We start from the raw sequence: 57,671 nt of genomic DNA, 5'->3' as shown, positions 1-57,671 counted from the left end.
TTTTAACATATCAATAGCTACCTTATGTGCTTCTTCCTTTGTAACATCACTTTTATGTCCACGAAGGCCCTCTAATATTTGTTTTCCAATTGTCATGGTAGGATTAAGAGAAGTCATTGGATCCTGAAAAATCATTCCAATTTTTTTACCGCGAACCTCTCTCATTTCCTTTTCAGACTTTGTAATTATATCTTCACCATCAAAAATAATTTTACCGCCTTTGAAACGTGCAGGAGGTTCAGGGTTAAGTCTCATTATAGATTTTGCAGTTACAGATTTTCCACATCCTGATTCCCCAACAATAGCTAAAGTCTCTCCTTCGAATACCTGGAATGAAATGCCACGTACCGCTTGAATCTCACCTGCATACGTATCGAAAGAAACTTGTAAATTTTCCACTTCTAATATCTTTTTTTTCAAGTAATCCACCTCCTATTTCCTAAGTTTAGGGTCAAGAGAATCTCTTAGGCCATCACCAAGTATATTGAATGCAAGCATAATTAAACATAATACGGCTGATGGTATTATAAGTAAATGAGGGTATAGATAAAAAATCTTTGCTCCATCATTTACGAGAACCCCGAGAGATGCATATGGTGCCGGTACGCCAAGTCCTATGAAGCTTAAAAATGCTTCAGCAAAAATCATTTTGGGAATCATCATAGTCATATTAACTATTATAGGACCCATACAATTTGGAATCAAATGCTTAAATATAACTCTTTTTGCATCTGCGCCTAGTGTTTGTGAGGCAAGCACATATTCACTGTGTTTTAATCTTAAAACCTCTCCACGAACTAGGATTGCAGTTCCCATCCACCCTGTAAATGCCAGGACAAGGGTAATGGTAACAATCCCTCTTGGCATTACTATAGTTAATAACATAATATATAGCATATCTGGAATAACCATAAGAATTTCAATAATTCTCATCATTATATTATCTGAATTTCCACCAATGTAACCAGATATTCCTCCATAAACAACACCAAATAATCCTGTAAAGAGAACTGATACTATTGCAATAATGAATGAAACTCTTGAGCCCTCCCATAATCTAGTCCATAAATCACGACCAAGGTCATCAGTTCCAAGCCAATATCTATTGTTGAATTTTTTTTCGCCTTTTGTTTCTATAACTAAACTGCTTCCACTTTTTTTGAAAGTGACCCCTCTAAAAGCAGTGTCTTCTTTTAAAAGCGCTTCGGCTTCAACATTTAATTTGCTTATAATTGAATCCCAAGTATCAGAGGAAGTTGTTTTTATCTGTAATTTATATTCCTTTTGGTCTCCTTGGTAGGATTCCTCAGATTTATCACCAATTATAAAACCTAACTTTCCAGATTGACCTTTTAGCTCAACTTTTTTAAATTGTAATTCTGTTTTTCTAAGATTAGGCTTGTATTTTTCATAAGAAAACACAGAATTAGATGATAATTTTAAACTTCTTTGATTTGAAAGAATAAAAGTTTGATCTTGTAGCTTTAAATTTTGGGTTCTGTAAGTATGACCATAAAGTCCTTTCGAAATCATTGGGCCAACGATTGCCATAACAATTAATAGAACTAATATCCAAAAAGAAATTATGGATGGTTTATTCTTTTTTAATCTTCTAAATGCATCTTCTAAATATGACATACTTGGACGTTTTATATTTTGTGCAGCTTCGAGATTTTTACCAACAAGTTCGAATTGCTCTTTTTCTATTTTATCCATTTAGCTATTCGCCCCCTTTATTTGATACTTTAAGTCGTGGATCAATTAAGCCATATGCTATATCAACCAAAAGAAGGGATAATATTATTAGTATTGCATAAAACAGTGTTATTCCCATAGTCATAGAATAATCCTGGTCACTAATTGTGTTTACAAAATATCCTCCAAGCCCAGCAACAGCAAAAACATTTTCTATTACAATAGATCCTGTTATAATAGCCGCAAAGGATGGCCCCAGTATAGAAATAACTGGCATTATAGCATTACGAATTACGTGACTCCGTATAATTTTAGAAGTAGAAAGTCCTTTAGATTTTGCAGTTTGTATATAATCTTGTCCTAGTACTTCAAGTGTAGTTGAACGCATTAATCTAGCAACAAAAGCTAAAGTACCTAGTCCTAAAGTAAAGGAAGGTAAAATCATAGAAAGTTGACTATCAGTTACAGTTACAGGAAACCATCCTAAATTAACGCCAAAGTAGTAGGCAAGTAGTGGGCCCATAACAATACTGGGAACGGATACCCCTACAATAGAAATAAAAATTATAATATAATCTGGAGCTTTCTGATGTTTTAAGGCAGCTATAACTCCGAAAAGTATTCCGAAAATAGAGGAGTATGCCATAGCTCTCCAACCCAAAGCAAATGATTTAGGAAAACTATCTTTTATTACCTGTGAAACAGGACGATTAACATATTTATATGAAAGCCCAAGATCTCCATGAGCTAAATTGCTCATATATTTAAAATATTGCTGTGGAACAGGTAGATCTAATCCATATTTTTGTAATAAGGCTTGTCTTAGTTCTGGCTTCATCTTTGGATTATGAAATGGGTCTCCAGGTAGTGCTTTCATCAATGCAAAAGTTATAGTTGCTATGCATATCATTGTAATTATCGCAAAGAATATTCTCTTTAAAATATATTTAACCATTTTTAACCTCCTATGTATAAAAATTCACTACTTATCCCATTAATAGAAGAAAAGGCATACGTTAAAACAACATATACCCTATCCTCTCATTAATAACTTAATAACTTAAATTAATTTATTTAGCTTTATCAGCATTTTTTGCCTTCATATCTATACTAGCCCAATAGAAATCTGTAACAGGGCCTGCGCCTCTATTAACAACTCCTGTTAAGTAATTTTTAAATGTCCAATGAGAAATTCTAAAGTATTTAGGTGCAACAACAGAATCAGCCATTAATAATTTTTCAGCATCGTATAAATAAGCCATTCTCTTTGTAGCATCTTTTTCATTTTTAGCATCACCAATTAATTTATCATAAACAGGATTATTGTATCTACCATAATTGTTTCCATTTTTTGATTGGAATAAATCAAGGAAGGTCATAGGATCCATATAATCAGGTCCCCAACCACTAGCACAAATACCAAAATTCCCGTTTTTAAGTCTAGTTAATTTATCTCCCCATGCAACTGGTACAAGGTTAATATCAATCCCAACAAGTTTCAAATCAGCTTGCATTTTTTCACCTTGTTTTTGACTAATATCTTTTTGGTCAATTAAAACATCTTGTTTTGGTAATTTAGTAAGACCTAATTCTTTAAGACCAGCAGCTAAAGCTTCTTTAGCTTTTGCCTGTTGATTATCTTCTATTAAAGCAGCACCATTTTCCTCACGGAAAGATTTGCTAAGCCCAGGAAATTCATCTGGAATTAGTGAAAGTGCAGCCATATCACCTTGTGTAACATTTTCAACTAAACCCTTACGGTCCATAGCTAAAGATATAGCTTTTCTAATGTTTTTATTAGAAGTTATTTTATTACTAAATTGGTTGAATTCAAGATAGAATACAGTGTAATCTGGCATATCAATTAAATCCTGAAGTTTGTATTGATCAAGTACTGCTTTATCTTGGAATGTTTTCAAATCATTAGCTTGAATTGCGGAACCATCTAAAGCGCCAGTCTTTAAAAGATTTGTTCTTGTAGCAACATCAAGTACAACTTTTAAATTTAATGTATCTATTTTTATATTATCTTTATTCCAATAGTTAGGATTCTTTTCTAAAGTAAATGTATCGTTATGTTTCCATGTTTTAACTACCCACGGACCATTACTATTTAATCCTGCGGCTTCTAGAGTATAATCTTTTGGATGAGCTTTATAAAAAGTTTCATTTACTGGATGATATACAGAGTTTGCAGTTAATCCAATAAAATAAGGTACTGATTTTGAAAGCTTAATTTCAATGTTTCCGTTAACTTCTTTAATTCCTACCTTAGACCATAAATCTGTTTTCTTAGCATCAAATGCTGTTTTATCAGCTGCTGGCATTGCACTTAATGCAGCAGAAATCTTAGAAGCTATTGTTTTTAGTTTAGCTTCATCTGTTTCAGCATCACGGCTATCTAGTAATGCTTTAAAAGTAGCATTCTTTGCTGCATAAAAAGATTCGCTAGTGTAATCAGCATAATCTTGCGCTCCAACGATGTAATCAGTAAGCATAAATCCATATGCACTTTGTCCATCAAGTGCAAGTTTCCATCCAAAGAAGAAATCTTTAGCAGTAACTGCTGTTCCATCAGCCCATTTAGCATTTTTATTTAATTCAAAAGTATAAGTATTTGTTGGTTCATCTAAACTCCATTTTGTTGCAACTCCTGGATCGTATTTACCTTCGTCTTTACTATAACGAACTAAACCTTCCATAAACATGTTTTCAATTTGAAAATCAGGTGCACCGGTCATCTGTTGTGCATCCAATGTTTCTGGTTCAGTAGAAGTATAATAATTTACAACTTGTGGTACTTTTTCCTCTACGACCGCAGCTTTTTTTGCGCATCCAGCAAGTACACTTGTGGATACAAACATAGCTACTATTAATGAAGCAACTAACTTTTTCCTTTTCATTACAAAATCCCCCTTATTAACTAAATTGGAAACTTTCGTCTCCTTAAAATATATAAATTCCAGTGAAGAATTGTTGACTTATCATCTGAAAATTTAAACAATGCTGCATAGTACCTAAAATATATTCTTCTTATTCCTATAGAACTAATTTTCTAAATAGTAATTGTTAACTCTTATTTACAATTACTATTCGATAATCAAATCAATTTGAATTTTGTATAACTTTATCACTAAAATGAATGACTGTCAATCATTGAAGCAACATTTTTTTAATAAAAAAATATATCAGAATATACTGTTATTTGACTGTTTGAATGAAGAAGTTAATATTTTATTCATATAAGTTTACCGCCATTAGTAAAGAAGTGTTAAAAGATTAGCTAATAGATATGAACAATATAGATGTTTCGCAATACTTACTTATTACATCTATTTATGCAACAAAGGATTCATAAATATTAACTGTTGTATAATTATTCATCATTTTTTTATATTAAAGTAACTTTTTACTATAAATACGATAAAAATTTTTATTTTTTTAAATTAATATATTTAGTTTATATTAATATTTATGCCACTAATACAAATAATAATACTTTAAATAGTTCATTTTTTAGATTAGTTGTTTTAATGTAATATTCACCATATATAGAAAGGTGTATTTTTATTTTTATTATTTTGAATAAAGATCATATTAGTACATTAAAAATTCAAAATGGGAAAGTCTAATAATATAATGATTATTATTCTATAGTATTACTAGTTACTTAGTGTCTAATAGATATATAAGGAGGAATATTCATGGATTACTCGAAAATAAAAGAGGTTAATGGAATAAATAATGTCGGTGATGTACCAAGTGCTAAAAAGGGTATTGTAGATTTCCTTTCTGGCGAAGACACATATAAAGATTCAGTGCCACAGGATAGGCTTAATTCCTATAAAAAAGGTCGCGAAATAGGGGTTGAAATTGAAAATATTTTAAATGGAGATCAAAGAGCTTATTAGAATTAGATAAAATAAATTTACTGAAAGTTGGGCACGGAAGTTTAATTCTGTGCTTTTACTATTTTATTATAAACCGATAGGGAACAAAGCTAAACATTATATTTAATAAATCTTATATTTAAATGTATGTATTATATAATTCTATTCGACAATGCTTGCGGTTATCCTTCAAATTTGCTAAAATATTAATTGTTAAATTAATTAGATTGATATCGATTTTATTAATATATTTCAATAGGAGAACAAAGGAGGGATAACAATGGAAGAACAAAGAGAAAATTGGGGGTCCAAAATTGGATTTATTCTAGCTATGGCAGGCAATTCAGTTGGACTTGGAAATTTCTGGAGGTTTCCATATCAAGCTGCAAAATACGGTGGCGGAGCGTTTATGATTCCTTATGTAATGGCACTTATTTTAATAGGCATTCCATTAATGCTAGTAGAATGGATGATGGGAAGAGTTGGTGGGAGATATGGACACGGTACAGTAGGTTTCATGATATATATTCAATCAAGGGACAAACTTAAACCACGAAAAGCGATTATCCTAGGATCCATATGTGGAATGATAGTTATTGGGGTCACATTACTAGTAAATTCGTATTATAATCATTTAATAGGATGGACTTTGGGGTATGCATTCTTATCTGCTACTGGTGGATATTCGGATATGACTGTAACCACAGCACAGTTTTTTGCAAATTATGTACAAAATCCAGTGTATGTATTCACTTTCTGGATAATTACCGTAACAATTTTAGGTTTAGCAGTTACTAGAGGTATTGAAAAGGGTATAGAGTCTTGGGCGAAAATAATGATGCCTGTTCTATATATATTTGGATTTGTATTAATCTATAAAACTTTAACTATAGGAGCACCAATTAAACCAGATTGGTCTGCTATAAAAGGGTTAGATTATCTTTGGACACCAAGGTGGGGTGACTTAAGTTTTAAAGGAACTCTTGCAGCAGCAGGTCAGATTTTCTTTACACTATCATTAGGGATGGGAATAATTCAAAATTATGCTTCTTATTTAAAGCAAGATGATGATATTGTAACATCTGCAATGACTACAATAGGTTTAAATGAATTTGCAGAGGTAATCCTTGGAGGAAGTATCGCAATTCCAATTACATATGCATTTATGGGTGTAAAAGGTCTAAGTTCTGGAGTTGGGTTATCTTTTATATCATTACCTAATATTTTTAGAATTATGGATGGTGGAAGGGCACTTGGTACTTTATGGTTTATGATATTATTCTTTGCTGGATTCACCTCAGCTATTGCAATGTATAATTATTTAGTAACAATTTTAGAAGAAGGTATGGGTATGGCAAAGAAGAAAGCATCTTTTTTCGTTTTCATAGGATATATAGTAGTTGGTTTACCAGTTGCACTAGAGCCAATTATTACGAAAACTGCAGAACTTGCCTATTTTACAGAACTTGACAATTGGGTTGGCACATATTTACTAGTTGTAATGGGTCTTATTGAAATAATTGTAGCTGGTTGGTTCATGATTGATAATCCACTAATAGATATAAATCATGGTTCATTCTGGAAAGCACCAAAATGGATGTATACTGTAATGATTAAATTTGTAACTCCTGCAGTAATAATAGTTATTTTAACTGGATCAACAATCTCATATATTAATGAGGGATATTTTAAAGCTATACCAGATTTTATAGCAAAAACACCTGTATTAATTCCATGGGTAAATGCTGCAAGAGTAGTTATATTGGCAGTATTTATTATTGGATTTATTGGAACATATAGGAGTTTGAAGGCTGTTTATGGTGAAGAGATTGTAAAAAATAAGGTTATTATAAGAAAATAAAATTTAAATGGGTATACATAACAATTAATAGTTGTTGTGTATACCACTAAATATTGATAGGAGGTTGTAATATGAGTGGTCAAGCGTTGTTTTTTATGCTTACAATGTGGGGTTCAATTTTAGCTTTATCAATTACTAGTTTATCAACTGTATTAAAGAATAGTAAATAATTAAGAAAAGAGTGAAGATGTATGGATAATTACAAATCTTTAGCGATAAGAAAAATTACATTTTACTTTACAATTTTGTGTGCATTATTTTTAATGTTATCTTCACAATTTACTGGAGCTATTTTGCCTTTATTGTTTATTCTACCAATAATTATGGGATCCATTGGAATCAAGAGAAGTAGGAAGAGTGGATATTTAATAGCAACGGCAATAGTCCCACTATCATTTGCTATATCAGTGTTATGGATAAGATATTCTATAAGTGTTTTTAGTGATTTTTCTAATCAAATCTCTATGATAGGGATAGATTATAATATATCAGTCAAAGTAGCTGGAATAATGACTATTTGCTTTTTCGTATTAAGTATTATAATGATAATTATATCAATAATATTATTTGTACAATTACGTAAAAATAAAAAACTATTTACTTAATATAAAAAATGCTGAGATATTGTTTCAGCGTTTTTTTATATTATGTACAATTTGTATGATGCATATAATAGGACAGGATTTACAAGAATTATATATGGTATAATGGATTTAATAAGAAATTAAAGGTGGTGAGGTACCATAAAAAGATTATATAAAAAATGGTATATACTCGCAATATTGTCCGTTTCAATATTTTTAGTATCTTGCAAAGATAATACTAAACCTGTTGAAAAAGATACATATTTGATGGGTACAATTATTCAGTTAAAAGTCTATGGTAAAAATGCGGAAAAAGCAGCAAATGAGTCCATAAAAAGGATAAACAATATAGAAAGTAAAATGTCTGTTAATATAGGAACTTCTGAAATTAGTAAATTGAATGCGAAGGCTGGAGTTTCAGGAGAAAAACTTAGCTCGGATACATATGGGGTAATAGAAGAATCTGTTAAATACAGTAAATTGACTGGAGGTGCCCTTGACGCATCAATAGAGCCTATTGTGAAATTATGGGGTATTGGTACAGAAAAGGAAAGATTACCATCTAAAACGGAAATTAATGAAAAATTAAAACTAGTAGATTATAGAGATATTATTTTTGATAAAAAGAATTCTAATGTAAAGATTAGACGAGCTAATCAAGCTATTGATTTAGGCGCAATTGCAAAAGGTTATACAGCTGATGAGATAAAAAAAGTGTTGATAGATAATAAAATAAGTAGTGCACTTATAAATTTGGGCGGAAATGTTTTTGCGCTTGGAAATAAACCGGATGGAACTAGCTGGAATATAGGCATACAGAACCCGTTAAGCTCGCGAGGAGAGTACTTAGGGACAATTAAAGTTACTAATAAATCAGTTGTAACATCAGGTAACTATGAAAGGTTTTTTATAAAGGATGGTGTACGTTACCATCACATATTCAATCCCAAAACTGGATATCCTGCTGAGCAAGGACTTATAAGTACAACCATAATATCAGATAAATCAATTGATGGAGATGCACTATCTACAAGTACTTATATCTTGGGGCTTGATAAAGGGCTTAAATTGGTAGAGTCTATTAAGGGTGTAGAAGCTATATTTATAACAAAAGATAAAAAAATATATACTACACCAGGACTAAATGATACTTTTGATTTAACAAACAAGGAGTTCACTTATGAAAAAGGGAGATAAAATAGTTGGAATAGTTCTTTTAATTCTTGTCTTATTAACCTTAAGTGCAACTTTAGTGTACAAAAAAATAAATAAAGGGACCGAGCATATTGCGGTTATAAAGAGCGATGGAAAGGTCATTAAGACTATTGACTTAAATAAAGTAGTAGGGCAACAGAAATTTACTGTGAAGACTGCGAGTGGCCATTTTAATACTATTATAGCTACTAAGGATAGTATTAAAGTGAAAGATGCAGATTGCTTACATAAAGAGTGTGTTAAAAGTGGAAGTATAGAAGAACCTGGTGGAATAATAGTTTGTTTACCTAATAAACTTATGATTAGTATAGATGGAGAGAAAATTAGCACTAAGGAAGAAGAAAATAAGGTTATAGATGGTGGAACATTCTAAAAGATATGATATGTAATAGAGTTTAAAATTAAAAGTGTAGGTGGAAATATGAAAAGGACTAAAAAAATGGTTTTGCTTAGTATGTTGGTAGCAATGGCTTTAGTTATTTATCTAATAGAGGCTCAAATTCCGGTGTTATTCCCAGGAATAAAGTTAGGTCTTGCTAATTCTATATCCCTAGTTGCATTAATATTACTTGGGTGGAAAGAAGCGTTTTTAATAATGATTTTAAGAACCATTTTAGGTTCTATTTTTGGAGGAAGTATGTCAGCTTTTATGTATAGTATTGCTGGTGGGTTATTAAGTAATGTTGTAATGATATTGCTATACAAGTATTTTAAAAAATCATTAAGTATACCAACCATTAGTGTGTGTGGGTCAGTTTTTCATAATATAGGTCAGTTACTAGTGGCTGCCTTCATAATTAATGATTTAAGAATATATGTTTACTTACCACTATTATTAATATCAGCAATTGTTACTGGATATTTTATTGGTATTTTAGCTAGTATGTTAAAAAGTAGATTACAAAAAATATTGTAAAAGAGGATAGAAAAATTCTCCTGGTGCCTGCAAATGAACTCGAAACAAGAAATTGGATTAAGAAATTCTAATCTTTTGCTCATATAAAATTATCTGGCGCTCACATTCGGCGTCCTGCCTCAGGTTCGCTGGCTTGCACTTCCTGTGCAAGCCTACGAGAATTTTACATTCGCAAAACAAGAATTTTAAATACAATTTATATGGTTTCTTCGCTTCATATTGCATTCACTTCAGAGAAATTTCCTATCCTACTAGTTATTCTTTATGGAGGTGAATTTGATGATGGATGATAAATCTGCTAAATATGTTAAGACTAATAAGATTAATTTTGTTACATGTATTATTCTTACTGTTTTTATGATGATACTTTTAATTGTTTCAATATTTAAAGGGGAAATGGCTGAAGCGGTAGGTTGTTTGGGAGGTCTGGCTGTTAGTGTTTTCGGAATACGTCAATCATATAATATAGTTAAAATCAAAAGGTAACATATAGTTCGATTACTTTAAGTAGGTTTATAATTTTTGTTTTATTGTTAGGTATCTTTAAAAATGTTGTTGAAATTTTAGAATATATCACGTATACCATCCATATATATTTAATATTGCTTTAGGATGGAGATGTTATTTATGAAATTCAAATCAATAACGATGACACTAGAAATACTTTTATTTGTTCTTGGTGTGGCTGGATGTATAATGATGGTTATGCAAATGAAATTACCAATAGCCATGTTAACAATAATTACAATGCTTTTAATTATTTGTAGCACCTTCGATTTTATAAAAACTCAAAAACTGCGAAAATTAGTATACCCTATAATTACAACTTATTTTTTATTAATAATGCCTATTATAGAAAAGTGTACAAATAATGAAGTTTTCTTTGTGGGCTTTGCTGTATTAGGGTGTGTTATTACTGTTATATTTGTTTATAAGGACTTAACAATAAGTAACAAAGAAATAGAATTACCACATTAAAAAAAGTGGCTTGTCTTAAAAATAGACAAGTCACTTTTTTATGTTTTAATGAAAACTAATTTTGTTGATTATTTAGCTTCAACAGTTTTAGCAGCTTCAACAGTCTCACTCATGTTTACACGATCTTTCAAAGGTTTTGAAATAACCTTTGTAGGACATTTAGCGGCACATTTACCACAGTGTATACATTTTTCAAAGTCTATTGTAGCTAAGTTATTAACCATAGTAATTGCCTCAGTTGGGCAAGCTTTCACGCACATTTGGCATGCTATACATCCAACAGAACAATTATCTTTTACTGATTTACCTTTTGATTTTGAGTTACATTCTATAAGCACTTCTTGACTCGCTGGGACAAACTCTATTAAGTCCTTAGGACATACTTTAATACAGGCGCCACAAGCTACGCAATTATCATTATATACTACAGCTACACCATCTATTATATGAAGGGCGTTGAACTCACAGGCTCTTACACAACTTGCAAAACCTAGACAACCGTCTACGCAAGCCTTAGGACCACCACCAGGAGCAATAACTGCTTGACGACAATCTTGAATGCCATCATACACATATTTTTCTTTAGAAACACTGCAGGTTCCTTTGCATTTAACAAAAGCAACTTGTGGATTTTCAGTCTCAACTGAAACTCCCATTATGTCTCCAATTTTTTCAGCAACAGAAGCTCCACCAACGCTACATAGATTTAGTGTAGCACCGCCTTCAACTACAGCTGCTGCGTAAGCATCACAACCGGCAAAGCCGCATGCACCGCAATTGGCGCTAGGTAATGCTTCTCTAACTAATGGTATTTTAGGATCAACTGCTACATGAAATTTTTTGTTAGCATATCCCAGTACTACTCCAAACACAAGTCCCAAACCACCTATGCTTAGTACAGGGTAAACTAAATTATTTATATCCATTTAAATACCTCCCAATTTTAAACCGCTAAAGCCTAAAAATGCGATAGACATGAGTCCAGCTGTAATTAGTGAAATAGGTAGTCCTTTAAAAGCTAAAGGCATGTTATCATTGGCTTCCATTCTTTCTCTTAAGCCTGAAAGGAGTACAATTGCAAGCATATAACCAAAAGACGCTCCAAGTGAATTAACAAGAGATTCTATTAATGTATATTTTTCTTGTTGGTTTATAAGTGCCATACCAAGAACAGCACAATTAGTTGATATTAATGGAAGAAATATTCCAAGTGCTTTGTAGAGACTTGGTTGTGTCTTCTTAATAACCATTTCAACAAATTGAACTAACGCAGCAATTACTAGTACAAAAGCAAGTGTTGATAAAAAGGTTACATGTAATGGAACTAAAATTAAGTTATAAACCACAAAAGTCATGAATGATGCTAGGAACATAACAAACACTACTGCTAGTCCCATACCTTTTGCAGTTTCAGTTTTTTTAGAAACACCTAGGAAAGAACATATCCCTAGGAATCTGGATAATACGAAATTATTTACTAGAAATGCACTTATGAAAATTGAAAAAAGTCTCATTTAAATCCACCTTTCTTAATAAAGTTAAATAAAATTATCGCTTGCAACTATGAGCACAAGATCCACAACCAGTACATTCACCAGTAACGGGGTCAATTTCATGAAAATGCGCAATTTTATAATTAACTTTATTTGTTTTATTGATTGATCTCTGATTTAGTAAAGCCATTAAAATTCCAAGAGTAATAAAAGCTCCAGGAGCTAAAACCATCATTATAGCAGGTTCAAAAGAGTTTCCAAATACTTTAAAACCAAGAATTGAACCAGCTCCTAGCAATTCTCTTATTGAACCTAGAATTACTAATGCTATGGTAAATCCAAGTCCCATTCCAATAGCATCAAAAAGTGAAGGGAATACTTTGTTTTTACCTGCAAAGGATTCAGCTCTTCCTAGAATTACACAGTTAACAACTATAAGGGGTATAAAAATTCCTAAGGATTTATATAAAGATGGAACAAAACCTGCTAACAAAAATTGTATCAATGTAACAAATGTAGCGATTACAGTAATATAAGCTGGTATACGAATCTTATCTGGAACCAATTTTCTTATCAATGATATGATAACATTCGAACCTATTAATACTACAGTAGATGCCATGCCCATACCGGCAGCATCAACAACACTACTGGTAACAGCTAAAGTTGGACACATAGCCAGAACTTGTACAAATATTGGATTTTCGGTTATTACACCGTTTCTTATTCTTTCAGAAAATGTGCTCATTATTTTTTATCTCCTTTCAATGAAGAGTTATAAAAATCAATAGCATCGTTAACTCCAAGTGTAACAGCCTTCGATGTAATAGTTGCACCCGTAATAGCTTCTATTTGAGTGTCCTTTGTAGGAGCTATTTTTACAACTTCTAATTTCTCTTTTATTGGTTTGTTTTTAAATTGACCTGAAAATTCTGGTTTTGGAGCATTGGCACCAAGACCTGGTGTTTCAGCAAGTGATAAAATTTTCATACCAGTGACTTTTCCATCAGATGATATTCCAACCATTAGTTCTATTGGGCCAGCATACCCTTTTGGGGCAACATTTATAGTGTATCCGATTATATCAGTACCCGCTAGGGCAGAATTAACTTCTGATATTTTTCCTTTATCTTTTGCATTAACATCTACTGTGTTAAACTTATCAGCTTTTGGTAGTAATTCTTTCATAGCCGTTTGCTTATCGGCTGCAACTTTTTCAGCTATAGGTGCTTTTGTTATTTCATAGGCACCTCCGAGTAAAAATCCTGCAATTCCTGTAATTAAAAGCAATATTAATCCTAATTTTATATTCTCTTTCAATTATTTCACCTCCCCAAAAATTCGTGGAGCTGTAAACTTATCTATAAATGGTACAAATAAGCTCATTATCAATATAGCGTAGGACACTCCTTCAGGATATCCACCATATAAACGTATTACTGTGGTTAATACTCCACATCCGATTCCAAATATAACTTGTCCTTTTTTTGTCATTGGAGAAGTTGAATAATCCGTAGCCATAAAGAAAGCACCCAGAACTAATCCTCCAGTACAAATTTCATATAATGCATTGCCAGTCATAAGACCGTCTCTACCTAATATTAAAGTTAAAATAAATACACTGCCGATAAATGCTACTGGAGTATGGAGGCTTATTATTTTTCTATATAATAGATAAGCTCCTCCAATAAGTAATGCAAGTACGGATGTATCACCAATACAACCACCAATATTACCAACAAAAACGTTCATTAGACTAGGCAATGCATCACTTCCACTTTTAAGTAGAGCAAGTGGAGTAGCGGATGCAACACCATCAACAGTCCAATTAGTCATATGAACTGGCCAAGAAGCAAGTAAAAATGCTCTAGCAGCTAATGCTGGATTCATTATGTTTTGGCCTATTCCACCAAAAAATTGTTTTACAATTATTATAGCGAAAAATCCTCCAATTGCAGGAAGCCAAAGTGGAACAGCAGCTGGCAAATTAAAAGCAAGTAATAAACCAGTTACAACAGCGCTTAGATCTCCTATTGTAATTTTTCTATGTGTAAAATTTTGCCATAAAGCCTCTGCTACAATACATGATAGTACGGATACCAATGTAACTAAAAATGCTTGCATTCCGAAAAAATATATTCCAGCGAAGGTAGCAGGTATTAATGCTATTATTACGTCTCTCATTATACCCTGCACAGAATCATTTGATTTTATGTGTGGGGATGAAGATACTGTATACATATAATTCACCTCTATCTATTTTTTTCTTCTATTAATATTTATTGTTCGTTTACCTTCACGGCAAGTTTGAGTTAAATGACGTTTAGCAGGGCATACAAAAGAACAACATGCACATTCGATACAATCCATACCATGAAGCTCTTCAAACTCTTCATAATTACCTCTTAAAACTAAAGAGTTAAGTTTTGTTGGGTTTAAAAACATTGGACAGACACTCATACATTTTCCACATCGTATGCAACTAGATTCTTCTTCTAATTTAGCTTGATCTTTTGTTAAACAAAGTACACCTGAGGTTCCTTTAATTACAGGGGTATCTAGTGAACTTAATGTTGTTCCCATCATAGGTCCGCCTGAAATCACTTTAACAGGAGTCTCTTTAAATCCACCAGCTGCTTCAATAACTTCTTCAATAGAAGTTCCAAATTTAACTCTTAAATTAAGAGGTTCTTTAATAGCTTCTCCAGTTACGGTTAAGACTCTCTCTGTAAGTGGTCTGCCGTTTACTACAGCATTATAAATTTCATATGCAGAACCAACATTTTGAACAATACATCCAACATCTGCAGGAAGTTTACCAGAAGGTAATTCTCTGCCGGTAATTGAATAAATTAATTGTTTTTCAGCACCTTGAGGATATTTTGTAACAAGTGGAGTAACTTCTACATTAGTAATGTTTTCACAAGCTTTTTTCATAACTTCAATTGCCTCAGGTTTATTATCTTCTATTCCAATATAACCGCGAACACCAGGAAACATTTGAAGAATGATTTTTAAACCGATAGCTATTTCAGTAGACTTTTCCATCATCATTCTGTAATCACAGGTTAGATACGGTTCACATTCAGCAGCATTTATTATAATACTGTCTATGATTTTGTCTGCTGGTGGGTTAAGTTTAATATGAGTTGGAAAACCTGCTCCACCCATACCTACAATACCAGCTTCTTTAATGATAGTTACTAGTTCACTTTTAGATAGCTTTTCATAGTCGGCATGAGGAGTCATAGTAAGTACCTCTTCATACAAATTATCGTTTTCAACAATAATCGACAATACCATAGTTCCATTGCTATGAAGTCTTGGAGCCACATCTTTTACAGTACCAGACACACTTGAATATATTGGTGCGGACACAAAGGCTTTGGATTCACCTATTTTTTGTGCCACAAGTACTCTATCACCTTTTTTAACTAAAGGTTCGCATGGCGCTCCTATATGTTGTTGCATAGGAAATACTAAGTTGCCTTTTGGAAGCAAATCTTGAATTGCTTTTTGCATACTTAAGTCTTTTCTACCACTCGGGTGAATTCCTTTTTTAAAAGTCAAAAATCCCATAATAAACCTCCTTGTAGTTCTTTAAGGGATATAACAAGTGTTATATCCTTAATCGCGTTTGTAAGGTAGATAACAATAAATATTGATAGCTACCTTATGATGATTTTTAGCTGAATTAATGATTATAATATAGCTTTATACATAATAATGTAAAGATTGTTAAATGTATATAAAATTTTTGCGTAATTGTATATAAAGTAAACTATACTATTTATATTACACCATTTTTGTGTATAAATGAACACTTTTTATTAAATAAAATCATTTTTAAATAATAAGATTATTTTAACAATAAATTTCTATAAAAAATGTTTATTTTTCAATATATTGCAATGAAAAGTATAGGATTATTATGTTATACTTATTATGGATAAATAAACTATATTTACGATAAAATACAATTGAAAAGGTTAGGTGAATATGGAGAAGGATAGCTTAAATAATTTAGAAATTAATAGCGTGAATTTAGACATTGATGAAGACATCATAAGTAGTTTGAAAACAGAAATTTGTAAGAGAAGTAAATTTCAATATAACTCTAATATTATAACTATACCAAAATATTTTTATAGATTCATAGGGATAAAAAATAATGAGAAAGATTATTATGAAAACCTATATAGTATGGACAAAGAATTAAAGAAGATGGGGCCATGTTACATTAGAGTTAGTGAAGGATTAGATAAAGACATTAGCATAAGACTTCAAAATATTTTGAATGGCATTTGGGAAAAGGTATTAAAAACGCAACCTTTAGATGTCACCTTAATTATAAATTTAATAAATGACAATGGTCTTTTCCCGAATTTATCAAACAAAGTTTTATCGCAGCAAATTAAAAATAACCTTAAAGGATTAATAGAATATTATTTGAAAAGCAATGAAAACTTGGATAATAATAATATTAAAGTGATTATAAATTATATAATTCATTGGATAAACATATATTCTGATAAATTATTTGATAAATTTGATTATATGAATGTTAATCCTAAAGTTCTGTTTTATGGAGAAATAACAAGAGCAGAAGTTTTTTATTTGATATTATTATCAACACTGGGTTGTGACATATTATATTTTAATCCAAAGGATTCAGGGAGTTTTCTTGAAATTGATAAATATAATGTTTTTTCTAAGGAGATTGTTTATAATTACAATATTGAAATAAAACCTTTTCCAATTAACGCTGAGGATAGAATTAGGACTACTGCATATAATGCGAGACAAGAACTTAATAATACTTTGTATACAGATGATTCAGGCTTCTATAGACCTTGGCAGTTTGCAGATTATAACCTAGATGCAATCACTCTTAATACCACATATGAGGAAATATATGTATGGATTAAGGAAAAAGCGTCTGTAAGAGAAGGATTTAATGTTAAAGGGTCAACGGTAGTCGTTCCTAATATGTTCTCTAAAATATGTGGTACTCATGAGAAAATCGATAATTATTTTAAGGAAATTAACAATGTTATAACCCAAAAATTCACTAAATTTTACAACGAATTACCTATAATGAAGGTTGCTCATCTAGAATATGGAAAGTTTAATCAAATATATCCTAGCGATGTTTTTTCAGAATTTGATGTAGATGAAATGATTAATTCATCTTGGTGGAAATACAAAGAGCTTAGAACTGGCCTTCAAAAAAATATGGCAAATAAAATTAAAGACTTATGCCTCAATCCTATAATTATAAATGTTGAAAAAGAAGATTTAAGAGATTTGCAAGTGGATATTTTCTCAGTGCTAATAAATTTAGATAGGGCGATGCTTGAATTACTTCAAGTATATGATTATCCGGAAGAAGTTCCTAAAATTGTAATATATAATAATGAAGAAAATGGAAACTTATCTTTTGAAGATTGCATAATGTTAACATTTATGAATAATATGGGTATAGATATAGTTATATATAACCCTTCAGGATATAATGACATAGAGAATTATATATATCCAGAGCAATACGACATTCATAGACTCGAAAATATCAGCTTTAAACTCCATTTTAAAAAATATGTGGAGAGAAAAAAAGGTTTCTTCGAAAATCTATTTAAGAGTTAAATTATAAAAATTAATAAACATATAAGAGGAGTGGAAAACATGGAAAATAACAATCAAATACTTAAAATTGAAGATCAGAACATTGAAGAAAAAAATATTGAGCAAAAGGCGATAAGCATAAGTAATCAGCTTAAAGTTTCACCTCAAGTAATTCAAATTGCCTCTAATATAAATATTAAGGATGCAAATGCAATATTGGAATTTGGAAATGAACCAGCTCAGCAAATATCAAAATTTGCAGATCAGATATTAAATTCTATTAAAACTAGTAGTGTTGAAAATTCAGGTGTTATGATAAAGGAACTTACTAGTATAATGAAAAAATTCGATAAACAAGATTTTGAGGAAGAAAAAAAGGGATTCCTTGCAAAGATGTTTAGTAAACCAGCTAAGGCAATTGATAAAATGCTAGGAAAGTATAAAACAATTGGAGGAGAGATAGATAAGGTCTATACAAGTCTGAGTGGATATAAGGCAGAGATAAATAGTACTAACTTATTACTTGAGAATTTATATAACCAAAATTTTGAGTATTACGCTGAATTAGAAAAATACATTACTGCAGGTAATATGGTTGCAGAAAAATATGAGAAGGATGAAATGCCTAAACTTGAGGTTTTAGCGTCGAATGGTGAACAAATAAATGCAATAAATTTAGAGAATGCTAAAGCAGCTGTTGAAATGTTAAAACAAAGGATTTATGATTTGGAAATGGCTAAGATGGTGTCATTACAAACAGCTCCTCAAATTAAAATGATTCAAAGAGGAAATTATAAATTGATATCTAAAGTTCATTCTGCTTTTATAATAACTATACCAGTATTTAAAAATGGAATAATTCAAGCTATTGCTTTAAAAAAGCAAAAGTTAGTATCTGATTCTTTAGCAGAACTTGACAGGACCACTAATGAATTGTTAATGAAAAATGCTGAAAATATAAGAAGTCAAAGTGTAGATATTGCAAAACTCGCCGGAGGAACAAGTGTGAAAATTGAAACTCTTGAAAAAACCTGGAATACAATTATGCAGGGAATTGAAGAAACTAAGTCTATTGAAGATGAGAATAAGAGATTAAGAGCAGAAGGAATAGTTAAATTACATGATATGACAGAAAAATTAAAGAAGAAATCTTTGAGTTAATAATTTTATTAAATTAGAATTCAAATTCAAATAAAATAAGGGAGTGCAGTTAATTTGTTTATACAAGTTAACTACATTCCCTTATTCAAATTTTATCATATTTTATTATGATATTTAAGATTCTTCAGTTATGGTAGCATCTTTTATGTAAAAAGTTTCTTTACTGTAGAATATATCAGTGTTTATCTCGTTTTCACCTTTTGCCACAATCATTGTTACTACTGCATCACCAGCTGTATTAACAACGGTACGACACATATCAAGTATTCTATCTACTCCAATAATAAGAGCTATACCTTCAATTGGAAGACCTACTGATTCAAGTACCATGGCAAGGGTAATCATACCAACTCCTGGAACTCCAGCAGTACCAACTGAGGCTAAGGTAGCTGTGAATATTACAGTTAAAATTTGAGTAAATGTTAAATTAGTATTAAATAGTTGAGCAATAAAAATTGTTGCAACTCCTTGCATGATTGCTGTTCCATCCATATTTATTGTTGCACCCAGTGGTAAGGTAAAACCTAAAATGCTTTTTTTAACACCAAAGTTTTTTTCTACTACTTCCATGGTAACTGGTAGAGTGGCATTAGAGCTTGAAGTACTAAAAGCTATAGACATTACTGGCCAAAACTTCTTGAAAAATGTGATTGGATTTAACTTTGTAAAACCATATAAGAATAGTGTATAAACAAATATCAAATGAACACCTAAGGCTAATAATATGGTCATCATGTAAAGACCTAAATTAACAAGTGAACTTAGGCCGAGAGTCGCAAGTACCTTAGTTATTAAGCAAAATACTCCGATAGGCGCACACATCATAATGTAATCAATTATTTTTATTATAGCATCATTGAGTGCATCAAATAGATTTAGTATTGTCTTCGATTTTTCTTTATCAATACTAATTATTGCAACGCCAAGAAGCAAGCTAAATACGATAACTTGAAGCATATTTCCATCTACCATTGCTTTAATTGGGTTAGTAGGAATCATATCTATAATCATGTCCATTACTGGAACAGATTTCGCTGCCTCAAATGAAAGATTACCTGTAACTAATTTACTATTAGCACCTGGGTTTATTAGGAGAGCTAGAGAAATACCAATGGTAATAGCAAGAGCTGTTGTTAGAAGATATAAAGCAATAGTCTTTCCGCCTACACGTCCTAATTTTTTTATATCACCCATTTGAGCAACACCATTTACTAAGGAAACAAAAACCATTGGAACTACAAGCATTTTTATTGCATTTATAAACATAGTTCCGAGCGGAGCTAATGCATAAGTTTCAATGGGCTTGTACAAACTTTGAGGTAAAATACTAATTTCGTTATTAAAAAGTAATCCAATAATCATTCCTATAAACATTGCGAGCAGAATTTTAGTTGATAAGTTAAATTTTTTCATAGTTGACTCCCTTTTTTCTTGATTTAAACATATTAATCACATAACTTTAAAATTATGTTACGAGCATTTTAAAAAGATTCAATAATATTAGAAAAAATACAGAAATATTTACTGTTGTTATTTTATCAGAAATATAATTAGAATGCAATGAAAAATGAATGAACTAGTTAATTATAATTCATTTTGAGAATCATAGCATTGAAGAAAAGTAATAATTAATATATAATAGTATAAAGAAAATAAAAGATTTAAGGGTGATTATATGGATATATTTGAATTACAAGCGCAAAAGAACTTATTAAAAGATGCACCACTTGCTGAAAGACTAAAGCCTGGGAAATTAGAAGATTATATAGGACAAGAGCATATTTTAGGTAAGGGAAAGCTCCTAGAGCGAGCAATTAGGGCAGATAAGATAACTTCATTATTACTTTATGGCCCACCAGGAACAGGTAAAACTAGTTTGGCTAAAGTAATTGCAAATTCGACGAAATCTAATTTTGTTAGACTTAATGCTGTAACAGATGGTCTTAAGGAATTACGTGAAGTTGTGGCATCTGCTAAAAATAATTTAGGTATGTATAATACTAAAACAATATTATTTATAGATGAAATTCACAGATTTAACAAAGCTCAACAGGATGCACTATTACCTTTTGTTGAAAAGGGAACAATAACTTTAATTGGGGCAACCACAGAAAATCCATATTTTGAAGTTAATAATGCATTAATATCTAGATCTATGCTCTTTAAATTGGAACCATTAAAGGAAGCACATATTGCACGCATTATTAAGAGGGCGCTTACAGACAAAGAAGTGGGTTTTGGAAATACCGATATTTGTATGAATGATGAAGCCATTAATTATGTTGCCAATATGGCAAATGGAGATGCAAGGCGTGCACTTAATGCAGTGGAGTTATCGGTATTAACTACAGATAGAGATGCACACGGTATTATAAATATAACGCTAGCAGTAGCAGAAGAATGTCTGCAAAAAAAACATATAAAATATGATAAAAATAGAGATGAACATTATGATGTTATTTCTGCCTTTATTAAAAGTATGAGGGGTTCTGACCCTGACGCTACAGTACATTACCTTGCTAGAATGATATATGCTGGGGAAGATCCTAATTTTATTGCTAGGAGAATTGTTATAGCAGCATCTGAAGATGTAGGTAATGCAGACCCTATTGCTATGGTAGTAGCAAATAATGCTGCGCAGTCAGTACGTTTTGTAGGAATGCCAGAAGCAAGAATTATTCTAGCTCAAGCTGCAATTTATGTAGCAACAGCTCCTAAAAGCAATGCTTCATATTTGGCTATAAACAAGGCACTTAGTGATATTGAGAAGAAAGATATAGGTAGCGTGCCCCCGCATTTACGAGACCAACACTATAGCGGTGCTAAGAAACTAGGGGCTGGAGAAGGTTATTTGTACCCTCACGACTATGAAGGAAATTACGTGAAGCAGCAATATTTGCCTGATGAATTAATACAAACATCATATTATAAAGCATGTGATAATGGATATGAGAAAAAAATTAAGGAGAGACTTAAGAAGATTTCAAACAAATAAAGGTAATATTGAACGAAAAAAAGGCAGGAATTAATATCCTACCTTTTTTTTGAAAATATGTTTTTTATAATAGTTAAAATATCTACTATATATACTAAATATCTTTGAAAAGATTCCGTGGATCCAAGTGCAGTAGCGGTTGTCTTAACTATTACTTCAGTAACATCTTTTACATTATCAGTTATTTCAAACCAATTCTTAAATGTTTTCGGTAATATAGACAATATCTCATCAATGTTTTCTTCGTTTTTTCTAATAATTAAATTGACACTTGATATGGTTTTAATTAGTTTAATTAACCCAATTATCAGTACAATTAAAAGTGTTATCCCAAGAATAATTAGTATACCTTGTCCTAATTTTAATATGTCCACATACATTAACAGCACCACTATTCTTTATTAGATTTTAGTTATTTTTTACTCTTTTTCTCAACTGATTCCTCATCAGTTGAAATATCTTTTGTTTCAATAATTACATCTGTTTCAGAATTTTCTAATGACTTAAAAACTTTTAAAGGCTTTTTTTCATTTAAATATTCAGAAATTTTTACTTTAGCATCTGTTAGATTATCTTTAGCATTATTAACTGTATTATTAATGTTTTCTTTAAGTTCTACTGTTTTTTCTTTAATATTGTTTGTTATATCTTTTGAAGAGTCAACAATATCTTTTCTGTTTTCTTTACCAGATTTAGGTGAAAAAAGCAAACCACCTACTAAACCACCAAGACTTCCAACCGCTGTACTAAAAATTACTTTTTTCGCAGTTTTAATTTTTGATTGCCTTTGTAACTCTTTTTTTCGTTTCTCGAACCAACTTGAAAATATCATAATTTTTCCTCCTTAAAAGTTAAAAACCTTATGTGTATTATAAGCAATGTGTTGGATATTGTCAATAGATAAAGAATAATGTATAAACGACTATACTAGGATTAATTGGAATTAACAACCATTTGTGCTACATTATTAGAGTGATCTCCAACTCTTTCCAGATTAGTTAATAGTTCAAGATATACAGAGCTACCCATTGGATTGCATTCAAGTCCACTTAATCTAGTAATATGTTCCTTTTTAAGGTTTTTCTCCATATCATCTATTTTGTTTTCAACATCCATAGCTTTGTGAGCTGATTCTATGTCTGAATTTTCTAAAGCAGAAATAGCATTATTCATACAGAATATTACAGTTTCAAACATATATTTAACGTCTGATATTGCTTTTTCTGAAAAAACTATTTTATTATCCATTTTAGTTTTCGCAAGCTCGCCTAAGTTGTCAGCGTGATCGCCAATTCTTTCTATATCATTTACTACATTAAATAATGAAGTAATAATCTCTGATTGATATTCTGATAAAGGTGTATTTGAAAGTGATACCATATAACTTGTTATTTCTCTATCTAGATAATTTATAGTTACCTCATTATCAATAACCGATTTCATCATTTTTTCATCACAGTTCAGGAAAGCTTCCATCGAATTAGAAAGATTTAACGATGATAATCTTCCCATTCGAGTAACTTCTTTGATAAGTTGTCCAACAGCAATAGATGGAGTCTCTAGGAGCCTTTTATCTAAATACTGTAATGCAAGGATAGATGATTTTTCATCTTCTCCAGGTACTAATTTATTAACAACTTTAACTAAAAGACCTATAAACCAAATTTGAATGAACACATTAGATATGTTAAAAAGTGTGTGTGCATTAGCAATTTGTCTTTGGGTATTTCCACCAAACAATGGAACTATTCTTATAACAACTCCGAAAGCAAGCATAAACAGTATTGTTCCAGTTAAGTTAAATATTAAATGTAGTAGTGCTGCTCTCTTAGCATTTCTTGTAGTACCTATACTCGCAAGAAGTGCTGTAACGCAAGTACCTATATTATCACCATAGAGTATTGGTAGAGCAACAGCTAAGGAGATGCCATTATTTGAAGCAAGTGCCATTAAAATTCCAATGGTTGCGCTACTGCTTTGAAGAGTAGCTGTCATTCCAAGACCAACGAAAACTCCCATTAATGGGTGAGCTCCTAAAGCTAAAATTAGATTTTTAAATGCTTCTAGCTCTCTAAGAGGTTTCATAGAATTCTCCATCATTGACATACCAACAAATAATATTCCAAACCCTAAAACAATCTCACCAATGTCTTTAGTTTTCTTTTTTTTACTGAACATAACAAGTCCAGCACCTAAGGCAAGAATGAGAGGGGCAATATCTGATAGTTTAAAAGCTATAAGTTGAGCTGTCATTGTGGTACCAATATTTGCTCCCATAATAACACCTGCGGCCTGAAATAGATTCATAAGCCCAGCATTAACAAATCCTATTGTCATTACAGTGGTTGCACTACTACTTTGTATAATAGCGGTAACTCCTGCGCCTACAATCACGGCTAAAAATCTATTACTAGTTAAAACCTCTAACAATCTTTTTAGCTTTTCACCTGCAGCCTTTTGGAGACCATCTCCCATAAGCTTCATTCCGTAGACAAATAGGCCTAAACCACCTAAAAGTCCAAAAATCATTTTATAATCCATATTAAAAATACTCCTCTTATAGTAAAATTTGATTGTATATTTATTTAAATTATGTAAGATTTACATCTAATGACCCATAGTATTTGTTAATATACTACAAATACTATGGGTCATTAGATTATTATTAGTTTTCTTTAGAATTAACGACCATTTGTGCAATATTATTTGAATGGTCGCCAACTCTTTCAAGATTTGTTAGTAACTCTAAATAAACAGAACTTCCAGCTGGGGTACATTCAAGCTGGCTTAATCGAAGTATATGTTCTTTTTTTAGTTGTTTTTCCATATCATCAATTTTATTTTCTACTTCCATAGCTTTGCGTGCAGCTTCTATGTCGGAGTTATCTAAAGCCGTTATTGCATTATCTACACAGTATTTTACAGTCTCAAACATATATGTAACATCAGTCATAGCTTTTTCTGAAAAAACGATTTTGTTATCTATCCTGGATTTTGCAAGTTCACCTAAGTTGTCAGCATGATCTCCAATTCTCTCGATATCATTTACTACATTATATAATGAGGTAATAATCTCAGATTGATGTTCTGATAGGGGAGTGTTTGAAAGTGAAACCATATAGCTAGTTATTTCTCTTTCAAGATAATTTATTGTAACTTCATGTTCAACCACAGAACTAATCATTTTTTCATCGCAATTAAGGAAAGCATTCATTGCGTTAGAAAGATTATCAGATGATAATTTACCCATTCTAGTAACTTCCTTAATAACTTGTCCAACTGCGATAGATGGGGTTTCGAGGAGTCTTCTATCTAAATACTCAAGTACTAGAGCAGATGATTTTTCATCCTCACCAGGTACTAATTTGTTAACAATTTTAACTAAAGCACCTATAAACCAAACTTGAATGAATACATTGGTTACATTAAATAAGGTGTGAGCATTTGCGATTTGTCTTTGAACATCTCCACCGAACATTGGAACAATTTTTAAAACTAATTTGAATGCTAGCATAAATATTACTGTGCCTGTAAAGTTAAAGATCAAATGTAATAGTGCTGCTCTCTTAGCATTCCTAGTAGTACCGATACTTGCGAGCAGTGCAGTAGCACAAGTTCCAATGTTATCTCCGAAAAGTATAGGGAGTGCAATGGCAAGTGATATACTGCTATTTGATGCAAGTGCCATTAATATTCCAATAGTCGCACTACTACTTTGAACTGTTGCAGTCATGCAAAGACCAACAATAACTCCCATGAATGGATGTTTTCCTAAAACTAAAATTAGATTTTTGAAGGCATCTAATTCACTTAAAGGTCTCATAGACACTTCCATCATTGACATACCAACAAATAGTATACCAAAACCTAAAATAATTTCACCGATATCTTTAGTTTTCTTTTTTTTGCTAAACAGTACTAGAGCAGCACCTATTGCAAGAATAAAGGGTGCAATATCCGTGAGTTTAAAGGCTATAAGCTGAGCTGTCATTGTAGTACCAATATTAGCTCCCATAATAACCCCTGCAGCTTGGAATAAATTCATAAGTCCTGCATTTACAAAACCTATAGTCATTACTGTTGTTGCACTACTACTTTGAATAATTGCAGTTACTCCTGCACCAACAAGTACAGCGAAAAACCTGTTGCTAGTTAGAATCTCTAGCATTCTTTTTAACTTTTCTCCTGCAGCCTTCTGGAGACCATCCCCCATGAGCTTCATTCCGTATACAAATAGACCTAAACCACCTAAAAGTTGAAAAATCATTTTATAATCCATATTAATAACACTCCTCTAAAAAGAATATTCAAATGAAATTTTATCACAATAATGTTAAGTTGGTGTTAAGTTTTTATAGTTTATGTTAATTAATTTATAATATTTTAATAAATATCATTAAATGTTAAGATAATGTTAAGTTTTGTCGAAATTAAAAACCATTTTTACCATTAATAGAAAGTGATTACAAAAATAAACTTGATTAGAATAAATCATTAGTATTTTTATGTTCATGATATCTACCCATAAAAAAATATACATATTTATTATACCATAATATTGAAATAAATATAATATTATCAAAGTATATCTAAGTTACTATTAATTGAGAATAAAATCTATATGTAATATATAAATGAAATAATTATTAAGGTAACAATTGTTACCGACAACTAATAAATACAAAAGTATAATAAAGATAGTTCAGCAACACATATTAAATTATTTATTGTTACTTTAGTTCGTTTAAAACTTTATTTATAATATATGGAAGACAATTATATGAATGAGCGTCTATCCGAAAATAATAGGAGGAATTTAAAATGGGAATGTTTTGTTATCAATGTCAAGAAGCTTCAAAGGGTACAGGCTGTACTATAAGAGGTGTTTGTGGTAAAACAGATGATGTAGCTAATATGCAGGATTTATTAATATACATTTTAAAAGGAATATCAATTTATAGCACAAGAGCAAGAGAACTTGGAGTAGAAAATAAAGAGGTAAATAAGTTTGTAGTAACTGGTTTGTTTATGACTATAACAAATGCAAATTTTAATAAAGTTAGATTTGTAGAAGCTGTAACAAAGGCATTAGAACTTCGCGCGGTAATTAAAACTGAGTTAATAAATGCTGGTGGATTAATAGAGTCTAATTTACCAGAATGTGCAACATGGATAGGAACTCCTGAGGAATTTGAAAGTAAAGCTATAAGTGTAGGTGTTCTTCAAACAGAAAATGAAGATGTAAGGTCATTAAGAGAACTAGTAGTTTACGGAATTAAAGGAATGGCAGCTTATGCTGACCACGCATTAAACTTAGGATATGAAAACAATGAATTATATTCATATATGCAAAAGGGTCTTGCACAAATTACTGATGATACTTTAACAGTTGATCAATTAGTTGCATTAGTACTTGAGTGTGGAAAATATGGAGTAGATGCTATGGCATTACTTGATGGAGCGAATACTTCTACTTACGGAAATCCTGAAATTACAAAGGTGAATATAGGTGTTAGAAATAATCCAGGAATATTAATTAGTGGACATGATTTAAAGGATATGGAAGAATTACTAAAACAAACAGAAGGCACTGGAGTAGATGTATATACTCATAGTGAAATGTTGCCTGCCAACTACTATCCTGCATTCAAAAAATATGATCACCTTGTAGGTAATTATGGAAATGCGTGGTGGAAACAAAATTCAGAGTTTGAAAGTTTTAATGGACCAATACTTATGACAACAAATTGTATTACTCCTCCAAAAGATTCTTATAAAGAGAGAGTTTATACTACTGGGGCATCTGGGTTTGTAGGAATGAACCATATAGCTGATAGAGAAGACGGTGGAGTAAAAGATTTCTCAGCAATAATTGAACATGCTAAGAAATGTAGTTCACCAACAGAAATTGAAAGAGGAGAAATAGTTGGAGGATTTGCTCATAATCAAGTAATAGCACTTGCTGATAAAGTTGTAGATGCTGTTAAAACAGGAGCAATTAAAAGATTCTTTGTAATGGCAGGTTGTGATGGAAGAATGAAAGGCCGCGAATACTATACTGATTTTGCAAAAGAGTTACCAACAGATACAGTAATTTTAACTGCAGGTTGTGCAAAATATAGATATAATAAATTAGAACTTGGAGATATTGGTGGAATCCCTAGAGTTTTAGATGCTGGGCAATGTAATGATTCATATTCATTAGTTGTTATAGCAATGAAACTACAAGAAGTGTTTGGCCTTGCTGATATTAATGAATTACCAATAACATACAATATTGCTTGGTATGAACAAAAGGCTGTTATAGTATTATTAGCATTACTTCACCTAGGAGTTAAAAATATTCACTTAGGACCTACATTACCAGCATTCTTATCTCCAAATGTTGTTAATGTATTAGTAGAAAACTTTGGAATAGCTGGAATTGGAACCGTAGAAGACGATATAAAAATGTTTATGGCTTAATATTTTAGACAAGCTCCCAGCAGATGTTTAGGGGGCTTGTCTTTTTTTTAATCTATAATATAGTAATGCTGAATGGAGAAGAAGTTTAAGGTTAAAATAAATTTATTATATATTACACTAATTGAATTAGAAATGTTATAATCTATATAAGGTAATAAAAAGTTTTTTTTAGTGATAAAATGCTATAAAATATAAAGTATTATTAAATTTTTAAGAATTATTAAAAAAAACCTTGAATAATCACAAAATTTATTTTAGAATATAGAAGAGGTAATTTTAACATGGATAATGATTATAAAGTATTAAAATCTCTTAGTAGTAATGTTGTTGTTTCTGAAAAAGACAATGATGTATATGTTCTTTTTGGTAAAGGCATAGGGTTTGGTAAAAAACCTGGTCAGTTTATAACTAAAGACAGTAATATTGAGCAAAAGTTTATTAAAATTGACGATAGTGAAAAAGCTAACTATGTGCAGATTGTTAAAAATATAGAAGGTGAAATATTAGCAGTAGCAGAAGAAATTATTTCTCTAGCTGAAGACATTTTAGGTGAAAAGTTAAATTCTCATATACATGTTGGGCTTGGGGATCATATTAGTTTTGCAATGAAAAGGATTGAAGTTGGGATTGATATAGTTAATCCATTTCTAAATGAAATACAAACTTTATACCCTGATGAATATAGTATAGCTCAAAAAGGAACAAGGCTTATTAAAGAAAAATTAAAAATAGAATTGCCAGAAAGTGAAATCGGTTTTATTACTCTTCATATACGGTCTGCAAGGGTGAATGAGGAAGTCTCTCAAAGCCTTAAATATACTAAGATTGTTAAGGAAGTAATGGAGTATGTTCAAGAGATACTTGGAATAAAAGCTAATGAAAAATCCATGGAATATGCTAGGTTAGTATCTCACTTAAGATATGCTCTAGATAGAATTGAAAATGATAAGGTTCTAAAAAATGTGATGTTAGAATCTGTTAAGATTGAAATGAGTGAAGAATTTAGAATTTCTAAAAAGGTATGTGAATTTATATCTGAAAAACTTTCAAAAGAAGTTTGTGATGATGAAGCTTCATATATATCTATGCATATACATAGATTAAAACAAGCAAATTAAAAAATATAATATAATATTAGGTGTGTTACTGATTCGATCAGGCATGAACCATATAATATGCTAATACGGCATCTTATTAGTTTGTGTCTTTTATTTTAATTGTATTTTAAAATGAATGTAATAATTAATGGATTTAAAATACATAATAATGCACAAACTAATTTTTATATAATTAATTAAATATTACATTAAGAAATTTAAATAGATATATTACAATTTTATCTATTTTAGAGAAAGAGAGGTTGATATAAATGTTTGGTTTTTTTAAAAAAAACAAAGAAGATAAAAATATGATTTTAAAATCTCCAGTTATAGGAAGATGTTTTGACATATCAGAAATACCAGATGAAGTTTTTTCATCTAAGATGTTAGGAGATGGAATAGGCTTTGAATCTACAGAAGGAATATTGTATTCACCAGTTGATGGTGAAATTCTTCAAGTATTCCCTACAAAACATGCCTTGATTTTAAAGAGCAAAGAGGGAATAGAAATATTGCTTCATATAGGTATCGATACAGTAGATATGAAGGGTGAGGGTTTTGAAGCCCTTGTAGAAAAAGGTCAACAAGTTAAGACTGGAGATAAATTACTAACTTTTGACAACGATTTAATAAAAGCTAGAGCTAAAACTAATTTAAGCGTTTTAGTTCTTACAGAAAACGAAATAACGGAATCTGTAGATTTTAAATTAGGAACAGTTGATAAAAGTAGCGAAGTAATAACAATAAAATTAAAATAATAATAAAAGGAGCATTTATATTATGATGGAAAAGAAAGCAATAGTAAAAAGTGAAACTGGAATACATGCAAGACCAGCATTAACGGTAGTTAAGGAGGCTTCTAAATTTAAATCAGAAGTTCTTATAGTAAAAGATGGTAATGAGTATAATGCGAAAAGTATAGTAGCTATAATGTGTATGGCGGCAATTAAAAATGATGAATTAATAATAAAAACTACTGGAGTAGATGAAGAAGCAGCTGCAGTAGCTATGGTAAAGGTTATAGAAGAAGGACTTGTTAAATAGGAGGAGTAAAAATGTTAAAAGCAATAGGTGTATCACATGGAATAGCAATAGGTAAAGCGTTAGTTATTAGGGAAGAAGTTGCACAAGTAAAAGAAAGCAAGGTATTGGATGTTGAGAAAGAATTAATTAGGTTTAATAATGCGTTAGAGCAGTCGATTACTGATCTTAAAAAAGTAATCGAAGGTGTAATAGAAAAGCTAGGAAGTGAAAAGGCTGAAATATTTGAAGCACATTTATGTATGCTTGAAGATCCAGAATTTATAGGATCTATTCAAAAGAAAATTAGTGATGATAAATTTAATGCTGAATTCTCACTACAAACTGTTGCCACAGAAACAGCAGCTATATTTGAAAATATGGATAATGAATATATGACTGAGAGAGCTGCAGATATTAGAGATGTAAGCAAAAGAGTATTAAACATATTAATGGGAATAAAAGTTGCTTCAATAGCAGAAATTGAAGATGAATGTATATTAGTAGCAAAAGACCTTACACCATCAGATACAGCGCAGATAGATAAAGCTAAAATATTAGCATTTGTGACTGAAATAGGAGGTAGAACTGCTCATACTTCTATTATTGCAAGGTCTTTAGAATTACCTGCTGTTGTAGGTGCAGGTACTGGTATTCGAATAATTAAAGATGGAGATTTACTTATCGTTGATGGAGAAGAAGGTATAATTATTGTTAATCCTGATGAGAAAACTCTAACTGATTATAAGAAACTTCAAATAGAATTCATTGAATTAAAAAATCAGTTAGGTAAATATGCTCAAATGGCTTCCACAACAACTGATGGAAAAACAGTAGAGCTTGCGGCAAATATAGGATCTACAGCAGATGTAGAAGCTGTGCTTAAAAATGGAGCAGAAGGTATAGGGTTATTTAGAACAGAGTTTTTATATATGTCAAAAGATGCTCTTCCAACAGAAGAAGAACAGTTTGAAGAATATAAATCCGTTCTTGAAAAGATGAATGGAAAACCTGTTATTATAAGAACTTTAGATATTGGTGGAGACAAGAAATTGAATTACTTACCAATGGACGAGGAAATGAATCCATTTTTGGGCTATAGAGCAATTAGACTTTGCCTTGATAGAACAGATATATTTATAACTCAATTAAGAGCATTAGTAAGGGCATCTGCGTACGGCAAGCTTAAAGTCATGTTCCCTATGATATGTAATATCCAGGAACTTAGAATGGCTAAAAAACTACTTGAGCAGTGTAAAAGTGAACTTAAATCAGAGGGCGTAGTATTTGATGAAAATCTTGAAGTAGGTATTATGATTGAAATACCATCTGCTGCAGTAATGTCAGATGTACTAGCTAAAGAGGTAGACTTCTTCAGCATTGGTACTAACGATTTAATTCAATATACATTAGCAGTTGACAGAATGAATGAGAAGATATCATATTTATATGATTTTTATCATCCAGCAGTTTTAAGACTTATAAAAACTGTAATAGACAATGGTCATAAAGCCGGAATAAAAGTAAATATGTGTGGTGAAATGGCTGGAGACACAAATCTTATCCCTGTACTACTTGGATTTGGATTAGATGAATTTAGTATGAGTGCTTCCTCAATATTAAGAGCACGTAAGACTATTACAAATTCTAGTTTTGAGGAGTGTCAAAAGTTATCTGGACCTATATTATCATTTGGAGAAGCAGATGAAATAAAGGGGTATATAAAAGCTAATCTTAAGTAATAAATAAATTTAAAAAATATTTTATTAAAGCATTTTAATCAAAGCAATTTATCCTTAATTAAGGATAAATTGCTTTTTTACTTTAGAATTGTTATATAATATTTATATGGGTAAAATATTTATAATAAATAGTATCTTAGATATAAATTATATAAAGGATGAGATTAGATGATTAAAATTAATGAAAAGCTTATATTTCACATAGATGTAAATTCGGCATTTCTTTCTTGGAGTGCTGCAGATAAACTAAGGAAAGGTGAAGATATTGATCTAAGGAATGTAGCATCAGTAATAGGTGGGGATGAGGAATCCCGAAGAGGCGTTGTGTTAGCAAAATCTATGACAGCTAAAAAAAGTGGAATAATAACAGGGGAAAGCTTATTTACTGCAAGAAAAAAATGTCCTAACCTTGTAGTAGTTCCTCCAGATTTTAGGCTATATGAGATGTGTAGCATAAGTATGAGAAATGTTTTCGAAGACTATACCCCTTTTGTTGAAAAGTTTTCTATAGATGAGTGTTATTTAGATGTAACAAGTTATAATACTTCAAGTGAAGACGCACTTAAGTTAGCATATGACATTAAGGAGAGAATAAAGTTAGAACTTGGATTTACAGTTAATATAGGTATGTCGGATGTTAAACTTTTATCGAAGATGGCATCTGATTTTGAAAAACCTGATAGAGTACATACTCTTTATAAAAATGAAATACAAAAAAAATTGTGGCACCTTCCAGTTGGGGAACTTTTCATGGTTGGTAAGAGGTCTGTTCCGAGGCTGAATAATTTGAATATATTTACTATAGGAGATTTAGCAAGATATGATGCTCAATTTTTAGAATACCACTTTAAAAGTAGTGGGAGTTTGATGTGGAAGTATGCAAATGGTATAGATGATAGAGAGGTGAAATCAGATAAACGTGAAGTAAAAGGAATAAGCAATTCAACTACACTAGCTGATGATATTAGAAATAAAAGTGATGCTTACACAGTGTTACTAGGACTAGTGGAAAATACATCAACTAGACTAAGATATTTAAAAAAAAGCTGTTACTGTATTAGTATAACTATAAGGAACCATGAATTTATTGATTACTCTCGTAGCACGACTTTAAAGAATTCCACAGACTTAACGGATGAGATACTAAAAACCGTAAAAATTCTTTTTGATGAGTTATGGAGAGGAGAGCCAATAAGGCTACTAGGGGTTTCTCTTAATAATTTAGCCCAGGATAATTTTAAACAAACATCAATTTTCGATATTGATAATGATGGTGATAAAAAGAAAAGGGCAATAGACAAAACTATAGATAGTTTAAGAAAGCGTTATGGTGAAACAATAGTTACTAAATCGGTGTTTTTGAAAAAATAACCTTTAAATATAATCATATTGTTCTAAATTATAGAAATTAATATAAACTAGTTAGGAAGTATAATTATTGGAGGTATATAAATATGGATAATAGAGCACTTATCCCCTTATACTTTAATGAAGGTATGATAAATAATTTATATACAATAGTCATAGAAGAGTTTGCCGAAATTAAAAGTGAATCGACTAGAAAGCTACTAACTATTAGTACAAATACACCATTATATGAACTTACTTGTGGTAAAATAAGGCAAGGGGACTTAAACGTTCAACTTCTTAATGAATTCACGTCACAAAAGATCGAAGAAAAGGTTTCAATTGCGATAACGATACTGTCCAGATTAAAAGGCATATTAAATGAACAAAGTATGTTAAAGATTATAAATAATGAGACGGATGTAAAGAATATAAATGAATTTGATTTTGTTCAGTTTACAGGAGAATTGTACAAAAATCCGGTTTTAGAATATATAGAAGATATAATCAGGGTTATGGAAATGCAACTTGCTTTTTCACCAGAACCTTCAGATGCTGGTGTTGAAAGTCAAGAAAATAAAGTTAAGAGACAAGTTTTAAAAATCCTAAAAGATGATATGGTATGTTGCAAAGCTGAGAAATGTATAAAATTTATTAGTGGTACTATAGGAAATAGTAATACAAAAGTTATAGTTCCGTTAGAGATAAAACATATGGCCGATAATTTAGATTATATTGAGGGTGCAAGAATCACTGTTCTTGGAAAAGTAGTGAAAATTCCTAAGGAAAATGAAGTTAATACAAATAGTTTACTTAGTGGCACATATTTTGATTATTTAGATGAGGAGTATTTTCAAGAATTCAAAAATAGATTTTTAAAGGATACAAATTTAATTCAGGATTATGATTCAAAACAATTAGAGGTAAATGAACCTGTAATTGAAATTATACCTATAGCCATGTATATTTAGAAATACAAATGAAAGGTGATATAAATGACTAAAGATAATATAATAGATAAATATTTTATAGTTTTGCCAAGTGAGGTAAAAATAATTTTAAATACTTTGAAAAATAGTGGATTTGAAGCCTATGTAGTAGGTGGAAGTGTACGTGATTATAAAATTGGTACAGCTGTGCCTAAAGACTACGATATAACAACTAATGCATTACCTGAGGAAGTTATTAAACTCTTTAATAAAACGGTGCCAACAGGTTTAAAACATGGAACTGTTACTGTTATGATAAGTGGAGAAAGTTATGAAGTCACAACATATAGAATAGATGGTGAATACCTAGATAGTAGAAGGCCTAGTGGTGTAACTTTCGTTTTAAATTTAAAAGAAGACTTAGCCAGACGTGATTTCACAATAAATGCATTAGCTTTTAACGAGCAAGATGGTCTTATAGATTATTTTAGTGGGGTAAAAGATTTAGAAAACAAGATAATTAGAGCCGTCGGTGAGCCTAATAAAAGGTTCCAAGAGGATGCTCTAAGAATGCTTAGGGCTATTCGTTTTTCTGCGAACCTTAATTTTGATATAGAAGAAAAAACAATGATGGCTATAAAATTAAATTATAAACTTATAGTAAATATAAGTTATGAAAGAATTAGAGATGAATTATGTAAAATGCTAATATCCAATAATACAACAAAAGCGCTAAAGTTACTTGAAGAAACGAGACTATTAGAAATTATATTACCAGAACTTCAATTAGAAGTAGGATTCAATCAGAGAAACCCTCACCATGATAAAGATATATTTAATCATACTCTAGCAGTTGTGGAAAAATGTCCACCAAGACTTAATTTAAGAGTAGCAGCGTTATTACATGACATTGCTAAACCATCTTGCTTTACGCTAGGAGAGGATGGGATAGGTCATTTTTATGGTCATAATAAAAGAGGTGTTATAATAACGCATCAAATACTTACACGTCTTAGATTTGACAATCAAAGTATAAATGAAATCAGTATATTAGTAAGGGAACATATGAATGTACTTACAAAACCAACCGATTCATCTGTAAAACGCCTTATTAATAGAGTTGGAGAGGATTTAATTGGTGACCTGTTTGCATTACAAAGAGCAGATGCTATAGGTTCACTTTTGGCTAAAATAGGAGCAGTAAAAAGTGATAGAGTAAAAGAAATTGATAAGGTAGAAGATAAAGTAAAAGCAATTTTAGAATCTAAAGTTCCTTTATCTATAAAGGACTTGGTGATAAACGGTACAGATTTGATAAAAGAATTTTCACTTAAGCCAAGTGGAGAAATAGGTGATATGCTTAAATTTCTTTTAGAAAAAGTATTAGAAAATCCAGATATTAACACTAAAGAGGAACTTTTATCTATACTTGTTGATGAATATTTGAAAAATTGAAGTATATTTTTACTCCCTCATACTTAAAGTTTGAGGGAGTTTTTTTGATGGAGCGTTGCATTTATATAATGAGAATATATACAAATGGAATTTCACGTTTTAAGCTCTTATTTCGAGTCACGCAGGAGAAACTTCATAGGATATTTTGTTTTGGGTTATTATAAAAACTTGGTATAAAACAGTTACTTAGGCACAAAATAATAAAGCATGTAAAAATAAATTGACTTTCTCTCTATTTATTTGAAAATGTCTATTATTCGAAAGAAGGTGTGACTATGAAAACTAATGAAATAATTACTGTATTAAATGAAAATGGTGAAAAAGTGGACTTAGAAATGATTGATGCAATTAGAGTGGACGGGACTGATTACGTTATAGTTGGTCCTAAGGATTCAGATGAGGCATATGCTTATAAGTCAGTTCTAGTTAATGGGCAAATGGAATACACATCCGTAGGACAGGGAGCAGAGTTTAAGAAAGTATTACAAAAGTATAGTGAACAACAATAAGGAGGTTTTTTACATGATGGATGAAAAGCAAGCTAAGAAAGAAAATTCACGTAATTATATCAATAAGGCTACAAAACAAGATAAAACTTCGAAAAATCAAATTGTTCAAACTATTGAAGAAAGTGCATATAATGACAGTGTTTTTCATACTAATAAAAGCGAGTATAATGGAGATAAGTCAGAGTAATTAGTAAAATAAAATTAACATAAAGGGCAAGTAGTTGTTATCTAAACGATGATGATATATAGTTTAGATAAGTGTTGCTTGCTCTTTTTGTTATAATAAAAAAGTAAGGACAAAATAATAAACTAGAGGGGATAAATAAATGGTGGAAATATTTGAAGAGTTTCAAAGTCATTTAATGGAAGATGAGAAGCCATCTACATATTTTAATAAAATAATAACGAGTAAGGGCATTTACGACGATTATCAACATACTTTATTGAGGAACTTAGTGGATACTCCTCAATCACCACTACATCATCCGGAAGGCAATGTATGGAAACATACAATGTTAGTTGTAGATAATGCAGCAAAAGTAAAGAATCTTAGTGAAAATCCTAGAGCGTTTATGTGGGGAGCATTACTACATGATTTAGGGAAGGCACCGACTACAAAAGTTAAAAAAGGTAAAATAACATCTTATGATCATGATAAAGTAGGGGCTGAACTTGTAAGAACATTTTTAGGCTCGATAACTGAGGATTCGGAGTTAATTAAGCGAGTTACAGCTTTAGTTAGGTGGCATATGCAAACTCTCTTTGTAACAAAGGGTTTACCATTTGCAGATGTAAATAAAATGTCGCAAGATATATCTATTAAAGAAATTGCATTGTTATCAGAGTGTGATAGGCTTGGTAGAGGTGAGATGACTGAGGAAAAAATAAAAGGAGAAAAGGAAAGTATTGAATCTTTCATTCAGATATGTGAAGAGGAGTTGTCGTCAAAGTAAGCTTTATAAATAAAAGTATATATTGTTACAACAACGTTTCACTTCGCCAAGTAATTCTAGAATTTATTTTATTTAGAGCTACTAAAAAATGCGAACTCGCTTCGCTCAAACACGCATTTTTCTAAACGTAGCTCTAAATAAAATAAATTAAGAATTACTAAGGCTTGTTCAAATGTTGTTTACACAATATATACTTTTAATGATAAAGGTTATATTTCGAGAACGGCGCAAGAACGTATATTCAAAAAACACCTATTAAAAAATATAGGTAGATGTTTTATTTTTCTAGAAAGTCATATGATATACTTAGAGGAGTATTTACGATAGATATCTATGTAATGTTAAAGACCCCCACGGCTTTTCAGCGTGGGGGGGCAGGTCAAGGGGCAGTTAGGAGATGAAGATTATAGATGATGTATGAAGGAGTAGTTTATAGGCCACCTAGTGAGGCGAATAGTCTTATAGTACAAGTTACAATTGGTTGCTCACATAATGGATGTAGCTTCTGTGGTATGTATAAGGAAAAGAAGTTTAGAATACGTGATTTAGAAGATATTATTGCAGATCTTGAGCAGGCTAAATTAGACTATGGAGTTGTAAAAAGAATATTTCTAGCTGATGGGGATGCTTTGGTGCTTGAAACTAGTAAATTAGAATTAATTTTATTAAAGATAAAAGAGTTATTTCCACTATGCCAGCGGGTGGGTATTTATGCTACTACTAATGATATTTTAACAAAATCATTAGAGGAACTTCGTCAGCTTAAAGATCTTGGTGTTGGAATTTTGTATCTTGGAGTTGAATCTGGAAGTAATGAGATATTAAAAAGTATAAATAAAGGTGTAACTGCCAAGATGATGATTATGGCAGGGTGCAAGGTTAAAGAAAGTGGAATAAAGTTATCAACCACCTTGATATCGGGAATAGGAGGCAGAGGAAAAATTAGTGAGAACGCTATAGAATCTGCAAAACTTATAAGTGCTATAAATCCAGATTATGTAGGTTTTTTAACCTTAATGTTGGAGCCTGGAACTCCAATATATGATGATATACAAAAGGGCGTCTTTCATGTGTTAACACCAGAACAAATAATGCTTGAGCTAAGAGAGTTTTTGCAAAATGTAAAAGTCACTAACTGTATATTTAGAAGCAACCATGCTTCAAATTATATGGCACTATCAGGAACATTACCAGGAGATAAAAACAAGTTATTAGAGGATATTAATTTTGCACTAAGCGGCAAACATAAATATAGGCAAGAGGAATACAGGAGATTATAATAATTAGAGAATGGTATGTTCTTGTTTATTAAATAAAAAAGGTGTGGATATTATGAATTATAAAATTCTTAAGTTACTTAAGGATAGTGGTGAAGATTTTGTGTCTGGTCAAAAAATCAGTGAAGAGTTTGGGGTTAGCCGCGCTGCTATTTGGAAGCATATAAATATAATTAAAGAAGCTGGATATGAAATTGAGGCTATTTCAAGAAAGGGCTATAGAATAATATCATCACCAGATATACTTACATTTGGGGAAATTAAAAACTTTCTAACTACGAAGTACATAGGTAAAAACATCATTCACTATGAGTCAATAAGCTCAACTAATTCTAAAGCTAAAGAACTAGCAGAGATGAACGAGGAGCATGGAACAGTTATAGTAAGTGAAGAACAAACATTAGGACGTGGACGACTCGGACGAAATTGGGTTTCGCCTAAATATAAAGGAATATGGATGTCAATAATACTTAGGCCAAATATAATCACGCAAAATGCATCTCTAATAACTTTAGTTGGCGCTGCTGCCGTCCAAAGAGCTATCAAGAAAATGGGAATTGAAACTAGTATTAAGTGGCCCAACGATATAGTGATTGACAGTAAAAAGGTGTGCGGTATATTAACAGAAATGAGTGGAGAGATAGATCATATAAACTATTTAATTATGGGAATTGGAATCAATGTAAATCTTGAAGAAGAAGATATACCAATTGAATTAAAAGAGAGTGCAACGTCACTTAAGCTAGAAACTGGCAAATATATTGATAGGAAGTTACTTCTTGCTAATATATTAAATGAATTTGAAGATTTGTACAATGATTTTGTGTTAAACGGGAATATAAAAGAAACTATAGATATTTGTAGGGAAAAATCTATACTCATAGGACGTGAAATTCAGTTAGTTAACAGAGGGAAAGTAAAGATAGCTAAAGCCGTAGATATAAGTGATAAGGGAGAATTAATTATTGAAAATGATCAAGGAATCATAGAACACATTGTTTCTGGTGAGGTATCTATTAGAGGTATTTATGGCTATGGTAAATAAAATAGTATTTAAGATGATATAGGTATAATGTAGTATACAATAAGTAAATAATATGGTTGAAATCTATATTTTATATAGACATTGAAGCTACATTAACGTTATAATATGGTTACTGAGTTTGAAAGGGGAATGATTATGGAAGAAAATAAAATAATAACAATGCTTGATGAAGATGGAGAAAAAATTGATTTTGAATTAATTGAAATCATTGAATTAGATGAAAAAAAATATGCTTTATTAGCTCCTATTGGAGAAGATGATGATGCTTTTGTTTATAAAATAGAAGTTATCGACGGTAAAGAGCAATATATTGCAGTTGAAGATGAAGAAGAATTCGAAAGAGTATTAGAAGAATACGATTCAACTTTTGAAGAATAATCAATAAACCAATAAACCTCTGAGGTTTATTGGTTTTTCGTTATGAATAAAAAAACTAGTTATTTAATATTGAGTTAATTAAGGAGGGTAAATTTTGAATCTAGTACAAATTGATATGGAAGCACTTATAGAAACAATTTCTCATGTTGATGATAATTTAGGTAAAAGTTTTCTAGATGCTGTCACTGGTGAGGTTATATATATTCCAACAGAGGTAAGTTTAGCATTAGATAATGGAACATTAAAAGACGATGCTTTTGATGGTTGGTTAAAAGAATTTGTTAGCATAGCTATACTTATTAGTGAAGATAAGGTTAATAGATATTTGAGTACTCCCCTTATTGAAGAGGGTTTTTATATAAAAGCAATGAATGAATATATAGGTAAAATAAGCAGCGATTCTGAATTGAAATTAGAATTAAAAAAGGCATTAGAAAGTGAAGAACCAGTAAAGAAGTTTAAACATATTCTAATGGATAAAGAAAATGAAATAAATTCAAACGAAACAGATGAATGGTATAAATATGAAGATAGTTGTTTAGATGAATTTGTTAGAGAGTGGCTAAAATCAAATAACATCGAATTAAAATATTTAAATTAAAATATAAAGCTTAACCAATTTATGGAGGTATGTAAATGCTAGTATATGAAGTAGTAATAAGACTTGCGCTTGCGGTTGTAGTTGGTGGCTTAATTGGATATGAGAGAGAATTCAAAAATAGACCAGCAGGTTTCAGAACACATATATTAGTATGTTTAGGGGCAGCAATAACCTCAATGATACAATTATATTCAATTCAAGAAACCACTAATATGATAATTGCGCATCCAGAACTCCAAACGGCTATGAAGGTAGACATCGGTCGGCTTGGAGCTCAAGTTATAACAGGAGTTGGATTCTTAGGAGCAGGAACTATTATACATGATAAGGGATCGATAAAAGGGCTTACTACTGCAGCAAGCATATGGACAGTGGCGTGCATTGGACTTGCAGTTGGATTAGGTTATTATACCCTATCTATATTAGCAACTATATGTATTTTTATAGTATTAGTGTTCCTTAAGACTTTTGAAGAAAAGTTTTTTAAAAATACAAATGTTCTTAAATTAGAAATTCAATATGTTAACAAGAAAGAGATGGTAGAAAAATTAGAGCAGTATTTTCAAGGAATGAACATAAAAGTTAAGAATATAGAATTTTTAATTGATGACGATGAAGATGACGATGAAAATTCCATCTATAGTACTACGATGTATACAATTTTGGCACCTAGACATATTAAGAGTAGTCATATTGTGCAAAAATTATGTGCTTTTGAAGAAATATACAAAGCTACGATTTTGTAATAAAAAAATTAATTATTTAAATGACATATATATTAAACATACCTCAATTATCAAGATAAAAGTTAAGGTATATAGTAGTTTATTAAATTTATTCATAATTATCACCCCGTTTATATTGTATGTTAAAGGGAATGATAAAATAATAGAAATTAAACATAATAAAAATCAAAATAATATAAAAAAATTCGCCAAAAAAAGAGCACTTATTAAGTGCTCTTTTCTGATTTATTAAATCTATCTTCTAGATTTAGCAACTTCAATATTTACTTTTCTACTGTTTAACTTCTTACCTGAACTATTGTTTAAAATAGAATCAACTAAGTTTGCAGGTACATCTAAGAATGAGAATTTATCTAAAATATCAATACGGCCAAGCTCATTTTTATTAAGGTTAGCAGTTTCGCATAAGAAAGATATAATATCCTTAGTCATAACTTCATCCATTCGTCCTATAGATAAGAATAATCTAACAGTGTCTGTTATTGGTGTTGTTGTAGAATCATCTGCATAGTTGTAGTTTACTTCTTTATCAAAAATAATCTTTATTAGAGAAGCAGCTACATCTTCAGCACCAAACTCTTTTATAAGATTGTGTCCAAGTGGAAGGAAGTTCTCGTATAAGTTTTCTTCTAAAACTAATTTTATAGAATCTAAAATAGTTTCAGATTTTGCTGCGAAAATATCTGTTATAGTAGGTACAGTTTTTTTAGCTATTACACTTTTAGTATCACGCTCAATTTGTCTTATAGCGGATGCTTCACGTCTTGTAATAAGACTATATGCTGTACCTTCTTTACCAGCTCTACCAGTTCTACCAATTCTATGTATATAAGATTCACTATCTTGTGGTAAATCATAGTTTATTACATGAGTAACATTTTCAACGTCAATTCCTCTTGCAGCTACATCAGTTGCAATCAAAAAGTTCAAATTACCATCTTTAAATTTCTTTAAAGTGTTCATTCTTTGACTTTGTTTCATATCTCCGTGCATACCTTCTACAGTATAACCTCTAGGTTGTAATGCATCAACTAACTCATCAACACCCTTTTTAGTTTTACAAAATAGTATACAAGTTTTAGGAGCATCAACATCAAGAATTCTACATAATGATTCAAATTTATTTTTTGAATTAACTTCGTAGTAATATTGCTCAATTTTAGAAACAGTTAAAGATTTCTTTTCTATTGCAATAATTTTTGTTTCAGGATGCATGTATTTTTTAGACAATATTTTAATAGCTCTTGGCATAGTAGCTGAGAAAAGTAGTGTCTGTCTGTCTTCACTTAAATTACTTATAATAGATTCAATATCTTCTATAAAGCCCATGTTAAGCATTTCGTCAGCTTCATCTAATACAAGAAACTTAGCGTTTGCAAGTTTTAAAGTACCTTTTCTAATATGATCTAGTAATCGTCCAGGAGTTCCAACAACGATATCTACGCCTCTTTTTAAAGCAGATATTTGTCTATCAATAGATTGACCACCGTATATTGGTAATATCTTAATTCTTTCATGTTTAGCAATACGTGAAAGTTCTTCTGAAACCTGAACAGCAAGTTCTCTTGTTGGAGACATTATTATTGCTTGAACTTTACCGTTTGATTTTTCCATTAAGCTTAAAATAGGTGCTCCAAAGGCTAATGTTTTACCAGTTCCTGTTTGAGCCTGACCTATAATATCAAAACCATCAAGTACTACTGGAATAGCTTTTGCTTGAATATCAGATGGATATTCAAATTTTAAATCTTGTATAGCGTGCAGTACAGATTCATTTAGTCCTAGTTCATCAAATTTAAGCTTTTCAATTGTTTTGTTCATTAAAATTCCTCTTTCTTCTCATAAAGTATCAAATACATCTATTATTACAAAATATATACAAAATATAAAATATTAAACTTAAAAAGCAAATTTAAATTGCTTTTAAAAATTATTTAAAAAAATTCCTCAAAATTGAGTTCTTCTCAATAATATAAATAAGAGGTAATCCAATTCCATAACAGCAGACTAATTCTCCCCATGCAACTTGCAGCATGCAAACTAAAAGGGGCATGTCCTTAACATATAAAAGCTTTAACAGTATGCCAATAACAAGGGCATTAACTACTACAGCCGGTAACGGAGCAATTATTCTTTTAAATCTTAGTTTGCTTTTACCAATATAGTAAGTTGAAATCGCGGCTATAAGTGTTGCAAGGGAACCGAAAACCATATCCATAATACCTAGTGGACTTATGATATTAGAAGCTATACAGCCAATAAGCAGTCCAGGTATAGAAAAGGATGCAAAGAAAGGTAAAATAGTAAGAGCTTCAGCAATGCGATATTGAACAACTCCAAAGCTGAAAAACGATAAGCTTAGAGTTAAAGCTACATAAATAGCAGCTACCATTGCTGCAAAAACGATCTTTCTTATTTTTACAGACATAGTTCCTTCATTTAATTTAATATTCAATTTTGCGCCTCCATAGTTTTATTTTAAGACAGGATGGTTGCGAACTGTCTATGAGTATTTGACTCGAATCTTTATTTTACTCTATATTTGTATAATAGTCAATAGTTTTTTCTTATTACCTAGGAAATTAACTCTGGGTTCAAATCCATTAATAATATAGTCTAAAATAGCTAAAAGTGTGATATAGTTAAAATGATAAACTATATAATGTAGATAAACTATTTTAAAGCTATAAATCTTAATAAAACAGTTTTAGGTTAAAGGAGAATATTATGATGGGTAAAGAAATTTTTGATACAAAACAAACAAAGCTAAGTAATGGAATTAAACTTATTACAATTAAAAAGGATAGTCAAATTGCAGCGGTTCATGCTGGAGTCAATATAGGTTCACTTTTTGAAGAGAAGAATGAAAAGGGTATAGCTCATTTTATAGAGCATATGCTTTTTAAAGGTACAAATGATAGAACAAATGAAAAGTTAAACAGTGACCTTGAAAATTTAGGTGGAGAATATAATGCATATACTGATTTTAATTGTACGGTATATAGCGCCACAATTTTAAATGAAGAATTAGAGAATGCGTTAAAACTACTCGGGGACATGCTTTTAAACTCAACATTTCCGAAGGACGAAATAGAAAAAGAAAGAGGCGTAATACTTGCTGAAATTAGAACGATTAACGATGACATTGAAGATCTAAGCTTTAAGAGAGTTAATGAAATTGCATTTAAATATAGTCCACTTAGGGAAGATACTATTGGAAGTGAAGGCATAATTAAAAAGGTTACAAGAAAACAACTTGTTGATTTTTATAATAAATATTATGTTCCTAACAATACTTTTATTTCTATTGTTTCTCCGTTTGAACACGAGGAGATAATAAATATAATTAATAATTATTTTGGTAATTGGACAATGAAAAAATTTGAAAAAAAAGAAATAGTAACTGAACATCACCAATTTATAAAAAAAATATCATATAAAAAGGAAATTGAACAAAGTACCATACTATATTTATATACATTTAATGGCCTATCTAAAGATGAAGAGTTAGCACTTAGAGTCCTAAATTATAAATTTGGAGAAAGTGCTAATTCTATATTGTTTAGGGAACTTCGAGAAGAAAGGGGTTTATCATATGACGTATACACTCATTTAGATACTTCAAATAATGTTAAAACACTATATATTTATACATCGGTTTCAGACAAGGATGTAAATGAGGCAATTGATGTTATTGATACTGCTATTAATTATATTGCAAGTGAGAAAATAGTTTTTGATGATAATACAATAGGTTTAATGAAAAAGATAATGAAAACGGCAATAGCATCAACCTTGGAGGACTCTACGGATCTAGCAAGTTATGTAATTCATCAAGCTATGGACGATGAAGATATTTATCAATTTACAGATGATATGAAGAATATGGATAATATTAAGTCTCAAGATTTATATAATGTGGCAAGAAAAGTATTACAAAAACCAACAATTCATATATTTTTACCAGAAAAGAGCGTGTAATATTGAACAATTTAATATTAAATAATGAAATATTAAATAATGTAATAACAAAAATTGAATTTCAAAAAAAGAATAAACGTAGAGTTAACATCTTTATGGATGATGAATATGCTTTTGCTTGTGATGCGGAGCTTGTGTATATCCATAATATAACCAAAGGTAGAGTTATGGACAAAGAAAGTTTAGAGAATATAGTTAATGAAGATAATTATATAAAAGGAAAAACTTGTGCACTTCATTTCTTAGAGAGAAGCCATAAATCGACCAAACAAGTAGTTGATAAATTAGCAATGAAGGAATACGACGAAAAAACTATAGATAGGGTAATAAGGTTTTTAAATGACTATGATTTCATTGATGATAAGAAGTTTGTTGATATGTTTATAAATGAAAAAATTAATAGTGCTGGAAAAAATAAAATAAAGTTTGATTTATTAAAAAAATTAATTCCAAAAGAGTTAGTTCAAGAAGGGCTAAGTACAATAACTAATGAGCAGCAACTTGAGGTAGCTTTAAAACTCGGACAAAAAAAGAATGATACCTTATCTAAGAGTGAAAGAGATGTAAATAAAATTCATAAAAAGTTATCAGATTATTTATTACGTAGCGGATATGATTACGATATAATTAAACAGGTTCTAAATGAAATAAATAAAAACAATATAGATGAGGAATCCTTTGAGGATGTTCCAACTGTGGATACATCTGAGCAGGATTTCCAAAACATGTACGAGTTAGCTAGTAAAAGATATAACATTTTAATTAAGTCAGAAACTAATAGAGCGAAGTTATATAAAAAGCTAGGAGATTATCTATTAAGAAGAGGATTTAAGTGGGAGAATATTAAGAAAGCATTAAAAGAGTTGATTAATAGCGTAGAAAATGGATATGATGAAGATATTAATTATGAAAGCAGGTGGTAGGATTGTTAAGGGAACCCGTAAGTTTAATCTTACTAGTATTGTTTTTATATCCAATAATAGTAGGGTTTATATACAAATTTTCGTCCGAACATTTAAAAGGTTCTATTCAGGGAGTTTTTCAAAGTATTAGTTTTTTAATTTCCTTGTGTTTAGGTATTTATTACACAAAAAAAGTGTTTATTACACATGATGAAGGTATTTATCAAAAGATATATAGTAATGTACCTTTAAACATTATAGAATTTATTAAGAGCAAACCATTAGTGATTTATATATTAATAATGCCACTTGTGATACTAATAATTTATAGTTTAATAAATTTTGTAGTGAATTTTATCAGTCGTATTACGGTTTACCCTTTGCTAGATAGAATAGAGTCTAATTTAAGGGATAAAAGTGTTTTTTTCAAAAGGTTAATGGGTGCAATATTTCAAGTACCTAGATCAATATGTTATGTAATAGTTATTACCTTTGTAATGAATTTTCTGTCATTGATTAATGTAACAGATATGTACAATAAGTATTTAGAAGAATCACAAATATATAGCTATATCTCCAAAGAAGTGGTTATTCCACTTACAAACTCAAGTATTGCAAAACAACTTCCGAATGTTGTTAATAACTCTTTTAAAATTGTAGTAAAAGATGCGGCTACTGCGAAACCTAGTTCACAGACTAGTTCGCAAAATACTCCAAAGGGTATAATTTATTACAATGGTGTTACGCTTGATCAAGGAATTAAATCAAATCAAGAAATTGATAAGTTTGCAGTTAATCTTGTACAAGGTAAAAGCACAACAAAAGATAAGGCGCGAACTATTTATAAATGGGTAGGTAGCAAGGTAACTTATAGTGATGAAAAAGCAAATAGAGTATTAAATAATGATTTAGAAGTGAAATCTGGGGCTATCCCTACTTTTAATTCGAGAAGTGGAATATGTTTTGATTACGCATGTCTTTATGTAGCAATGTGTAGGGCTAATAATATCAAGGTAAGGATTATTACTGGGCAAGGATTTAACGGGAGTAGTTGGGTTAGTCATGCTTGGAATCAAGTGTATTTAGAAAATGAAAATACGTGGATAAACGTGGATCCTACATTCTTAATTGGTGGAGATTATTTCAATAGTGTAAGATTTAATATTGACCACAAGCAAGAGAGTGTAGCTGGAGAATGGTAATAGAATAGCTCCCTAAATTTTAGGAAGCTCTCCCTGAGATCAGGGAGCTCTCCCTGAAGTCAGGGAGCTATTCTATAACTTTTTAGTAATAAATTAATGGCCTTTTCACAATCTTCATCCTCATTATTAAGTGTCCAAGCGGTATTGAAATAATATAATGCTTTTTGCTTGTTAACACACATAGCATAGCAGTAGGCTAAGTTGAAGAAGTATTTGCTTTCAGGACGTAGGGCTATAGCAGAATGAAATATGGGTATTGCCTTAGCGTATTCTTTTAAGTGAATAAAACATACAGCAGTATTATAAAGTGCACTTGCTTCATTGTCTTTCATTTCTGCAGCTTTTCTATATAAAGCGATTGCTCTACTGTAATCTTTAGTATTGTATATAGCGTTAGCCTTTTGAAAGTATTCCATCATTATCCTCCTTATAATTTTGCGAAAAATTATAAATCTGTTATTTAAATACTTTCCAAGGAGGTTGAATTATATTCATTATTTAAAATTTAACCATCTTTATTTACTACTTTTCGTTCTATTAGTGCAACCATTTCATACATAAGATAAGCTAAGATAGAAAGTATAACTATACTCATCATTACCATATCTAGTTGAGAAACTTGGCCGCCATAAATTATTAAAAACCCTAACCCCTCTTTAGCAACTAAAAACTCACCCATTATTACACCAACCCATGAGAGCCCAACGTTTATTTTTAATGCAGAGATAAGTGTAGGGATAGATGCTGGAATAATTAAATTAGTTAATATTTGAAATTTAGAAGCTCCAAAGGTTTTTAAAAGTTTGATTTTATCTTCATCAACTTCTCTAAAGCCACTTAATATGCTTATTATAGTAACAACTATTGATATTAACAGAGCAATTACTATTATTGCTTTTATTCCGTTGCCTACCCAAAATATTATAATAGGAGCAAGTGCTACTTTAGGTAAAGCATTTAATACTATTAAGTATGGGTCTAAAACTTTTGATATAAAATCGGACCACCACAATAAAATAGCAATGAGGGCACCTAAAACTGTTCCAAGCAAGAACCCTGTTATTGTCTCAAAACAAGTTATGGATATATGAGTGATCAATGTACCTTCAGCATATATCTGCATAAATGACTTAAACATTTTGGTAGGCGTGCTTGTAAGGAAAGTGTCAATCAATTTAAGTCTGCCAGCTATTTCCCAAAAACTAAAGAATGCAATTAATATTATTATACGTGTAAAAATAATAATATATTTATTCCTTTTTACATTTTTAATATAATTTTTCTGTTCATCACTTTGATTAAGCATTGCCATTCAACTCCTTCCAAATTTCGTTAAAGTAAATTCTGAAATTAGGAGCTTCTCTACGTTTTAAAGGGCAAGAGAAATTTTCCCCAAATTCAAGGGACATGTGTTTAGTTATTACAGCTGGGCGGTTAGATAAGATAATAATTTCATCAGACATTGCGATAGCTTCGGATATATCGTGGGTCACCATTATAGTAGTCTTTTTTTCCTTCTTTATGATCTCATAAACCTCATCACTAATATTTAATCTGGTTTGATAATCTAAAGCAGAGAAAGGTTCATCTAAAAGAAGTACTTCAGGGCTTAAAGCTAAGGTTCTAATCAGAGCAACTCTTTGGCGCATGCCACCGGATAATTCTCTAGGATGATGATTTCTAAATTCCCAAAGGTTGTAGCTAATTAAGAGGTTTTTTACAGTTTCCCTATTAACATCTGTAATACAATGGTTAATTTTAAGGCCTAGAAGTACATTGTCCCATATAGTTAACCAATCAAACAACTGATCCTTTTGAAACATGTATCCTATCTTTAAAAGACCAGCACTTTTATCTCCACTATTAATCACTATTTTTCCATACGATGGAGTAATTAAACCTGCTATTATGTTGAGTAGAGTAGACTTACCACAGCCGGAAGGGCCTACAATACTTAAAAACTTGCCTTCTTTTACACCAAATGAAATATCAGCTAGAGCAGGAGTTTCTGCAGTTAGAGAGTGATAATTCATACTTATATTATTGATTTCTACCTTAATCACTTTATCATCCCCTTGAAAGTTATACTTTAGTATATGAGGGTAGATAATGTATTGTTAACGACATTTGTAATACTTGTCATTATTTTAAAGGAAATATTAATCAAAAATAGGTTGGAAATATTATATCCATTGAGTTATAATGTTATATGATTATTTGTTGAATCATAATAAACAATATCAATATATGCGATGAAACACTATAGATAGAAATTAATAGAAACGATATAATATAGGTTAACATTACAGAGAATAAATTTAGTTATTGCAGAATAAAGTTATATATATGTACGAATAAATCGATCTTTGTGAGGAAACAGGGGGTAATTATGAAAAATTTATTACATGTTGGATTAGATGTAGGGTCTACTACTGTTAAGATAGTAGTATTAAATGAGTTAGAAAAAACAATTTATAGTAAATATCAGAGGCATTTTTCTGATATAAAAAGTACAATAGCTACATTACTATATGAGGCTTATGAAAAGTTTCCAGAATCAAATATTACTATAGTTGTAACAGGATCTGGTGGACTAGCCCTATCTAAATGGATGAATATTCCGTTTATCCAAGAAGTAATAGCCAGTACTTATGCGATAGAAAACATTATTCCAAGGACTAATGTAGCTATAGAACTTGGTGGGGAAGATGCTAAAATTATCTATTTCGATGGAGGAATAGATCAAAGAATGAATGGTACTTGCGCTGGTGGAACTGGTGCTTTTATTGATCAGATGGCATCACTTCTTCAAACTGACGCAACTGGACTCAATGAACTTGCAAAAAACTATAAGACTATATATCCAATTGCTGCTAGGTGTGGTGTTTTTGCTAAAACTGATATTCAACCATTATTAAATGAAGGCGCTGCAAAAGAAGATATCGCTGTGTCGGTTTTCCAGTCAGTGGTTAATCAAACTATTAGTGGACTTGCATGTGGTAGACCAATTAGAGGCAACGTTGCATTCTTAGGCGGACCATTATTTTTCTTGTCCGAGCTAAGAAAGAGGTTTATTGAAACACTAAAACTAACTGATGATCAAGTTATTTTCCCAGATGATTCACAGTTATTTGTAGCAGTAGGGGCTGCTATGTCATCAAAGGTGGAGGACGTTATTTCCTTTGAACAATTAAAGAATCAGCTTCCAAAATTAAAACAAGTGACGAGTAATGATGTTCGTAGATTTAGGCCATTGTTTGTAAATGACAAAGAACTAGAGGATTTTAATGAAAGGCAAAGTAAATATAAGGCTAAAACAAGAGAACTTGCTAGCTATGTTGGAAATTGCTATTTGGGAATAGATGCTGGTTCTACAACTACTAAAGTTACACTTATAGACGAGGAAGGTGCAATTTTATTTTCTCATTATGGAAGTAATGAAGGTAATCCATTAACTTTAGTTAGAAAGATACTAAAACATATATATTCGATTTTACCTATTGGCGTAACTATACTAAATTCAGCAGTAACAGGTTACGGCGAAAAATTAATAATGGCAGCACTAAAAGTGGATATTGGTGAAATTGAGACTATTGCTCATTACAAGGCAGCGGAATCTTTTATGCCTGGAGTGGATTTTATATTAGATATCGGTGGACAGGATATGAAATGTCTAAAAATTAAAGATGGTGTAATAGATAGTATAATGTTAAATGAGGCTTGTTCATCTGGTTGTGGGTCTTTTATAGAGACATTTGCTCATTCGTTAAACATGGGGGTATCTGAGTTTGCAGAAGTAGCATTAAAGGCAAAAAGCCCAGTTGACCTAGGCTCAAGGTGTACTGTATTTATGAACTCAAGGGTTAAGCAAGCTCAAAAGGAAGGCGCCTCTGTAGGAGATATATCAGCGGGACTATCTTATTCAGTAATAAAAAATGCACTTTTAAAGGTTATTAAGATAAGAGATCCAAAAGACATGGGCAAAAAAATAATAGTTCAAGGTGGAACTTTCTACAATGGCGCAGTGCTTCGTGCTTTTGAAATTGTATCGGGAAGAGAGGCAGTAAGGCCAGACATAGCTGGTCTAATGGGTGCATTTGGTGTTTCACTTATTGCAAAAGAGAGATATGAAAGTGGTATAAAATCTACATTGATATCATCAGAAGAATTGGATAACTTAATTGTAGAAACTTCAATGGGTAGGTGCAAACAATGTGCTAATCAGTGCGTTCTTACAATTAATAAATTTGATAATGATCGTGAATTTATATCTGGTAATAGATGCGAAAAGGCACTAGGACTCAGTGGTAAAAAAGAAGAAATTCCTAATGTCTATGATTATAAATATAAAAGGATATTTGGTTATATTCCTCTAAAAAAAGATGAGGCGCCTAGAGGTGTAATAGGTATTCCAAGAGTGCTTAATATATATGAAAATTATCCGTTCTGGTTTACTTTCTTTACAAGTTTGGGCTTTAGAGTAGAATTATCTCAAAGATCTTCTAAAAAAGTATATGAAATGGGAATAGAGACAATTCCATCAGAGTCTGCTTGTTATCCTGCTAAAATAGCTCACGGACATATAATGAGCCTTATAAATAAAGGAATAGATTTAATATTTTATCCTTGTATTCCATATGAAAAGAAAGAGCAAAAGGATGCGGATGACCATTATAACTGTCCTATAGTAACTTCATATCCTGAAGTAATAAAAAATAATATGGATATATTAAAGGAAAGAAATATAAAGTTCCTAAATCCATTTATTTCATTAGACAATGAGAAAGAATTGGTAAACAGATTAACAGATGAGTTAGCTAGTTTTGGCGTTAATAAAAAGGAAGTAGCTATTGCTTCTCAAAAGGCATGGGACGAAACTGAAAAGGTAAAATTAGATCTTCAAAAGAAGGGCGAAGAAGTAGTAGAATACATTAGGCGTACTGGTAAAAAAGGTATAGTTTTAGCGGGAAGACCTTATCACATAGATCCAGAGATTAATCACGGAATTCCTAGTGTAATTACTGATTTTGATATGCCAGTTCTTACCGAAGATTCTGTGGCTCATCTAGGTATTGTTGAGAGACCTCTAAGAATGGTTGATCAGTGGGTATATCATTCTAGATTATATGCGGCAGCTAGTTTTGTATCAAGCCAGCCAAATATTGAACTTATTCAACTGAATTCTTTTGGTTGTGGTCTTGATGCAGTAACTTCTGATCAAGTTGCTCAGATTTTAGAAAATAATGGTAAGATATTTACAACTTTGAAAATTGATGAAGGAAATAATTTGGGAGCGGCAAGAATTAGAATTAGATCGCTTAAAGCTGCAATTAATGAAAGAGATAAGAATGGTATTTTGCCAAGGAAGGTCCATGAGGTTGAGAGCAAAATTATCTTCACAAAAGAAATGAGAAAGAAACACACAATTTTATGTCCACAAATGTCACCAATGCATTTTCAATTTGTACAAGAAGCATTTAATGCATCAGGATACAATCTACAAGTATTACCTTCAGTGGATACTGAAGCTGTAGATGAGGGCTTAAAGTATGTAAATAACGATGCTTGTTATCCTACAATAATTGTAATTGGTCAGCTGGTTTCTGCGTTAAAATCAGGTAATTATGATGTGCAAAATACATCTGTTATAATGTCTCAGACTTGTGGCGGGTGTAGGGCTACAAATTACATTGGGTTCCTTAGAAAAGCACTTAAAGATGCAGGATTCCCTCAAGTTCCAGTTATATCTTTAAATGCTGGTGGCCTTGAGAAAAACCCAGGTTTTAAATACACATATCCAATGATTAAAAAATCAATTATGTCATTAGTATATGGGGATTTGCTTATGCGTGTACTCTACAAGGTTAGACCTTATGAAGTGATAGAGGGTTCAGCTAATTTACTCTATGAAAAATGGGTAGAAATATGTAAAGTTGCGGTAGTAAAAGGAAAAAGCAATGAGTTTAAAAACAATATAACGCAAATTGTATCTGAGTTTGACTGTTTAGAAATTAAAAATGTTGTTAAACCTAAAGTAGGACTGGTTGGAGAAATCTTAGTTAAGTTCCATCCTACAGCTAACAATGATATTATTGATGTCATTGAAAAAGAGGGTGGAGAAGCAGTTATGCCAGATTTAACTGACTTTTTCTTATACTGTGCTTATGATGCTGACTTTAAATATAAATATTTAGGTAAAAGTAGAACTGATATGGTAATAGATAATATAGCTATTAAATATATAGAAAGTTATAGGACACATATGAAATCAGTTCTTGAAAAAAGCATTAGATTTAGCGCTCCTAAAACTATACAAGAGCTAGCTGAAGGGGCATCACCTATAGTGTCACTTGGTAATCAAGCGGGTGAAGGATGGTTTTTAACCGCTGAAATGGTTGAGCTTATTGAAGGTGGGATAAAAAATATAGTTTGTATGCAACCTTTTGCTTGTCTTCCTAACCATGTAACAGGTAAGGGAATGATCAAGGAATTAAAAAGAAGATATCCAGGGGCAAATATAACGGCTATAGATTACGACCCAGGTGCAAGTGAAGTAAATCAAATTAACAGAATCAAGCTTATGATGTCCATTGCTTTTAAGAATCTTAGAGGTGAGGAAGAATTTAGAACTGCATATGAAGAGGCAGCTAGTGACAAAAAGGTAGATTAATAATCCAATAAATTGTTTATTGTAAGTTTTTCTTAAATTAGGCTATAACTAAAAGTATATATTGCTACAATGCTTTCACTTCGCTAAGGAATTCTAAAATTTATTTTAATTACAGTTGCTAAAAAATACAAACTCGCTATGCTCAAACATGTATTTTCAAAACGCATCTGCAATTAAGATAAATTAAGAATTACTAAATCGAGTTCAAATTCATTTTACGCAATATATACTTTTATTAGCATAATTCAAGAAAAATATCTAAAACTATCATTATTATTAATTGTGATTAGTAGTAGTAGTAGTAGTAGTAGTAGTAGTAGTAGTAGTAGTATAAATCTCCGTAAGTTTCACTTCATGTGAGGCTTACGGGGATTTTATATTCGCAAAAGAAGAATTTCTAAATGAAGTTTAATAGTTTTTTAGTCTCTTATTGCAAGTCACTCCAGAGAACGTTAATAACCTATTAGTAATGAAAACAAATAATGAGGGTTATTGATAGAAAAATGTTATTATGTTAAATATGTATTTTCAAAACACATCTGCAATTAAGAATTACTAAGACTAGTTCAAATGCATTTTACGCAATATATACTGTAGTAGCATAATCTAAAGAGAAATATCTAAAATTATCATTATTATTAATTGTGATTATGTTGTAGTATAGTATTGAGAATACATTTTTTATGATTGTTCAGAGGAAAGTCCTAAAGGTCGCAGAAGTGTTTGTTACGATGGTGAAGCTCTTGAGTCAAGGAAAGAACATAAACCGGTAAATAGTGCTATTGGTATGCTGACTGCCATGGACATTGAAATTTTAACGGAAGAACAATATCGTGAGCTGCAGAAACTAGGAAATTTCGATATGAAAACATCGAGCTGGGTGAAAACACCTTCTGAGATTAGAAAACTTGGTGGTGCCATATTTGCTGATTTCCGCTACGGAAATGTATTCGTGTATCACAATGGTGCGGAATCTTACTATGGCGGCAGAGGAGTTCGCGGCTCACTCAGGGTCTGAATTTTGAACAAACAACGAAGTGGGGTGAGCCTTGTTGCGCGTTAGTAAGGCAAAGTTTTAATAAAACATTAATTTATGAAGGGTATCAAATAAAAGTTGTAATGAGGGAATATGCTAGTTATATGGAACAACAAATGTCGTGAAATAATTTTGGTTTCACGGCAGTGTATCTTTGAAATATATTTTTAAAGGATTGTAGATCTATAATATAGAATAGATTAATTAAGCAAGTATTTTGTGTCGTGCTCGTAAATATTACGATAAAACTATTTAATATAGAAGGGAGAATTTGTATGACAGAAAACATTTTAACAATTATTTCTGTAGTTATTAATTTGGCTGTAGTTGCTGCTATTATAGTAGTGGTAAGTAGAGCATTACAAATGTTTAAAAATCTTACTGCTATGAATAAAAAGATATATGAAAAGATAGATGTTATTCTAGACAAATTAGAAAATAAAGAAGATAAATGAGCATAATCTTCTTATATTCAGTCTCCGATAACCTCATATCTGACGATGTGGGGTTTAATATATTTTGATTATATTAATAAAGTGAAAGTAACACAATACCAATTGAGTTACATTCACTTTGAGGCTATAGGATAGATTTTTATGTACAACAAAAAGTCGTGAAAATTTGTTTTCACGGCATTAGCTATTTTTACATTTTAATAACGAATGATAATTATATTACTTACTTCTTTAATACCCCTCATGTATATATATATATTATTCTACAAATACTAATAACAAAATTTTCAATTGAGAGGTGAATGTATTGGATATAATTTCATTAATAAAAAAAGTTAAGAAGAGAGAAGACATCCTAGATATTCAGGAGGCATTTAATATATATAATCTTCTAAGAGCAAGATATGTTAACACTCAAACGATTCAATTATTTAAGAACTTTGTTCATGACGTAGATTGGGAAATAATACTAGATAAATATCAGGTGCATTTTGAAAAGCAAATAGATATTTTAGAGAAGTTAGGTGAAAAATATCGTATCATCATGCCAAATAGACCGCCAGTGGACGTGAAGTTTGCAACACGTGTTAATGATGTAACAGATGATTATATTTATAAAAAGATATACCATGACCTCATATCACAGGTGACAACTATTAGCCACGCAGTTCGTTCAACCACTACGAATGATAATTTAAGAGGTATTATTATACAAGATTTTATAGTCCATTTTGAGGATCTTGATATCTTTTATAAGTTTGGTAAATTGAAAGGATGGGAAGAAACGTATCCTACTTATAAGACTTCAATTAAACAGGGAAAAGAACAACTTTCCACTTCTGAATCATTTCATATTTGGGCTCATATCACTATGAGATATGAGCAAACTGAGCTTATAGGTTTATTCGCTAGTTTTGCTCATGATACTGAGTTTAAAGTAATACTTCAACATAAGTTATATATTTATAACAAGCAGCTTAATACGCTTGAAGGGTTAGCCCTAAAGCTTAATGTACCACTACCTAACAGGGCTGCACTACCAGTGCAGTCTCCGATTGATCCTGAAATGATTACAGATAAGTTTATGTATCGAATTATTATAAGTTGGGAATTAGATTCAATAGATGCTCATGTCAGAGCAATCATTGAGTGTATTAGAAATGAATCATTGCGTAAATTATGGAAAGAGTTCCTTAATGCAGAGTTAGAAGATTACGATAAGTATCTCAAATATGGAAAACTGAAAGGTTGGACAAGAGTAGTCCCAATTTATGGGGAGCCAGTGACCTAAAATGAGATCAAATGAAAATAAAAAAAAGTAGTAGGGCTACAACGAGGCCACTGAAAAACTATATGAAAAATCGTCATCAAATTAAAGATGGCGATTTTTTTTTATAAAAAACTAAAAACAAAAAGGAATTTTAAAAGATATGTCGAATTAGTAT

Annotated in this window: 53 protein-coding genes and 1 pseudogene (1 of these 54 running past the window's edge); 34 read left to right on the top strand and 20 right to left on the bottom strand. The window is 30.9% G+C overall.

Translation table 11 applies throughout. The features are described 5' to 3' along the window. From KPL55_RS10220 to KPL55_RS10205, 4 genes are all read right to left on the bottom strand, one after another. On the bottom strand, positions 1 to 420 hold the 5' end (the start) of the coding sequence (locus tag KPL55_RS10220) for an ABC transporter ATP-binding protein (RefSeq protein ID WP_216306609.1). 633 nt of this gene lie to the left of the window's left edge; 420 of the gene's 1,053 nt are visible here — the first part of the coding sequence; its start codon is at positions 418 to 420; the stop codon falls past the left edge of the window. A 12-nt stretch (positions 421 to 432) separates the two neighbouring features. After that, positions 433 to 1,716, bottom strand: coding sequence for an ABC transporter permease (locus KPL55_RS10215; protein WP_216306608.1), 1,284 nt, complete (start codon positions 1,714 to 1,716; stop codon positions 433 to 435). A 4-nt stretch (positions 1,717 to 1,720) separates the two neighbouring features. Continuing rightward, positions 1,721 to 2,650, bottom strand: a complete 930-nt coding sequence (locus KPL55_RS10210) for an ABC transporter permease (protein ID WP_216306607.1) — start codon at positions 2,648 to 2,650, stop codon at positions 1,721 to 1,723. 115 nt (positions 2,651 to 2,765) lie between these two features. Further along, entirely contained in the window at positions 2,766 to 4,598 is a 1,833-nt protein-coding gene (locus tag KPL55_RS10205; RefSeq protein ID WP_216306606.1) for a peptide ABC transporter substrate-binding protein, read from the bottom strand. Between the two features lie 801 nt (positions 4,599 to 5,399). Between KPL55_RS10205 and KPL55_RS10200 the strand changes: the two genes are divergently transcribed. The 8 genes from KPL55_RS10200 (at position 5,400) to KPL55_RS10165 (ending at position 11,139) form a co-directional block, all read left to right on the top strand. Further along, on the top strand, positions 5,400 to 5,606 hold the full coding sequence (locus tag KPL55_RS10200; RefSeq protein ID WP_216306605.1) for a hypothetical protein: 207 nt from the start codon (positions 5,400 to 5,402) through the stop codon (positions 5,604 to 5,606). Positions 5,607 to 5,865: 259 nt separating this feature from the next. Next, on the top strand, positions 5,866 to 7,446 hold the full coding sequence (locus KPL55_RS10195; RefSeq protein ID WP_216306604.1) for a sodium:neurotransmitter symporter family protein: 1,581 nt from the start codon (positions 5,866 to 5,868) through the stop codon (positions 7,444 to 7,446). A gap of 191 nt (positions 7,447 to 7,637) precedes the next feature. After that, a complete protein-coding gene (locus KPL55_RS10190; protein WP_216306603.1) occupies positions 7,638 to 8,051 on the top strand; it encodes a hypothetical protein in 414 nt (137 codons plus the stop codon). 177 nt (positions 8,052 to 8,228) lie between these two features. Continuing rightward, entirely contained in the window at positions 8,229 to 9,227 is a 999-nt protein-coding gene (locus KPL55_RS10185; protein WP_246599386.1) for an FAD:protein FMN transferase, read from the top strand. Then, positions 9,211 to 9,618: a NusG domain II-containing protein gene (locus tag KPL55_RS10180; protein WP_216306602.1), complete on the top strand. Its 408-nt coding sequence runs from the start codon at positions 9,211 to 9,213 to the stop codon at positions 9,616 to 9,618. The genes KPL55_RS10185 and KPL55_RS10180 overlap by 17 nt, the downstream gene beginning before the upstream one ends. Before the next feature lie 48 nt (positions 9,619 to 9,666). Beyond that, positions 9,667 to 10,161, top strand: a complete 495-nt coding sequence (locus KPL55_RS10175) for a Gx transporter family protein (RefSeq protein WP_216306601.1) — start codon at positions 9,667 to 9,669, stop codon at positions 10,159 to 10,161. Between the two features lie 279 nt (positions 10,162 to 10,440). Next, entirely contained in the window at positions 10,441 to 10,647 is a 207-nt protein-coding gene (locus KPL55_RS10170) for a hypothetical protein (RefSeq protein ID WP_216306600.1), read from the top strand. A gap of 141 nt (positions 10,648 to 10,788) precedes the next feature. Continuing rightward, positions 10,789 to 11,139, top strand: a complete 351-nt coding sequence (locus KPL55_RS10165) for a hypothetical protein (RefSeq protein WP_216306599.1) — start codon at positions 10,789 to 10,791, stop codon at positions 11,137 to 11,139. A gap of 68 nt (positions 11,140 to 11,207) precedes the next feature. Here the strand turns inward: KPL55_RS10165 and KPL55_RS10160 are convergent, their stop codons facing one another. From KPL55_RS10160 to rsxC, 6 genes are read right to left on the bottom strand one after another with little or no spacing between them, the layout of a single operon-like run. Next, a complete protein-coding gene (locus KPL55_RS10160; protein ID WP_216306651.1) occupies positions 11,208 to 12,059 on the bottom strand; it encodes an RnfABCDGE type electron transport complex subunit B in 852 nt (283 codons plus the stop codon). 6 nt (positions 12,060 to 12,065) lie between these two features. Continuing rightward, positions 12,066 to 12,653 (bottom strand): electron transport complex protein RnfA, encoded by a 588-nt coding sequence (locus tag KPL55_RS10155; RefSeq protein ID WP_216306598.1) that lies wholly within the window; start codon positions 12,651 to 12,653, stop codon positions 12,066 to 12,068. 34 nt (positions 12,654 to 12,687) lie between these two features. Continuing rightward, positions 12,688 to 13,380, bottom strand: a complete 693-nt coding sequence (locus KPL55_RS10150; RefSeq protein ID WP_216306597.1) for an RnfABCDGE type electron transport complex subunit E — start codon at positions 13,378 to 13,380, stop codon at positions 12,688 to 12,690. Continuing rightward, entirely contained in the window at positions 13,380 to 13,952 is a 573-nt protein-coding gene (locus tag KPL55_RS10145) for an RnfABCDGE type electron transport complex subunit G (RefSeq protein ID WP_216306596.1), read from the bottom strand. Before KPL55_RS10145 ends, KPL55_RS10150 begins: the two co-directional genes overlap by 1 nt. Next, positions 13,953 to 14,873: an RnfABCDGE type electron transport complex subunit D gene (locus KPL55_RS10140; protein WP_216306595.1), complete on the bottom strand. Its 921-nt coding sequence runs from the start codon at positions 14,871 to 14,873 to the stop codon at positions 13,953 to 13,955. A gap of 15 nt (positions 14,874 to 14,888) precedes the next feature. Next, on the bottom strand, positions 14,889 to 16,211 hold the full coding sequence (gene rsxC, locus KPL55_RS10135; RefSeq protein WP_216306594.1) for an electron transport complex subunit RsxC: 1,323 nt from the start codon (positions 16,209 to 16,211) through the stop codon (positions 14,889 to 14,891). Positions 16,212 to 16,631: 420 nt separating this feature from the next. Here rsxC and KPL55_RS10130 point away from each other — a divergent pair, with 420 nt between their 5' ends. Continuing rightward, positions 16,632 to 18,278, top strand: coding sequence for a YceG family protein (locus KPL55_RS10130; protein WP_216306593.1), 1,647 nt, complete (start codon positions 16,632 to 16,634; stop codon positions 18,276 to 18,278). Between the two features lie 39 nt (positions 18,279 to 18,317). After that, positions 18,318 to 19,418, top strand: coding sequence for a toxic anion resistance protein (locus tag KPL55_RS10125; RefSeq protein WP_216306592.1), 1,101 nt, complete (start codon positions 18,318 to 18,320; stop codon positions 19,416 to 19,418). A 114-nt stretch (positions 19,419 to 19,532) separates the two neighbouring features. Here KPL55_RS10125 and KPL55_RS10120 read toward each other — a convergent pair whose 3' ends face one another. Then, positions 19,533 to 20,831 (bottom strand): dicarboxylate/amino acid:cation symporter, encoded by a 1,299-nt coding sequence (locus KPL55_RS10120; protein WP_216306591.1) that lies wholly within the window; start codon positions 20,829 to 20,831, stop codon positions 19,533 to 19,535. A 262-nt stretch (positions 20,832 to 21,093) separates the two neighbouring features. On the opposite strand from KPL55_RS10120, the gene KPL55_RS10115 reads away from it, so the two are divergent. Beyond that, positions 21,094 to 22,413 carry a replication-associated recombination protein A gene (locus KPL55_RS10115; RefSeq protein WP_216306590.1) on the top strand — a complete coding sequence of 440 codons (1,320 nt, stop codon included), beginning with the start codon at positions 21,094 to 21,096 and terminating at the stop codon, positions 22,411 to 22,413. A 38-nt stretch (positions 22,414 to 22,451) separates the two neighbouring features. On the opposite strand, the gene KPL55_RS10110 is transcribed toward KPL55_RS10115, so the two are convergent. The 4 genes from KPL55_RS10110 to KPL55_RS10095 all read right to left on the bottom strand — a co-directional run bounded on the left by KPL55_RS10110 (position 22,452) and on the right by KPL55_RS10095 (position 26,692). Next, positions 22,452 to 22,787 carry a hypothetical protein gene (locus KPL55_RS10110; RefSeq protein WP_216306589.1) on the bottom strand — a complete coding sequence of 112 codons (336 nt, stop codon included), beginning with the start codon at positions 22,785 to 22,787 and terminating at the stop codon, positions 22,452 to 22,454. A gap of 38 nt (positions 22,788 to 22,825) precedes the next feature. Then, the gene (locus KPL55_RS10105) at positions 22,826 to 23,245 is read right to left on the bottom strand and encodes a YtxH domain-containing protein (RefSeq protein ID WP_216306588.1); all 420 of its coding nucleotides are present in this window, start codon (positions 23,243 to 23,245) and stop codon (positions 22,826 to 22,828) included. A gap of 101 nt (positions 23,246 to 23,346) precedes the next feature. Further along, entirely contained in the window at positions 23,347 to 24,954 is a 1,608-nt protein-coding gene (locus tag KPL55_RS10100) for a Na/Pi cotransporter family protein (RefSeq protein WP_216306587.1), read from the bottom strand. A 124-nt stretch (positions 24,955 to 25,078) separates the two neighbouring features. Then, entirely contained in the window at positions 25,079 to 26,692 is a 1,614-nt protein-coding gene (locus tag KPL55_RS10095) for a Na/Pi cotransporter family protein (RefSeq protein ID WP_216306586.1), read from the bottom strand. Between the two features lie 542 nt (positions 26,693 to 27,234). On the opposite strand from KPL55_RS10095, the gene hcp reads away from it, so the two are divergent. From hcp to KPL55_RS10015, 16 genes are all read left to right on the top strand, one after another. Continuing rightward, positions 27,235 to 28,878: a hydroxylamine reductase gene (hcp, locus tag KPL55_RS10090; protein ID WP_216306585.1), complete on the top strand. Its 1,644-nt coding sequence runs from the start codon at positions 27,235 to 27,237 to the stop codon at positions 28,876 to 28,878. Between the two features lie 281 nt (positions 28,879 to 29,159). Continuing rightward, positions 29,160 to 29,996 carry a PRD domain-containing protein gene (locus KPL55_RS10085; RefSeq protein WP_216306584.1) on the top strand — a complete coding sequence of 279 codons (837 nt, stop codon included), beginning with the start codon at positions 29,160 to 29,162 and terminating at the stop codon, positions 29,994 to 29,996. Between the two features lie 251 nt (positions 29,997 to 30,247). After that, positions 30,248 to 30,736 carry a PTS sugar transporter subunit IIA gene (locus KPL55_RS10080; RefSeq protein ID WP_216306583.1) on the top strand — a complete coding sequence of 163 codons (489 nt, stop codon included), beginning with the start codon at positions 30,248 to 30,250 and terminating at the stop codon, positions 30,734 to 30,736. Between the two features lie 22 nt (positions 30,737 to 30,758). After that, complete coding sequence (locus KPL55_RS10075) at positions 30,759 to 31,022, top strand: HPr family phosphocarrier protein (RefSeq protein WP_216306582.1); 264 nt, start codon at positions 30,759 to 30,761, stop codon at positions 31,020 to 31,022. 11 nt (positions 31,023 to 31,033) lie between these two features. Beyond that, positions 31,034 to 32,740: a phosphoenolpyruvate--protein phosphotransferase gene (gene ptsP / locus KPL55_RS10070; RefSeq protein ID WP_216306581.1), complete on the top strand. Its 1,707-nt coding sequence runs from the start codon at positions 31,034 to 31,036 to the stop codon at positions 32,738 to 32,740. Positions 32,741 to 32,908: 168 nt separating this feature from the next. Continuing rightward, the gene (locus KPL55_RS10065; RefSeq protein ID WP_216306580.1) at positions 32,909 to 34,111 is read left to right on the top strand and encodes a Y-family DNA polymerase; all 1,203 of its coding nucleotides are present in this window, start codon (positions 32,909 to 32,911) and stop codon (positions 34,109 to 34,111) included. Positions 34,112 to 34,194: 83 nt separating this feature from the next. Continuing rightward, complete coding sequence (locus tag KPL55_RS10060; RefSeq protein ID WP_216306579.1) at positions 34,195 to 35,058, top strand: DUF6414 family protein; 864 nt, start codon at positions 34,195 to 34,197, stop codon at positions 35,056 to 35,058. 24 nt (positions 35,059 to 35,082) lie between these two features. Then, positions 35,083 to 36,471, top strand: coding sequence for a CCA tRNA nucleotidyltransferase (locus KPL55_RS10055; RefSeq protein WP_216306578.1), 1,389 nt, complete (start codon positions 35,083 to 35,085; stop codon positions 36,469 to 36,471). 275 nt (positions 36,472 to 36,746) lie between these two features. Further along, positions 36,747 to 36,980 carry a DUF1292 domain-containing protein gene (locus KPL55_RS10050; protein WP_216306577.1) on the top strand — a complete coding sequence of 78 codons (234 nt, stop codon included), beginning with the start codon at positions 36,747 to 36,749 and terminating at the stop codon, positions 36,978 to 36,980. Between the two features lie 13 nt (positions 36,981 to 36,993). Further along, a complete protein-coding gene (locus KPL55_RS10045; protein ID WP_216306576.1) occupies positions 36,994 to 37,167 on the top strand; it encodes a hypothetical protein in 174 nt (57 codons plus the stop codon). A gap of 139 nt (positions 37,168 to 37,306) precedes the next feature. Next, entirely contained in the window at positions 37,307 to 37,933 is a 627-nt protein-coding gene (locus tag KPL55_RS10040; RefSeq protein WP_216306575.1) for an HD domain-containing protein, read from the top strand. Positions 37,934 to 38,343: 410 nt separating this feature from the next. Beyond that, complete coding sequence (locus KPL55_RS10035) at positions 38,344 to 39,213, top strand: radical SAM protein (protein ID WP_216306574.1); 870 nt, start codon at positions 38,344 to 38,346, stop codon at positions 39,211 to 39,213. A gap of 52 nt (positions 39,214 to 39,265) precedes the next feature. Then, positions 39,266 to 40,255 carry a biotin--[acetyl-CoA-carboxylase] ligase gene (locus tag KPL55_RS10030; protein ID WP_216306573.1) on the top strand — a complete coding sequence of 330 codons (990 nt, stop codon included), beginning with the start codon at positions 39,266 to 39,268 and terminating at the stop codon, positions 40,253 to 40,255. A gap of 105 nt (positions 40,256 to 40,360) precedes the next feature. Beyond that, positions 40,361 to 40,633 (top strand): DUF1292 domain-containing protein, encoded by a 273-nt coding sequence (locus KPL55_RS10025; RefSeq protein ID WP_216306572.1) that lies wholly within the window; start codon positions 40,361 to 40,363, stop codon positions 40,631 to 40,633. A gap of 94 nt (positions 40,634 to 40,727) precedes the next feature. After that, a complete protein-coding gene (locus KPL55_RS10020; protein ID WP_216306571.1) occupies positions 40,728 to 41,234 on the top strand; it encodes a UPF0158 family protein in 507 nt (168 codons plus the stop codon). A 35-nt stretch (positions 41,235 to 41,269) separates the two neighbouring features. Beyond that, positions 41,270 to 41,980, top strand: coding sequence for an MgtC/SapB family protein (locus KPL55_RS10015; RefSeq protein WP_216306570.1), 711 nt, complete (start codon positions 41,270 to 41,272; stop codon positions 41,978 to 41,980). 234 nt (positions 41,981 to 42,214) lie between these two features. Here KPL55_RS10015 and KPL55_RS10010 read toward each other — a convergent pair whose 3' ends face one another. Next, entirely contained in the window at positions 42,215 to 43,789 is a 1,575-nt protein-coding gene (locus KPL55_RS10010; protein ID WP_216306650.1) for a DEAD/DEAH box helicase, read from the bottom strand. A gap of 121 nt (positions 43,790 to 43,910) precedes the next feature. After that, entirely contained in the window at positions 43,911 to 44,435 is a 525-nt protein-coding gene (locus tag KPL55_RS10005) for a QueT transporter family protein (RefSeq protein WP_246599383.1), read from the bottom strand. Between the two features lie 275 nt (positions 44,436 to 44,710). On the opposite strand from KPL55_RS10005, the gene KPL55_RS10000 reads away from it, so the two are divergent. Genes KPL55_RS10000 through KPL55_RS09990 form a run of 3 tightly spaced genes read left to right on the top strand, consistent with a single transcriptional unit; the run spans position 44,711 to position 48,065 of the window. Beyond that, positions 44,711 to 45,961, top strand: coding sequence for a M16 family metallopeptidase (locus tag KPL55_RS10000; protein WP_216306648.1), 1,251 nt, complete (start codon positions 44,711 to 44,713; stop codon positions 45,959 to 45,961). 2 nt (positions 45,962 to 45,963) lie between these two features. Beyond that, positions 45,964 to 46,884 carry a recombination regulator RecX gene (recX, locus tag KPL55_RS09995; protein ID WP_246599382.1) on the top strand — a complete coding sequence of 307 codons (921 nt, stop codon included), beginning with the start codon at positions 45,964 to 45,966 and terminating at the stop codon, positions 46,882 to 46,884. Between the two features lie 2 nt (positions 46,885 to 46,886). Beyond that, positions 46,887 to 48,065: a transglutaminase domain-containing protein gene (locus KPL55_RS09990; RefSeq protein ID WP_216306569.1), complete on the top strand. Its 1,179-nt coding sequence runs from the start codon at positions 46,887 to 46,889 to the stop codon at positions 48,063 to 48,065. Between the two features lie 59 nt (positions 48,066 to 48,124). On the opposite strand, the gene KPL55_RS09985 is transcribed toward KPL55_RS09990, so the two are convergent. The 3 genes from KPL55_RS09985 to KPL55_RS09975 form a co-directional block, all read right to left on the bottom strand. Continuing rightward, positions 48,125 to 48,481: a tetratricopeptide repeat protein gene (locus KPL55_RS09985; RefSeq protein WP_216306568.1), complete on the bottom strand. Its 357-nt coding sequence runs from the start codon at positions 48,479 to 48,481 to the stop codon at positions 48,125 to 48,127. Positions 48,482 to 48,570: 89 nt separating this feature from the next. Beyond that, on the bottom strand, positions 48,571 to 49,371 hold the full coding sequence (locus tag KPL55_RS09980) for an ABC transporter permease (RefSeq protein ID WP_216306646.1): 801 nt from the start codon (positions 49,369 to 49,371) through the stop codon (positions 48,571 to 48,573). Next, positions 49,364 to 50,098: an ABC transporter ATP-binding protein gene (locus tag KPL55_RS09975; protein WP_246599388.1), complete on the bottom strand. Its 735-nt coding sequence runs from the start codon at positions 50,096 to 50,098 to the stop codon at positions 49,364 to 49,366. The genes KPL55_RS09980 and KPL55_RS09975 overlap by 8 nt, the downstream gene beginning before the upstream one ends. 356 nt (positions 50,099 to 50,454) lie before the next feature. Between KPL55_RS09975 and KPL55_RS09970 the strand changes: the two genes are divergently transcribed. The 4 genes and pseudogenes from KPL55_RS09970 (at position 50,455) to KPL55_RS09955 (ending at position 57,517) form a co-directional block, all read left to right on the top strand. After that, positions 50,455 to 54,735, top strand: a complete 4,281-nt coding sequence (locus KPL55_RS09970; protein ID WP_216306566.1) for a 2-hydroxyacyl-CoA dehydratase — start codon at positions 50,455 to 50,457, stop codon at positions 54,733 to 54,735. Between the two features lie 670 nt (positions 54,736 to 55,405). Next, positions 55,406 to 55,753: pseudogene (locus KPL55_RS09965) on the top strand (DUF4256 domain-containing protein); the annotation flags it as partial. A 293-nt stretch (positions 55,754 to 56,046) separates the two neighbouring features. Further along, positions 56,047 to 56,226: a hypothetical protein gene (locus KPL55_RS09960; RefSeq protein ID WP_216306565.1), complete on the top strand. Its 180-nt coding sequence runs from the start codon at positions 56,047 to 56,049 to the stop codon at positions 56,224 to 56,226. 307 nt (positions 56,227 to 56,533) lie between these two features. Further along, the gene (locus tag KPL55_RS09955; protein ID WP_216306564.1) at positions 56,534 to 57,517 is read left to right on the top strand and encodes a DUF3231 family protein; all 984 of its coding nucleotides are present in this window, start codon (positions 56,534 to 56,536) and stop codon (positions 57,515 to 57,517) included. Positions 57,518 to 57,671: the final 154 nt, after the last annotated feature.

Source organism: Clostridium lacusfryxellense (assembly GCF_018861735.1).
Lineage (GTDB): Bacteria > Bacillota > Clostridia > Clostridiales > Clostridiaceae > Clostridium_AD > Clostridium_AD lacusfryxellense.
This window is presented reverse-complemented; position numbering and strand designations above follow the sequence as displayed.

Bases quoted from the DNA above. Each gene is read 5' to 3' on its own strand.
- KPL55_RS10215 (WP_216306608.1), bottom strand. From the start codon at position 1,716: ATGGATAAAATAGAAAAAGAGCAATTCGAACTTGTTGGTAAAAATCTC.
- KPL55_RS10210 (WP_216306607.1), bottom strand. From the start codon at position 2,650: ATGGTTAAATATATTTTAAAGAGAATATTCTTTGCGATAATTACAATG.
- KPL55_RS10205 (WP_216306606.1), bottom strand. From the start codon at position 4,598: ATGAAAAGGAAAAAGTTAGTTGCTTCATTAATAGTAGCTATGTTTGTA.
- KPL55_RS10200 (WP_216306605.1), top strand. From the start codon at position 5,400: ATGGATTACTCGAAAATAAAAGAGGTTAATGGAATAAATAATGTCGGT.
- KPL55_RS10195 (WP_216306604.1), top strand. From the start codon at position 5,866: ATGGAAGAACAAAGAGAAAATTGGGGGTCCAAAATTGGATTTATTCTA.
- KPL55_RS10190 (WP_216306603.1), top strand. From the start codon at position 7,638: ATGGATAATTACAAATCTTTAGCGATAAGAAAAATTACATTTTACTTT.
- KPL55_RS10180 (WP_216306602.1), top strand. From the start codon at position 9,211: ATGAAAAAGGGAGATAAAATAGTTGGAATAGTTCTTTTAATTCTTGTC.
- KPL55_RS10175 (WP_216306601.1), top strand. From the start codon at position 9,667: ATGAAAAGGACTAAAAAAATGGTTTTGCTTAGTATGTTGGTAGCAATG.
- KPL55_RS10170 (WP_216306600.1), top strand. From the start codon at position 10,441: ATGATGGATGATAAATCTGCTAAATATGTTAAGACTAATAAGATTAAT.
- KPL55_RS10165 (WP_216306599.1), top strand. From the start codon at position 10,789: ATGAAATTCAAATCAATAACGATGACACTAGAAATACTTTTATTTGTT.
- KPL55_RS10155 (WP_216306598.1), bottom strand. From the start codon at position 12,653: ATGAGACTTTTTTCAATTTTCATAAGTGCATTTCTAGTAAATAATTTC.
- KPL55_RS10150 (WP_216306597.1), bottom strand. From the start codon at position 13,380: ATGAGCACATTTTCTGAAAGAATAAGAAACGGTGTAATAACCGAAAAT.
- KPL55_RS10140 (WP_216306595.1), bottom strand. From the start codon at position 14,873: ATGTATACAGTATCTTCATCCCCACACATAAAATCAAATGATTCTGTG.
- rsxC (WP_216306594.1), bottom strand. From the start codon at position 16,211: ATGGGATTTTTGACTTTTAAAAAAGGAATTCACCCGAGTGGTAGAAAA.
- KPL55_RS10130 (WP_216306593.1), top strand. From the start codon at position 16,632: ATGGAGAAGGATAGCTTAAATAATTTAGAAATTAATAGCGTGAATTTA.
- KPL55_RS10125 (WP_216306592.1), top strand. From the start codon at position 18,318: ATGGAAAATAACAATCAAATACTTAAAATTGAAGATCAGAACATTGAA.
- KPL55_RS10120 (WP_216306591.1), bottom strand. From the start codon at position 20,831: ATGAAAAAATTTAACTTATCAACTAAAATTCTGCTCGCAATGTTTATA.
- KPL55_RS10115 (WP_216306590.1), top strand. From the start codon at position 21,094: ATGGATATATTTGAATTACAAGCGCAAAAGAACTTATTAAAAGATGCA.
- KPL55_RS10105 (WP_216306588.1), bottom strand. From the start codon at position 23,245: ATGATATTTTCAAGTTGGTTCGAGAAACGAAAAAAAGAGTTACAAAGG.
- KPL55_RS10100 (WP_216306587.1), bottom strand. From the start codon at position 24,954: ATGGATTATAAAATGATTTTTGGACTTTTAGGTGGTTTAGGCCTATTT.
- KPL55_RS10095 (WP_216306586.1), bottom strand. From the start codon at position 26,692: ATGGATTATAAAATGATTTTTCAACTTTTAGGTGGTTTAGGTCTATTT.
- hcp (WP_216306585.1), top strand. From the start codon at position 27,235: ATGGGAATGTTTTGTTATCAATGTCAAGAAGCTTCAAAGGGTACAGGC.
- KPL55_RS10085 (WP_216306584.1), top strand. From the start codon at position 29,160: ATGGATAATGATTATAAAGTATTAAAATCTCTTAGTAGTAATGTTGTT.
- KPL55_RS10080 (WP_216306583.1), top strand. From the start codon at position 30,248: ATGTTTGGTTTTTTTAAAAAAAACAAAGAAGATAAAAATATGATTTTA.
- KPL55_RS10075 (WP_216306582.1), top strand. From the start codon at position 30,759: ATGATGGAAAAGAAAGCAATAGTAAAAAGTGAAACTGGAATACATGCA.
- ptsP (WP_216306581.1), top strand. From the start codon at position 31,034: ATGTTAAAAGCAATAGGTGTATCACATGGAATAGCAATAGGTAAAGCG.
- KPL55_RS10065 (WP_216306580.1), top strand. From the start codon at position 32,909: ATGATTAAAATTAATGAAAAGCTTATATTTCACATAGATGTAAATTCG.
- KPL55_RS10060 (WP_216306579.1), top strand. From the start codon at position 34,195: ATGGATAATAGAGCACTTATCCCCTTATACTTTAATGAAGGTATGATA.
- KPL55_RS10055 (WP_216306578.1), top strand. From the start codon at position 35,083: ATGACTAAAGATAATATAATAGATAAATATTTTATAGTTTTGCCAAGT.
- KPL55_RS10050 (WP_216306577.1), top strand. From the start codon at position 36,747: ATGAAAACTAATGAAATAATTACTGTATTAAATGAAAATGGTGAAAAA.
- KPL55_RS10045 (WP_216306576.1), top strand. From the start codon at position 36,994: ATGATGGATGAAAAGCAAGCTAAGAAAGAAAATTCACGTAATTATATC.
- KPL55_RS10040 (WP_216306575.1), top strand. From the start codon at position 37,307: ATGGTGGAAATATTTGAAGAGTTTCAAAGTCATTTAATGGAAGATGAG.
- KPL55_RS10035 (WP_216306574.1), top strand. From the start codon at position 38,344: ATGATGTATGAAGGAGTAGTTTATAGGCCACCTAGTGAGGCGAATAGT.
- KPL55_RS10030 (WP_216306573.1), top strand. From the start codon at position 39,266: ATGAATTATAAAATTCTTAAGTTACTTAAGGATAGTGGTGAAGATTTT.
- KPL55_RS10025 (WP_216306572.1), top strand. From the start codon at position 40,361: ATGGTTACTGAGTTTGAAAGGGGAATGATTATGGAAGAAAATAAAATA.
- KPL55_RS10015 (WP_216306570.1), top strand. From the start codon at position 41,270: ATGCTAGTATATGAAGTAGTAATAAGACTTGCGCTTGCGGTTGTAGTT.
- KPL55_RS10000 (WP_216306648.1), top strand. From the start codon at position 44,711: ATGGGTAAAGAAATTTTTGATACAAAACAAACAAAGCTAAGTAATGGA.
- KPL55_RS09985 (WP_216306568.1), bottom strand. From the start codon at position 48,481: ATGGAATACTTTCAAAAGGCTAACGCTATATACAATACTAAAGATTAC.
- KPL55_RS09980 (WP_216306646.1), bottom strand. From the start codon at position 49,371: ATGCTTAATCAAAGTGATGAACAGAAAAATTATATTAAAAATGTAAAA.
- KPL55_RS09975 (WP_246599388.1), bottom strand. From the start codon at position 50,098: ATGAATTATCACTCTCTAACTGCAGAAACTCCTGCTCTAGCTGATATT.
- KPL55_RS09970 (WP_216306566.1), top strand. From the start codon at position 50,455: ATGAAAAATTTATTACATGTTGGATTAGATGTAGGGTCTACTACTGTT.
- KPL55_RS09960 (WP_216306565.1), top strand. From the start codon at position 56,047: ATGACAGAAAACATTTTAACAATTATTTCTGTAGTTATTAATTTGGCT.